Annotated in this window: 42 protein-coding genes and 1 pseudogene; 40 read left to right on the top strand and 3 right to left on the bottom strand. The window is 60.4% G+C overall.

Annotated elements, in window-relative coordinates:
- Window positions 1-112 precede the first annotated feature (112 nt).
- Entirely contained in the window at window positions 113-631 is a 519-nt protein-coding gene (locus QMX98_RS11850) for a DUF2062 domain-containing protein (protein ID WP_010461897.1), read from the bottom strand.
- A 135-nt stretch (window positions 632-766) separates the two neighbouring features.
- On the opposite strand from QMX98_RS11850, the gene QMX98_RS11845 reads away from it, so the two are divergent.
- The 12 genes from QMX98_RS11845 to QMX98_RS11790 all read left to right on the top strand — a co-directional run bounded on the left by QMX98_RS11845 (window position 767) and on the right by QMX98_RS11790 (window position 12,229).
- On the top strand, window positions 767-3,001 hold the full coding sequence (locus QMX98_RS11845) for a DNA internalization-related competence protein ComEC/Rec2 (protein WP_282410790.1): 2,235 nt from the start codon (window positions 767-769) through the stop codon (window positions 2,999-3,001).
- A gap of 98 nt (window positions 3,002-3,099) precedes the next feature.
- On the top strand, window positions 3,100-3,735 hold the full coding sequence (locus QMX98_RS11840) for a MotA/TolQ/ExbB proton channel family protein (protein WP_010461893.1): 636 nt from the start codon (window positions 3,100-3,102) through the stop codon (window positions 3,733-3,735).
- Window positions 3,732-4,163 (top strand): biopolymer transporter ExbD, encoded by a 432-nt coding sequence (locus QMX98_RS11835; protein WP_282410789.1) that lies wholly within the window; start codon window positions 3,732-3,734, stop codon window positions 4,161-4,163. Before QMX98_RS11840 ends, QMX98_RS11835 begins: the two co-directional genes overlap by 4 nt.
- Window positions 4,163-5,173: a tetraacyldisaccharide 4'-kinase gene (gene lpxK / locus QMX98_RS11830; RefSeq protein WP_010461890.1), complete on the top strand. Its 1,011-nt coding sequence runs from the start codon at window positions 4,163-4,165 to the stop codon at window positions 5,171-5,173. Before QMX98_RS11835 ends, lpxK begins: the two co-directional genes overlap by 1 nt.
- A 25-nt stretch (window positions 5,174-5,198) precedes the next feature.
- Entirely contained in the window at window positions 5,199-5,384 is a 186-nt protein-coding gene (locus QMX98_RS11825) for a Trm112 family protein (protein WP_010461887.1), read from the top strand.
- A complete protein-coding gene (gene kdsB / locus QMX98_RS11820) occupies window positions 5,381-6,145 on the top strand; it encodes a 3-deoxy-manno-octulosonate cytidylyltransferase (RefSeq protein ID WP_282410788.1) in 765 nt (254 codons plus the stop codon). Before QMX98_RS11825 ends, kdsB begins: the two co-directional genes overlap by 4 nt.
- Window positions 6,145-6,609 (top strand): low molecular weight protein-tyrosine-phosphatase, encoded by a 465-nt coding sequence (locus QMX98_RS11815; RefSeq protein WP_010461884.1) that lies wholly within the window; start codon window positions 6,145-6,147, stop codon window positions 6,607-6,609. Before kdsB ends, QMX98_RS11815 begins: the two co-directional genes overlap by 1 nt.
- Window positions 6,606-7,625 (top strand): UDP-N-acetylmuramate dehydrogenase, encoded by a 1,020-nt coding sequence (murB, locus tag QMX98_RS11810; RefSeq protein WP_282410787.1) that lies wholly within the window; start codon window positions 6,606-6,608, stop codon window positions 7,623-7,625. The genes QMX98_RS11815 and murB overlap by 4 nt, the downstream gene beginning before the upstream one ends.
- Before the next feature lie 245 nt (window positions 7,626-7,870).
- The gene (locus tag QMX98_RS11805; RefSeq protein ID WP_010461879.1) at window positions 7,871-8,341 is read left to right on the top strand and encodes a (2Fe-2S)-binding protein; all 471 of its coding nucleotides are present in this window, start codon (window positions 7,871-7,873) and stop codon (window positions 8,339-8,341) included.
- Window positions 8,338-10,659: a xanthine dehydrogenase family protein molybdopterin-binding subunit gene (locus tag QMX98_RS11800; protein WP_102594313.1), complete on the top strand. Its 2,322-nt coding sequence runs from the start codon at window positions 8,338-8,340 to the stop codon at window positions 10,657-10,659. Before QMX98_RS11805 ends, QMX98_RS11800 begins: the two co-directional genes overlap by 4 nt.
- Window positions 10,659-11,642: an XdhC family protein gene (locus QMX98_RS11795; protein ID WP_282410786.1), complete on the top strand. Its 984-nt coding sequence runs from the start codon at window positions 10,659-10,661 to the stop codon at window positions 11,640-11,642. Before QMX98_RS11800 ends, QMX98_RS11795 begins: the two co-directional genes overlap by 1 nt.
- A complete protein-coding gene (locus tag QMX98_RS11790) occupies window positions 11,639-12,229 on the top strand; it encodes a nucleotidyltransferase family protein (protein WP_282410785.1) in 591 nt (196 codons plus the stop codon). Before QMX98_RS11795 ends, QMX98_RS11790 begins: the two co-directional genes overlap by 4 nt.
- 108 nt (window positions 12,230-12,337) lie before the next feature.
- On the opposite strand, the gene rne is transcribed toward QMX98_RS11790, so the two are convergent.
- Complete coding sequence (rne, locus tag QMX98_RS11785) at window positions 12,338-15,556, bottom strand: ribonuclease E (RefSeq protein WP_282410784.1); 3,219 nt, start codon at window positions 15,554-15,556, stop codon at window positions 12,338-12,340.
- A 700-nt stretch (window positions 15,557-16,256) separates the two neighbouring features.
- Here rne and rluC point away from each other — a divergent pair.
- Genes rluC through sppA form a run of 3 tightly spaced genes read left to right on the top strand, consistent with a single transcriptional unit; the run spans window position 16,257 to window position 18,882 of the window.
- The gene (gene rluC / locus QMX98_RS11780) at window positions 16,257-17,219 is read left to right on the top strand and encodes a 23S rRNA pseudouridine(955/2504/2580) synthase RluC (protein WP_010461871.1); all 963 of its coding nucleotides are present in this window, start codon (window positions 16,257-16,259) and stop codon (window positions 17,217-17,219) included.
- Entirely contained in the window at window positions 17,206-17,868 is a 663-nt protein-coding gene (locus tag QMX98_RS11775) for an HAD-IA family hydrolase (protein WP_010461869.1), read from the top strand. The genes rluC and QMX98_RS11775 overlap by 14 nt, the downstream gene beginning before the upstream one ends.
- A gap of 24 nt (window positions 17,869-17,892) precedes the next feature.
- Window positions 17,893-18,882, top strand: coding sequence for a signal peptide peptidase SppA (sppA, locus tag QMX98_RS11770; RefSeq protein WP_010461867.1), 990 nt, complete (start codon window positions 17,893-17,895; stop codon window positions 18,880-18,882).
- Window positions 18,883-18,930: 48 nt separating this feature from the next.
- On the opposite strand, the gene QMX98_RS11765 is transcribed toward sppA, so the two are convergent.
- Window positions 18,931-19,509 (bottom strand): nucleoside triphosphate pyrophosphatase, encoded by a 579-nt coding sequence (locus QMX98_RS11765; RefSeq protein WP_172792426.1) that lies wholly within the window; start codon window positions 19,507-19,509, stop codon window positions 18,931-18,933.
- A gap of 105 nt (window positions 19,510-19,614) precedes the next feature.
- Here QMX98_RS11765 and QMX98_RS11760 point away from each other — a divergent pair, with 105 nt between their 5' ends.
- The 25 genes and pseudogenes from QMX98_RS11760 to QMX98_RS11640 all read left to right on the top strand — a co-directional run bounded on the left by QMX98_RS11760 (window position 19,615) and on the right by QMX98_RS11640 (window position 41,696).
- Complete coding sequence (locus QMX98_RS11760) at window positions 19,615-20,142, top strand: YceD family protein (protein WP_004371317.1); 528 nt, start codon at window positions 19,615-19,617, stop codon at window positions 20,140-20,142.
- A 13-nt stretch (window positions 20,143-20,155) separates the two neighbouring features.
- Window positions 20,156-20,338, top strand: coding sequence for a 50S ribosomal protein L32 (rpmF, locus tag QMX98_RS11755; protein WP_008152339.1), 183 nt, complete (start codon window positions 20,156-20,158; stop codon window positions 20,336-20,338).
- 4 nt (window positions 20,339-20,342) lie between these two features.
- Window positions 20,343-21,353, top strand: a complete 1,011-nt coding sequence (gene plsX / locus QMX98_RS11750) for a phosphate acyltransferase PlsX (RefSeq protein ID WP_081853961.1) — start codon at window positions 20,343-20,345, stop codon at window positions 21,351-21,353.
- A gap of 126 nt (window positions 21,354-21,479) precedes the next feature.
- Window positions 21,480-22,418: an ACP S-malonyltransferase gene (fabD, locus tag QMX98_RS11745; protein WP_282410783.1), complete on the top strand. Its 939-nt coding sequence runs from the start codon at window positions 21,480-21,482 to the stop codon at window positions 22,416-22,418.
- 16 nt (window positions 22,419-22,434) lie between these two features.
- Window positions 22,435-23,178: a 3-oxoacyl-ACP reductase FabG gene (fabG, locus tag QMX98_RS11740; RefSeq protein WP_010461854.1), complete on the top strand. Its 744-nt coding sequence runs from the start codon at window positions 22,435-22,437 to the stop codon at window positions 23,176-23,178.
- A 191-nt stretch (window positions 23,179-23,369) separates the two neighbouring features.
- On the top strand, window positions 23,370-23,606 hold the full coding sequence (gene acpP, locus QMX98_RS11735; protein WP_003442511.1) for an acyl carrier protein: 237 nt from the start codon (window positions 23,370-23,372) through the stop codon (window positions 23,604-23,606).
- Window positions 23,607-23,714: 108 nt separating this feature from the next.
- A complete protein-coding gene (fabF, locus tag QMX98_RS11730; RefSeq protein ID WP_008152330.1) occupies window positions 23,715-24,959 on the top strand; it encodes a beta-ketoacyl-ACP synthase II in 1,245 nt (414 codons plus the stop codon).
- Window positions 24,959-25,774, top strand: coding sequence for an aminodeoxychorismate lyase (gene pabC / locus QMX98_RS11725; RefSeq protein ID WP_010461852.1), 816 nt, complete (start codon window positions 24,959-24,961; stop codon window positions 25,772-25,774). The genes fabF and pabC overlap by 1 nt, the downstream gene beginning before the upstream one ends.
- 3 nt (window positions 25,775-25,777) lie before the next feature.
- Window positions 25,778-26,995, top strand: coding sequence for an endolytic transglycosylase MltG (gene mltG / locus QMX98_RS11720; RefSeq protein WP_154912842.1), 1,218 nt, complete (start codon window positions 25,778-25,780; stop codon window positions 26,993-26,995).
- Window positions 26,996-27,014: 19 nt separating this feature from the next.
- Window positions 27,015-27,647 (top strand): dTMP kinase, encoded by a 633-nt coding sequence (gene tmk, locus QMX98_RS11715; protein ID WP_010461848.1) that lies wholly within the window; start codon window positions 27,015-27,017, stop codon window positions 27,645-27,647.
- Window positions 27,640-28,626, top strand: coding sequence for a DNA polymerase III subunit delta' (locus QMX98_RS11710; RefSeq protein ID WP_282410782.1), 987 nt, complete (start codon window positions 27,640-27,642; stop codon window positions 28,624-28,626). Before tmk ends, QMX98_RS11710 begins: the two co-directional genes overlap by 8 nt.
- 42 nt (window positions 28,627-28,668) lie before the next feature.
- The gene (locus QMX98_RS11705; protein ID WP_010461846.1) at window positions 28,669-29,025 is read left to right on the top strand and encodes a PilZ domain-containing protein; all 357 of its coding nucleotides are present in this window, start codon (window positions 28,669-28,671) and stop codon (window positions 29,023-29,025) included.
- A gap of 14 nt (window positions 29,026-29,039) precedes the next feature.
- The gene (locus QMX98_RS11700) at window positions 29,040-29,825 is read left to right on the top strand and encodes a TatD family hydrolase (protein ID WP_077747993.1); all 786 of its coding nucleotides are present in this window, start codon (window positions 29,040-29,042) and stop codon (window positions 29,823-29,825) included.
- A gap of 342 nt (window positions 29,826-30,167) precedes the next feature.
- The gene (locus QMX98_RS11695; RefSeq protein WP_008152317.1) at window positions 30,168-30,806 is read left to right on the top strand and encodes a TetR/AcrR family transcriptional regulator; all 639 of its coding nucleotides are present in this window, start codon (window positions 30,168-30,170) and stop codon (window positions 30,804-30,806) included.
- Window positions 30,807-30,944: 138 nt separating this feature from the next.
- Window positions 30,945-31,913, top strand: a complete 969-nt coding sequence (locus tag QMX98_RS11690; protein ID WP_010461842.1) for a radical SAM protein — start codon at window positions 30,945-30,947, stop codon at window positions 31,911-31,913.
- A 138-nt stretch (window positions 31,914-32,051) separates the two neighbouring features.
- Window positions 32,052-32,657 (top strand): DUF4823 domain-containing protein, encoded by a 606-nt coding sequence (locus QMX98_RS11685; RefSeq protein WP_010461840.1) that lies wholly within the window; start codon window positions 32,052-32,054, stop codon window positions 32,655-32,657.
- 16 nt (window positions 32,658-32,673) lie between these two features.
- Window positions 32,674-33,234, top strand: a complete 561-nt coding sequence (locus QMX98_RS11680; protein WP_169858222.1) for a DUF1285 domain-containing protein — start codon at window positions 32,674-32,676, stop codon at window positions 33,232-33,234.
- Window positions 33,235-33,439: 205 nt separating this feature from the next.
- Window positions 33,440-34,156, top strand: coding sequence for a FadR/GntR family transcriptional regulator (locus QMX98_RS11675; protein WP_010461836.1), 717 nt, complete (start codon window positions 33,440-33,442; stop codon window positions 34,154-34,156).
- A gap of 37 nt (window positions 34,157-34,193) precedes the next feature.
- Window positions 34,194-35,069, top strand: coding sequence for an SMP-30/gluconolactonase/LRE family protein (locus QMX98_RS11670; protein WP_077747992.1), 876 nt, complete (start codon window positions 34,194-34,196; stop codon window positions 35,067-35,069).
- A 197-nt stretch (window positions 35,070-35,266) separates the two neighbouring features.
- Window positions 35,267-36,085, top strand: coding sequence for an SDR family oxidoreductase (locus QMX98_RS11665; protein WP_077747991.1), 819 nt, complete (start codon window positions 35,267-35,269; stop codon window positions 36,083-36,085).
- A gap of 114 nt (window positions 36,086-36,199) precedes the next feature.
- Window positions 36,200-37,204 (top strand): annotated as a pseudogene (locus tag QMX98_RS11660) (substrate-binding domain-containing protein).
- Between the two features lie 66 nt (window positions 37,205-37,270).
- Window positions 37,271-38,815, top strand: coding sequence for an L-arabinose ABC transporter ATP-binding protein AraG (araG, locus tag QMX98_RS11655; protein WP_282410781.1), 1,545 nt, complete (start codon window positions 37,271-37,273; stop codon window positions 38,813-38,815).
- Window positions 38,816-38,824: 9 nt separating this feature from the next.
- Window positions 38,825-39,793 carry an L-arabinose ABC transporter permease AraH gene (gene araH, locus QMX98_RS11650; RefSeq protein ID WP_010461824.1) on the top strand — a complete coding sequence of 323 codons (969 nt, stop codon included), beginning with the start codon at window positions 38,825-38,827 and terminating at the stop codon, window positions 39,791-39,793.
- Between the two features lie 194 nt (window positions 39,794-39,987).
- A complete protein-coding gene (locus QMX98_RS11645) occupies window positions 39,988-40,701 on the top strand; it encodes a GntR family transcriptional regulator (RefSeq protein WP_042932288.1) in 714 nt (237 codons plus the stop codon).
- A complete protein-coding gene (locus QMX98_RS11640; protein ID WP_282410780.1) occupies window positions 40,698-41,696 on the top strand; it encodes an ADP-ribosylglycohydrolase family protein in 999 nt (332 codons plus the stop codon). Before QMX98_RS11645 ends, QMX98_RS11640 begins: the two co-directional genes overlap by 4 nt.
- Window positions 41,697-41,776: the final 80 nt, after the last annotated feature.

Below are 41,776 nucleotides of genomic sequence, written 5' to 3'. Positions count from 1 at the left end.
AGCCTCGCTCCTACAGGTCTGATGGTGAACTGTAGGAGCGAGGCTTGCCCGCGAAGGCGTCAGCTCAAACACCATAAAAAAACGGCCTCCAACAATGGAGGCCGTTTTGCATTTACTGCATCCGGTTTCTCTTGCGCCGCTTCCACTGCCGCCCAACCCACCAGCGCCAATACATCATCACCAGGCAATAGGCGAGGGCGCCCAGCACCAGTCCCGTCACCACTGAACCCAGCAAAAACGGCTGCCACAAGGTGGAAAGCTCACCACTGATCCATTCCCAGGTCAGCTCGTCCGGCAAATGCCTGGCCGGCACGTCCATTAACCACGCTCCCGTCTGATAGGTGCAGAAGAACACCGCTGGCATGGTAATCGGGTTGGTCAGCCAGACCAGGCTGACGGCGATGGGCATGTTGCCCCGCACGACGATCGCCAGAATGGCAGCGACCAGCATCTGCAACGGAATGGGCAGGAAGGCCGCGAACAGGCCCACCGCCATGGCCCGTGCGACGGAATGACGATTGAGGTGCCAGAGGTTCGGGTCATGCAGCAGGGTGCCGAGAAAGCGTAAGGATTTGTGTTCCCTGATGCTGGTCGGGTCTGGCATGTAACGTTTGAATAAGCGCCGGGGCATAAGGCTTCTCGGTCGGTTAAGGCGGCAAGTATGTCTGGATTCTATGAACCGCCCATTCAGACTTTGTGACAATTAATAACCGTGCGCGTGCAGTCGGGCAGCTATGCCTAGGGTGGGACTCTCAAGGACGGGCGTATGCGCACAGGGATGATGGCGCTGGCGTTGGGTTTGCTGGCCCTGCGTTTTTTACCGGTTTTACCGCCGGTCTGGTTATGGATGTTGCTGCCGGTCGTGGGTTTGATGCTGTTGCCGTTTCGGACTCACCCGTTGGCGTTTTTTCTGTTCGGCTTCAGTTGGGCGTGCGCGAGTGCGCAGTGGGCGCTGGATGATCGCCTGTCGCTGACGCTCGATGGCGAGACTCGTTGGGTCGAAGGTCGGGTGACGGGCTTGCCGCAGAATGCCGAAGGGGTGGTGCGCTTCGAGTTGACCGACAGTCAGTCCCGAAGCACCCGGCTGCCCCGGCATCTGCGCCTCGCCTGGTATGACGGACCGCCCGTCAACAGCGGCGAACGGTGGCGGCTGGCGGTCAAGTTGAAGCGTCCTGCCGGGCTGCTCAATCCGCATGCCTTTGACTACGACGCCTGGCTGCTGGCGCAACGCATCGGCGCTACCGGTACGGTCAAGGATGGCCATAGGCTGGCCGCCGCCCAATGGGCCTGGCGTGACAGCATTCGGCAGCAATTGCAGGTCGTCGATGCCCAAGGCCGGACGGGGGCGCTGATCGCATTGGTGTTGGGCGACGGCGGCGGGCTGAGTCGCGAGGACTGGCAAGTGCTGCAAGACACCGGCACCGTGCATCTGCTGGTGATTTCCGGGCAGCACATCGGGTTGCTGGCGGGGCTGGTGTATCTGCTGATCGCCGGGCTGGCGCGCTATGGTCTGTGGCCGAGCCGTTTGCCCTGGCTGCCATGGGCCTGCGGACTGGCGTTTGCCGCTGCGCTGGGTTACGGGTTGCTGGCCGGTTTTGAGGTGCCGGTGCGCCGGGCCTGCGTGATGATCGGTCTGGTGTTGTTGTGGCGGCTAAGGTTTCGGCACCTTGGCGCCTGGTGGCCGCTGTTGCTGGCGCTCAATGGCGTTTTACTGCTCGACCCGCTGGCGAGCCTGCAACCGGGGTTCTGGTTGTCCTTCGCAGCGGTGGCGGTGTTGATCTTCACTTTCGGTGGGCGTCTGGGGCCGTGGCGTTGGTGGCAAACGTGGACCCGTGCGCAATGGCTGATCGCGATCGGACTGTGCCCATTGCTATTGATACTTGGCTTGCCGATCAGCGTCAGCGGACCAGTGGCCAATTTGCTGGCGGTGCCTTGGGTCAGTCTGGTGGTATTGCCGCCAGCCTTGCTCGGGACGTTGTTACTGCCCGTCCCTTATGTGGGCGAGGGGTTGCTGTGGCTGGCGGGCGGTCTGGTCGACCTGTTGTTCAAGGGGCTGGCCTTGATGGCCGGGCGATTCCCCGCCTGGGTGCCGGTCGCGGTGCCGGTGTGGATTTGGGCGCTCGGTACGCTGGGGGCCTTTCTTCTATTACTGCCTAAAGGGGTGCCGTTGCGCCCGTTGGGTTGGCCGCTGCTGCTGTTGCTGGTTTTTCCACCTCGCCCGATGCTTGCCGAAGGCGTCGCCGAAGTCTGGCAGCTGGACGTCGGCCAGGGCCTGGCCATCCTGGTGCGCACCCGCCATCACACCTTGTTGTATGACGCCGGGCCGCGTTTTGGCGATTTCGACCTCGGCGAGCGGGTGGTGCTGCCGTCATTGCGCAAACTGGGCGTGTCCGGGATCGACCTGATGCTGCTCAGTCACGCCGACGCCGATCACGCCGGCGGTGCACGTGCGGTTGCCAACGGATTGCCGGTGACGCAGGTCCTGAGCGGTGATTCCGAGGCGCTGCCAGCCGAATTGCGCGCCGAAGGCTGTGAAAGCGGCCGGCAATGGACCTGGGACGGTGTGGACTTCCGTCTCTGGCAATGGACATCCGCCTCCGACAGCAATCAAAAATCCTGTGTCTTGCAGATCGAAGCCAATGGCGAGCGATTGCTGCTGACCGGTGATATTGATGCGGCAGCCGAGCGGGCATTGCTCGACAGTCCGCTTGCCGTGCCGACCGATTGGCTGCAATCGCCTCACCACGGCAGTCGCAGTTCCTCTTCGATGGCGCTGCTCGCCGCGTTGCAACCCAAGGCTGTGCTGATATCCCGTGGCCAGGGCAATTCCTTTGGCCACCCGCATCCCACGGTCATGGCGCGCTATCAAAAACGCGGCATGGCGATCTACGACAGCGCCACCCACGGCGCCATTCGTCTGCAACTGGGACGGTTCAAGCCGCCATGGACGATGCGTCTGGATCGGCGTTTCTGGCGCGATCCGCCACCGTTGGGCCCATAACCGCCAGTTATGAAAGCCCGACCGGATGCGACATCACGGTCTTCGGTGCATCCGGCCCCTATGTTAGAGTGGCGCACTTTTTCGAGGGGGCTGTCACTGTGTGGGAATTGGTCAAATCCGGCGGGTGGATGATGCTGCCGATCATTCTGAGTTCCATCGCGGCAATGGCGATCGTCGCCGAGCGTCTCTGGACCCTGCGAGCCAGCCGTGTGACCCCTGAGCATTTGCTCGGGCAGGTCTGGGTGTGGATCAAGGACAAACAGCTCAATAAAGAAAAACTCAAGGAACTGCGCGCCAACTCACCGTTGGGCGAGATCCTGGCGGCGGGCCTTGCCAACTCCAAACATGGTCGCGAGATCATGAAAGAGTGCATCGAAGAGGCCGCCGCACGGGTGGTTCATGAACTCGAACGCTATATCAATGCGCTGGGCACCATCGCCGCCATGGCCCCATTGCTGGGCCTGTTGGGTACGGTGCTGGGCATGATCGACATTTTCAGCGCGTTCATGGGCACGGGCATGGGCACCAATGCCGCGGTGCTGGCGGGCGGTATCTCCAAGGCGCTGATCACTACGGCCGCTGGCCTGATGGTCGGTATCCCAGCAGTATTCTTTCACCGATTCCTGCAACGCCGGATCGATGAGCTGGTGGTGGGTATGGAGCAGGAAGCGATCAAACTGGTCGAAGTGGTTCAGGGCGACCGTGATGTGGACCTGGCCGAGGGCAAAGCGTGAAATTCCGCCGCAAACCGCGGGAAACGGTCGACATCAACCTCGCGTCGCTGATCGACGTGGTGTTTATCCTGCTGCTGTTTTTCGTGGTCACCACTACGTTTACCCGTGAAACCCAGTTGCGCGTCGATCTGCCGGAAGCGGTCAGCGGTTCGCCTGCCGAAGACCAGCAGGTCAAGCACCTGGACGTTGCCATCAGTGCCGAAGGCGCGTTCTCGGTGAACAATCAGCTATTGCCGAAGAACGACCTCGCGACGCTGATGGAGGCGCTGCAAAAAGAATCCAATGGCGACACCAGCCTGCCGCTGTCCATCAGCGCGGATGGCAAGACTCAACATCAGTCGGTCATCACCGCCATGGACGCCGCCGGCAAGCTGGGTTTCAGCCACTTGCGCATGACCACGGTCGAAGCGGCACCGCCCGCGCCCTGATGGCCATGTCCGATCGCTTGCTCGCCGCGTGGTACCAAGGTCATCCGGCCTTGAAACTGTTGCAGCCACTGGAGTGGCTGTACCGGCGCATCGTCATGAACAAGCGCAAGCGCTTTCTGGCGGGCGAGGGTGAGATTTATCAGCCGCCCGTGCCGCTGATCGTGGTCGGCAATATCACCGTCGGCGGCACTGGCAAGACGCCGCTGATTCTGTGGATGATCCAGCATTGCCAGCGCAGCGGCTTGCGGGTCGGGGTGGTCAGCCGGGGTTACGGCGCCAAACCGCCGCAATTGCCGTGGCGCGTCGAGGCCGATCAAAGCGCGGACATTGCCGGCGACGAACCGCTGTTGATCGTCCAGCGCACGGGCGTGCCATTGATGATCGACCCGGATCGCAGCAGCGCCGTCAAAGCGCTGCTGGCGAGTGAACCGCTGGATCTGATCCTCTCCGATGACGGCATGCAGCATTACCGGCTGGCCCGGGACCTGGAACTGGTGTTGATCGACGCCGCCCGCGGCCTGGGCAACAAACGCTGCCTGCCGGCCGGTCCCTTGCGTGAACCGGTCGAACGCCTTCAGAGCGTCGATGCCGTGCTGTACAACGGCGCCGCCAATGATCGCGAAAACGGTTTTGCCTTCCAGCTGCAACCTACCGAACTGGTCAACCTGCAAAGTGGTGAGCGTCGCCCCCTCGACTACTTCCCCGCAGGTCAGGCACTGCACGCCGTGGCCGGGATCGGCAATCCGCAGCGTTTCTTCACGACCCTCGAAACGCTACACTGGCAGCCAGTGCCGCATGCGTTTGCCGACCACGCCGAATACAGCGTGCAGGCCTTGAATTTCACACCGTCATTGCCGTTGGTGATGACCGAAAAGGACGCGGTGAAGTGCCGTGCCTTCGCCGCCGCCGATTGGTGGTACCTGGCGGTCGATGCTGCGCCATCGCCGGCTTTCGTGGCCTGGTTCGATACGCAGCTGATGCGCCTGTTGCCGGCTCGTCTTTTGCCTTAACTCCGTTCTTACCCAGGGAATGCTCATGGACACCAAATTGCTCGACATCCTCGCTTGCCCGGTCACCAAAGGCCCCCTCAAACTCAGCGCCGACAAGACCGAGCTGATCAGCAAGGGCGCCGGCCTGGCTTACCCGATTCGCGATGGCATCCCGGTGATGCTCGAAACCGAAGCCCGCACCCTGACCACCGACGAGCGCCTGGATAAATGACCACAGCCTTTACCGTTGTCATTCCATCGCGTTATGCCTCCACCCGTCTGCCGGGCAAACCGCTGCTGCTGATCGCCGGCAAGCCGATGATCCAGCACGTCTGGGAGCAGGCGAGCAAAAGCAGTGCCGAGCGTGTCGTGGTCGCCACTGACGACGTGCGCATTGTTGAGGCGTGCAAGGCGTTTGGCGCCGATGTGGTGCTGACCCGCGAAGATCACAATTCCGGTACCGATCGCCTGGCCGAAGTCGCCGCGAAACTCGGCCTGGCCGCCGACGCCATCGTGGTCAACGTCCAGGGTGACGAACCGTTGATTCCGCCGAGTGTGATCGATCAGGTGGCTGCCAACCTGGCCGCCCACGCCGAAGCGCGCATGGCCACCCTGGCCGAGCCGATCGAAGACGTGGAAACCCTGTTCAATCCCAACGTGGTCAAGGTTGTCAGCGACCTTAATGGCTTGGCGCTGACCTTCAGTCGTGCCACGTTGCCGTGGGCCCGCGACGCGTTCGCCAAAAGCCGCGAGCAATTGCCGGAAGGCGTGCCGTACCGTCGCCACATTGGCATCTATGCCTACCGCGCCGGTTTCCTGCACGACTTCGTCAGCTGGGGCCCGTGCTGGCTGGAAAACACTGAATCCCTGGAACAGCTGCGTGCCCTGTGGCATGGCGTGCGGATTCACGTCGCTGACGCACTGATCGCACCGCCCACCGGCGTCGACACCGTCGAAGACCTCGAGCGCGTCCGTCGCCTGCTGGAGGCCTGATGCGCGTTCTGTTCGTGTGCCTGGGCAACATCTGCCGTTCTCCGACGGCCGAAGGCGTGCTGCGGCATAAATTGCGCGAGGCGGGGCTGGCCGATCACATCGAAGTCGCCTCCGCCGGCACCGGTGACTGGCACGTCGGCAAGGCGCCGGACAAACGCAGCCAGGCCGCCGCCAGACTGCGCGGTTACGACCTGTCCGCCCAACGCGCACAGCAAGTGACCCGCGCCGATTTTTCCGCGTACGACCTGATACTGGCGATGGACAACAGCAACCTGCGCCACCTCAAGGCCCTGCAACCGGCCAAGGGCAAAGCCGAGCTGGACCTGTTCCTGCGTCGCTACGAGTCAGAACTCGATGAAGTGCCGGATCCGTATTACGACGGGGACCAAGGCTTCGAGCAGGTGCTGGACCTGATCGAGCGCGCCAGTGATCGACTGGTGATCGAATTGAAGGGACGGTTATGAGTTTGCAGGTTCAACCCCGGGTTTCGCTCAAGTCGTTCAATACGTTTGGTGTCGACGTTCAGGCCCGGTTGTTCGCCGAGGCCCACAGCGACGCCGATGTGCGTGAAGCCCTGGCGTATGCGTCGGCCCATGACGTGCCGTTGCTGGTGATCGGTGGCGGCAGCAACTTGCTGCTGACGGCTGATGTCCAGGCGCTGGTGCTGCGCATGGCTACGCGCGGGATTCGGATCCTGAGCGATAACGGCAGCAAGGTCGTGATCGAAGCCGAGGCGGGCGAGCCTTGGCATCCGTTCGTGCAGCACACCCTGGCGCAGGGGTTGTCGGGGCTGGAGAACCTCAGCCTGATCCCCGGCACGGTCGGTGCGGCGCCGATGCAGAACATCGGTGCCTATGGTGTCGAGATCAAGGACGTGTTCGCCGGCCTGACCGCGCTGGATCGCCAGAGCGGCGAGCTGCGGGATTTCACCCTGGAAGAATGCAACTTCGCCTACCGTGACAGCCTGTTCAAACAGGAACCGGGGCGTTGGTTGATCCTGCGCGTGCGTTTCACCCTAAACCGCGCCGCGCACCTGCACCTGGAATACGGCCCGGTTCGCCAGCGCCTGACCGAGCAAGGCATCGATCAGCCGACTGCCACCGACGTCAGCCAGGCGATCTGCAGCATACGCAACGAAAAGCTCCCGGACCCGGCAGTACTCGGCAATGCCGGCAGCTTCTTCAAGAACCCTCTGGTGCCGACCGCGCTGGTCGCACAGCTGAAAAGCCAATACCCGGACCTGGTGGCCTACGCGCAACCCGATGGGCAGATGAAACTGGCGGCCGGCTGGTTGATCGAGCGGGCCGGCTGGAAAGGCTTTCGCGATGGCGATGCCGGCGTGCATAAATTGCAGGCGCTGGTGCTGGTCAACTATGGCAGCGCCACCGGCCTGCAATTGCTGCACCTGGCGCAGCAGATTCAGAAAGACATTTCCCAGCGTTTCAACGTCGACCTGGAAATGGAGCCGAATCAGTATTGAGGCTACGCTTTAATGGCTGATCTCAAAGCCCTGCACACCTTCAACTGTGCAGGGCTTTTTTGTTAATGCTGGGTTAACTTAGCCACCTAACGATGCAAGCATTTGCTCCACCAAAGGCCCGATGCAGACGTTGCCGTCCGCGTAAGAGAGCCTCTTAGCCTGAGCCGATCTGCATGATGCCAACCGCCAAGTCTCGGCGGCAGATTGCTCGACCCCATAACCTCCAGAAATATGCGGGCGTGCCCATGATTACCCTGAAGCTCAATGGTCAAGACCATCAACTCGACGTCACCGAGGATATGCCGCTGCTCTGGGCAATCCGCGACGTGGCCGGTTACAACGGCACCAAATTCGGCTGCGGCATGGGCCTGTGTGGCGCTTGCACCATTCATATCGAAGGCGCTCCGGCGCGCAGTTGCATCACGCCGATCGGTTCAGTGGTCGGCCAGAACGTCACCACCATCGATAACCTGCACGTCGACCCGGTCGGGCAAGTCGTGCAGCAAGCCTGGCTCGACAGCGCCGTGGCTCAGTGCGGTTTCTGCCAGGGCGGGCAGATCATGTCAGCGACGGCGTTGCTCAAGACCAACCCGAACCCTAGCGACGCACAGATCGAAGAGGCGATGGTCGGCAATATTTGCCGTTGCGGCACCTATAACCGGATCAAGACCGCCATCCGCCAGGCATCCACTCACCTGAAGGAGGCCAAGGCATGAGCCAGTTACCGAATGATTTTGCGCTGAGCAACCTCAGCCGCCGTGGCTTCCTTAAAGGCGTCGGTGCGACCAGTGCGTTAGTTCTGGTAGCAAGCTGGGGCTGGCAAGATGCGTTCGCCGAAGAAAAAGAGAAAAAATTCGGCGCCGACGGCATGCCCAATGGCTGGATCGATGATCCCAAGGTTTACATCAGCATTGCCGCTGACGGCATGGTGACCGTGGTCTGCAACCGTTCGGAAATGGGCCAGGGTGTGCGCACCAGCCTGACCATGGTAGTGGCCGATGAACTGGACGCCGACTGGGCCATGATGAAAGTGCAGCAAGCGCCGGGTGACGAGGTTCGCTTCGGTAACCAGGACACAGACGGTTCGCGCAGCATGCGTCACTGGTACGAGCCGATGCGTCGTTGCGGTGCCGCCGCGCGAACCATGCTGGAACAAGCGGCGGCTGAGCAGTGGAAAGTGCCGGTCAGCGAGTGCCATGCGCAGCTGCATAAAGTGGTGCACCAACCGAGCGGTCGTGAACTGGGCTACGGCGCTCTGGCCGCCGCTGCGGGTGCGCTGGCAGTGCCGGCCCGTGACAGCCTGCGGCTCAAGCAACCGTCGGAGTTTCGCTACATCGGCAAGGAAGGCACCAAGGCGATCGACGGTGCCGACATCGTCAACGGCCGCGCCATTTACGGGGCCGATGTGCATTTCGACGGCATGCTCTACGCCGTGATTGCGCGTCCGGCGGTTTATGGCGGCACGGTCAAATCCGTCGACTCCAGCGCGGCGATGAAGGTCCCGGGCGTGATCAAGGTCGTTCAGATCGAAGGCCGTCCGCTGCCATCCGAGTTCCAGCCATTGGGTGGCGTGGCCGTGGTGGCCAGCAATACCTGGGCCGCGATCAAGGGCCGCGAAGCGCTGAAAATCGAGTGGGATGACGGCCCCAATGCCAGTTACGACTCGATCGCCTACCGCAAAGAACTGGAAGCCGCGTCCCTCAAGCCCGGCAAAGTGGTGCGCAATACCGGCAACATCGACGACGCCATGAAAGGCGCCACCAGCACCCTCGAAGCCTCGTATTACCTGCCGCACCTGGCGCAGGCGCCGATGGAACCGATGGTCGCCATCGCCCGCTTCAAGGACGGTGTGTGCGAGGCCTGGGCCCCGAGTCAGGCGCCACAGGTCACCCGGGAACGGATTGGCGAACGCCTTGGTATTCCGTTCGATAAGGTCACGTTCAATGTCACCTTGCTTGGCGGCGGTTTCGGTCGCAAGTCCAAGCCGGACTTCGTCATCGAAGCGGCGATCCTCGCCAAGGAATTCCCCGGTAAAGCGGTGCGGGTGCAATGGACCCGTGAAGACGACATCCACTGCTCCTACTTCCACACCGTGTCCGCCGAGTACCTGAAGGCCAGCCTGGACAAGGATGGGCTGCCCTCTGGCTGGTTGCACCGCACCGTGGCCCCGAGCATTACCGCGCTGTTCGCCCCGGGCATGAACCACGAGGCGGCTTTCGAGCTGGGCATGGGCTTTACCAACATGGCCTACGCCATCCCCAACGTGCGCCTGGAAAACCCCGAAGCGGCGATTCATACCCGGGTCGGCTGGTATCGCTCGGTGTCGAACATTCCCCACGGGTTTGCGATCCAGAGCTTTGTCGATGAGCTGGCGCACAAGGCCAAGCAGGATCCACTCAAGTACCAGATCAAACTGCTGGGCCCGGATCGTCAGATCGATCCGCGCACCTTGAGTGAAGAGTGGAACTACGGCGAATCCCCCGAGCGTTATCCGATCGACACCGGGCGGATGCGCACGGTACTGGAAACAGCCGCCAAGGCCGCCGGTTGGGGGCGCGAGCTGCCCAAGGGCCGAGGCCTGGGCCTGGCGGTGCATTACAGCTTCGTCAGCTATGTGGCGGCGGTGATCGAAGTCGAAGTCAAAGACGACGGCACGTTGATCGTGCACAAGGCCGACATCGCGGTGGATTGTGGTCCGCAGATCAACCCCGAACGGATTCGCGCTCAGTTCGAAGGCGCGTGCGTCATGGGCCTGGGCAATGCCGTGGTCGGGGAAATCAGCTTCAAGGACGGCAAGGTGCAGCAGGACAACTTCCACATGTACGAAGTGGCGCGCATGTCGCTGGCGCCGAAGGAAGTGGCCGTGCATCTGGTGACGCCTCCGGGCAATGTGCCGTTGGGCGGAGTCGGTGAGCCAGGCGTACCGCCGATTGCGCCTGCTCTATGCAACGCGATCTTCGCTGCCACTGGCCAGCGTATCCGCAACTTGCCGGTTCGCTTCCAGCTGCAAGGTTGGCAGAAGGCGCAGGCCTGATGGACAGCGCGGATCTGAACGCTCTGCGCAGCGTGCTGGAATGGCGTCGCGCCGGTCGGCGGGTGGTGTTGTACAGCGTGGTCCAGACCTGGGGCACTGCGCCCCGGGCACCTGGCGCGATGCTGGCGTTGCGTGAAGATGGCGTGGTGATCGGCTCGGTGTCCGGCGGCTGTGTCGAGGATGATCTGATTGCCCGGCTGCACGATGGGCGGATTCCACCTGACGGGCCGCCGGTGCAATTGATCACCTACGGCGTCACCCGCGAGGAGGCCGCACGGTTTGGTTTGCCGTGCGGCGGCACCTTGCGCCTGACCGAGGAACGGGTCGGCGATCCAGGTTGGGTCGCCGAGTTGCTGGAACGCTGCGAGGCCCATGAAATAGTGGCTCGTTCGCTGGATATTGCGACCGGTGAAGTGATTTTGGAGGCGGCGAACAAAAGCGATGTGCTGAGCTTTGACGGCCACACCCTGCGCGCCATCTACGGTCCGCGTTGGCGGCTATTGCTGATCGGTGCGGGGCAATTGTCCCGGTATGTCGCCGAAATGGCGCGACTGCTGGATTTCGAAGTGCTGATCTGCGATCCGCGCAGCGAGTTTGTCTACGGTTGGGAAGAGCAGCACGGCCGTTTCGTCTCGGGCATGCCGGATGAAGCGGTGCTGACCATCGAGACCGACGAACGCACGGCCATCGTCGCCCTGACCCATGATCCGCGCCTGGATGATATGGCGTTGCTGACCGCTCTGGATTCCAGGGCTTTTTATGTCGGCGCCCTCGGCTCGCGGGTCAACAGCCTGAAGCGGCGGGAAAACCTGGCTCAGCTAGGCTTGTCATCACAGGCCATCGAGCGGCTGCACGGCCCGATCGGTTTGCATATCGGCAGCCACAGTCCCGCGGAAATCGCCTTGTCGCTGCTGGCCGAGATTGTGGCGATCAAGAACGGCGTCGAATTGAAGCAGAAGAAGCCGTTGCAGGAGGTTGTATGAGTGAACCCATCGGCGTCATCGTGCTGGCGGCGGGGCAGGGCAGACGCTTCAGGGAGGTGGCGGGAGCGGACAAGGACAAGCTGCTGGCCGACTGCACGGGGCGAGATGGCGCGGTTCGGTCGGTGATCGAGCACGTGCTGCTGAGTGTGCCAGCCAACCTTGGGAAGCGTGTGCTGGTGACGACCGAAGATCGCCCACAAGTGATGCGCATGGCTCAGGCGTACGGTTTCGAGAGTGTGAAGATCGGGCCTGCCGGGATGGGCGATAGCATTGCCGCCGGGGTGGCGGCATGTCCAGAGCTCAGTGGCTGGTTGATTGTGCTGGGGGATATGCCGTTTATCTTGCCTTCGAGTATCGAGCGGGTGGTGGCCGGGATTGCGAACGATTGCGTCAGTGTGCCGGTCCATGCGGGGAAGTACGGACACCCGGTTGGGTTCGGGCGCAGTTTTGGGCCGGGGTTGATGGCGTTATCGGGTGATCATGGGGCCAAGCCGTTGTTTGCGCAGGGCAGGGTGGTTGAAGTGACGGTGGATGATGCCGGGGTGTTGTGGGATGTGGATGTGCCCGCAGCATTAGTATTTTCCTGACACACCGTCTTGCCCGCGAAGAACGATAACGCGGTCTACTTGCTTTATCTCAGATGTAAAAAAGCCCCGCCTGGATCACCAGGCGGGGCTTTTTAGTGGCCGATGGAATCAGACGAGGGGTTTAGGCTCGTGTTCTTTTTCCAGGGCTTGTTCGTGTTGCTCGACCGCTTCCTGTACGGAGCGCGGTGCTTCTTCGATGACCGATTCGGCAACAGGTGCCGCTTCGATCACTTCAGCCACAACCGGTGCAGGCTCGTCAGCGACAATCGCTTCAACCGGAGCAGCAGCGGCAGCCAGTTCGGCTTCCTTCTGCAGACGCTCTTCTTCACGCTTGCGACGACGCACTTCACGTGGATCGTTCGGTGCACGGCCGCTTGGCGTCAGGGCGCTGGCAGGGGCGGCTTCGACTTGCGGTGCAGCTACTTCGGCAACGACCTGCGCCGGTGCTTCAACGACTGGAGCAGGCTCGGCAGCCACAATCACTGGCTCGGACACAATGGCTTCAGCAACCTGAGCTTCAGCAACCGGAGCAGGCGCTTCAACCGCAGCCGGCTCGGCAACCCAGTTGAACGCGGTTTGTTCTTCACGAACTTCGCGGACAGCTTCGGTTACGGTTTCGCTGGAGGTTTCGGCAGCTGGCTCGGCAGCAAAGACTGGCTCGGGGGCCGCTTCAACTTCAGGCTGTGCTTCACGAACCGGTGCCACTTCGATTTCCGGAGCCGCAGTGGCTTCTACCGGAGTCGTTGCTTCCACTACTGGCGCTTCGACCGAAGCCGTTTCCAGGGTGGCGGCCGTTGCGCGTTCGGCTTGCTCGTTGGCTTGCGCTTCAGCAGGCGCGCTGATCACGGTGCTGGCAACGGCTGCGGTAACAGCCAGGCCGGCGGCCAGATCGGAAGTGCTTGGCGCTTCGTTGCTTTCGCCCGCTTCGCTGCCTTCGGCGGATTCGGATTCTTCCGAACCTTCGATCACGTTGCCGTTGGCATCGCGTTGACGCTCACGACGGTTGCTGCGACGACGCTGGCCACGGGAGCGGCGGCGTGGACGATCGCCTTCGGCGCCTTCCTGACCGTCTTCCTGCAGTTGCTCTTCGTTGGTTACCAGTTCTTCTTCGGCAACCGCGGCAGCGGCTTGCTCGGCACGTGGCTGACGTTCTTCACGCGGTGGGCGCGGAGCGCGTTCTTCACGTGGCTGGCGAGCTGGACGCTCTTCAGCGGTCGCAGCAGCGGCTGGAGCAGTGGCATCCAGAGGTTCGCGCAGTTCACGCACGCGTTCTTCACGCTCGCCACGTGGCTTGCGGTCTTCGCGAGGTGCGCGCGGTGCACGTTCTTCACGAGGGGCGCGTGGTGCGCGCTCTTCACGTGGAGCGCGTTCTTCGCGGGCGACTACCGGGGTTTCTTCCCGGGCTTCGCGTGGTTGACGCTCTTCGCGTGGCTCACGTGGTGCGCGTTCTTCACGCGGTGCACGTTCCTCACGAGGCTTGCGCTCTTCATCGCGGCGACCGTTACGGTTGCGGCTCTGCTGACGACCGTTGCGACGCTCTTCGTTACGGGCCGGGCGCTCGGTGGTCGCTGGTTTTTCAACCACAACCGGAGCAGCAGGCTCTTCCTTGGTAGCAAACAGGCTGACCAGCGACTTCACCAAGCCTTTGAACAGGCTTGGCTCTGGCACGGCGATCGGTGCAGCAACAGGTGCGGCAGCGACGACTTCGGTCGGAACCGGAGCGTTGGCGCGGGCCGGCGCGGTCTTGACTGCGGCTTCCTGACGAACCAGGGTGCGGGTCGCGGCGGCTGGCTGGACTTCTTCGACTTCGGCAGCGGCTGCTGCGATTTCGTAGCTGGACTGGCCGACTGCGGCTTCCGGGCTGTCATCACGCAGACGCTGAACTTCGAAGTGCGGCGTTTCGAGGTGATCGTTCGGCAGAATGACGATGCGGGCACGGGTGCGCAGTTCGATCTTGGTGATCGAGTTGCGTTTTTCGTTGAGCAGGAAGGCTGCGACCGGAATCGGCACTTGGGCGCGAACTTCGGCGGTGCGGTCTTTCAGGGCTTCTTCTTCGATCAGGCGCAGGATCGCCAGGGACAGCGATTCAACGTCACGGATGATGCCGGTGCCGTTGCAACGCGGGCAAACGATGCCGCTGCTTTCGCCCAGGGATGGACGCAGGCGCTGACGGGACATTTCCAGCAGGCCGAAGCGCGAGATGCGACCGACTTGCACGCGAGCGCGGTCGGCTTCCAGGCATTCGCGGACTTTTTCTTCCACTGCGCGCTGGTTCTTGGCAGGGGTCATGTCGATGAAGTCGATGACGATCAGGCCGCCGATGTCGCGCAAGCGCAACTGACGGGCGATTTCTTCGGCGGCTTCAAGGTTGGTCTGCAGGGCGGTTTCTTCGATGTCGCTGCCTTTGGTGGCGCGCGCCGAGTTGATGTCGATGGACACCAGGGCTTCGGTCGGATCGATAACGATGGAGCCGCCGGAAGGCAGTTCAACGACGCGCTGGAAAGCGGTCTCGATCTGGCTTTCGATCTGGAAGCGGTTGAACAGCGGAACGCTGTCTTCGTACAGCTTGATCTTGCTGGCGTACTGCGGCATCACCTGGCGAATGAAGGTCAGGGCTTCGTCCTGGGCTTCAACGCTGTCGATCAGCACTTCGCCGATGTCCTGGCGCAGGTAATCGCGGATGGCGCGGATGATCACGTTGCTTTCCTGGTAGATCAGGAACGGCGCGGAGCGATCCAGCGAAGCTTCTTTGATGGCGGTCCAGAGTTGCAGCAGGTAGTCGAGGTCCCACTGCATTTCTTCGCTGCTGCGGCCCAGGCCGGCAGTACGAACGATCAGACCCATGTCGGCTGGTGCAACCAGGCCGTTCAGGGCTTCACGCAGTTCGTTGCGCTCTTCACCTTCGATGCGACGGGAGATACCGCCGGCACGCGGGTTGTTCGGCATCAGCACCAGGTAACGACCGGCCAGGCTAATGAAGGTGGTCAGGGCAGCGCCCTTGTTGCCACGTTCTTCTTTTTCGACCTGAACGATGACTTCCTGGCCTTCGCTCAGGACGTCCTTGATGTTGACGCGGCCTTCAGGGGCTTTCTTGAAGTATTCGCGGGAGATTTCTTTGAGGGGCAGGAAGCCGTGGCGCTCAGAGCCGAAATCGACAAAGGCAGCCTCAAGGCTTGGTTCGATGCGAGTAATCCGGCCTTTATAGATGTTGGCCTTCTTCTGCTCGCGTGCACCGGATTCGATGTCCAGGTCGTAGAGGCGTTGGCCATCTACCAGTGCAACACGCAACTCTTCGGGTTGAGTTGCGTTAATCAGCATTCTTTTCATGTAGTACCGTCGGTTTCCGGGCTGCCGGAAACGGCGTTCGGCACACACGACTTCTCATGGTCGGTGTCAGGTGCGTCGGGAGTGGTTGGCCATTCCCGTGTCCAGCGATGTCTGGCCAATTGGGCCGTTATCGCGACTTACGCGTCCTGCTTGCTGTGGCTACTTAAGCACTCAGTCAGGAGGAGGAATCAACCAGCGGCTGTGGACGAGATGAAGCGTCTTGATAAAGCCTATTGCTACACAGTCCAGCGGTTGTGCATCTCCACCCTACACGTATCCCTGATAATTCGGGTGCTGCCGCGCGCAGAATCCGCAGCGGGTTGGCATTTACCGTGAGCTCCGAAGGGGGAGGTCACGCATCATGGCTAATTTAGGCGTTGTTTCCGAAGCGTTCGCTCGGGGTCGTCCTTAGCTGACTGCACTTTGTGAACTGGCCATGAATATTGGCTCGCAAGGGGAGTGAAAACTCTGCTTTGCGGCTTGATTCAGGCCTCATGTCACCTGCGCTTGTTACAGCTGCAAACTCCACCGTTACGTAGCGAAAGCCCCGTAGGACGGCCTCGCGTCCTGGTGAATTGCGTTGGTCAGGGCCGGTTTTTGACCGTTAGTCCGCTGTCCAGGCCGCTTTTGGCGGCGTTCGCGACTATAGCAGCAATGATTAAGTGCTTCAATTCCATAAAAAATTGTTATCATCCGCGGCATGACGACTACTGCCCCTTCGACCCCAGCCGTACAACTGCTGGAGGTCTCGCCGGAATATGCCGGCCAACGTATTGATAACTTCCTTCTCGCTCGGCTCAAAGGCGTGCCCAAGACCTTGATTTACCGCATTTTGCGCAAGGGCGAAGTGCGAGTGAACAAAGGTCGGATCAAGCCCGAATACAAGCTGCAGGCGGGCGATATCGTGCGCGTGCCGCCGGTTCGCGTGCCTGAGCGCGACGAGCCGGTGCCGCTGGCCCAGGGCCTGCTGCAACGCCTGGAAGCCTCGATTGTGTTCGAGGACAAAGCGCTGATCGTGATCAACAAGCCTTGCGGCATTGCGGTTCATGGCGGCAGCGGCCTGACTTATGGGGTGATCGAAGCCTTTCGTCAGTTGCGTCCCGATTGCAAGGAACTCGAACTGGTTCACCGTCTCGACCGTGATACCTCCGGCCTGTTGATGATCGCCAAGAAACGCAGCATGTTGCGCCACTTGCACACGGCCTTGCGCGGCGACGGCGTCGACAAGCGCTATATGGCGCTGGTCCGTGGTAACTGGGCGGCTTCGATCAAGCAGGTCCGGGCGTCGCTGGGCAAGAGCAATCTGCGTTCCGGCGAGCGTATGGTCGAGGTCGACGAGGAGGAGGGCAAGGAGTCTGTGACCGTGTTCAAGGTCCTGCGCCGCTTCGGCGACTTTGCCACCCTGATCGAGGCCAGGCCGATTACCGGCCGGACCCACCAGATTCGCGTCCATACCTTGCACGCCGGGCATTGCATCGCTGGCGACACCAAGTATGGCGACGAAGGTTTCAGCAAGGAAATTCGCGATTTAGGCGGCAAGCGCCTGTTTCTGCACGCCTACCTGCTGACTGTGCCGCTGCCCGATGGTGGCGAGCTGAAATTGCAGGCGCCGGTGGATGAAATGTGGGCCAAGACCGTGGAGCGCCTGAGTGCACCCCTCTGATTACAAACTGCTGATTTTCGATTGGGACGGCACGCTTGCTGACTCCATTGGTCGGATTGTCGAGGCGATGCATGTCGCGTCCGAACGGTCCGGGTTTCAGCTGCGCGATGATTTTGCCGTCAAAGGCATTATCGGTCTGGGTCTGCCTGAGGCCATTCGCACGTTGTACCCCGATATTGGCGATGCCGAGCTGATTGCGTTCCGCCAACACTATGCGGATCACTACATCGCCGCAGAGGCTGTGCCTTCACCGCTGTTCGAGGGTGTGCTCGAGTCGATGGAGGCGTTTCGCGCCGAGGGTTATCATCTGGCTGTGGCCACGGGCAAGGCGCGTCGCGGGCTGGATCGGGTGCTGAAAGCCCATGGCTGGGAAGATTATTTCGATATCACCCGCGCCGCCGACGAAACCGCCAGCAAGCCCCATCCGCTGATGCTTGAGCAGATTCTCGCGCATTGCGAGGTTCGCCCGGAGCAGGCGCTAATGGTGGGCGATTCGTCCTTCGACCTGCAGATGGCGCGTAACGCCGGTATGGATTCGGTGGCAGTCAGTTACGGCGCGCAATCGATCGACGCGCTGAAGCTGTTCGAGCCGCGACTGGCCATTGATCGTTTTTCAGAATTGCATGCCTGGCTGGGTCAGCGGGCTTAACGGGTTTTTGCTGGGGTAGATGTCATGACCGACGAATGGAAAGCGCCCGCCAAGGCGAGCGCAGAGAGCGGTGACGAAAAAAGCTGGAAGCTGCTGGAAACGACTTTGCTGGCCAGTGTCCAGGAGCAGCGCCGGTCTCGTCGCTGGGGTATTTTCTTCAAATTGCTGACCTTTGTGTACCTGTTTGGCGCGTTGATTCTGTTCACGCCGCTCATGGACATGGAAAAAAGCGCGACCCGCGGTTCCCACTACACGGCGTTGATCGATGTGACCGGCGTGATCGCCGACAAGGAGCCGGCCAGCGCCGACAACATCGTTGGCAGTCTGCGTGCTGCCTTCGAGGACGAGAAGGTCAAGGGTGTGGTCCTGCGCATCAACAGCCCGGGCGGCAGTCCGGTGCAGTCGGGTTATGTGTATGACGAGATCGTCCGTCTGCGCGGCTTGCACCCGGATACCAAGGTGTACGCGGTGATCTCTGACCTGGGCGCTTCCGGTGCTTACTACATCGCCAGCGCGGCGGATCAGATTTACGCCGACAAGGCGAGTCTGGTCGGTTCCATTGGTGTGACGGCGGCCGGTTATGGTTTCGTCGGCACCATGGAGAAGCTTGGCGTCGAGCGTCGGACCTACACGTCGGGCGAGCACAAGTCGTTCCTCGACCCGTTCCAGCCGCAGAAGCCTGAGGAAACTCAGTTCTGGCAGGGCGTTCTGGATACCACGCACCAGCAGTTCATCAACAGCGTGAAGAAAGGCCGTGGCGACCGTCTCAAGGATAAAGAGCATCCAGAGTTATTCTCCGGGCTGGTCTGGAACGGTGAGCAGGCGTTGCCGCTGGGTCTGATCGATGGCCTGGGGAGTGCCAGTTCGGTGGCGCGCGATGTAATTGGCGAGAAGGAGCTGGTGGATTTCACCGTTCAGGAATCGCCATTTGATCGTTTCTCGAAAAAGCTCGGTGCCAGCGTGGCTGAGCAACTGGCGATGTGGATGGGCTTCCAGGGGCCTTCGTTGCGTTGATTCTTTGGTTGCACCAGAAAACCGGCCGCAGTGGCCGGTTTTTTGTGTTCAGGGAATTTGCACGCCCTCGGCCAGTAGCATGTCGATCAGGCGAATCAGCGGCAGGCCGATCAGGCTGGTGGCGTCAGGGCCTTCGGTGCTTTGAAACAGGCTCACCCCCAAGCCTTCGGCCTTGAAGCTGCCAGCGCAGTCGTAGGGCTGTTCGGCGTGCAGGTAGCGCTCGATGCGTGCCGGGTCGAGGGTGCGCATGTGCACGGTGAAAGGCACGCAGTCGACCTGGCAGTCGCCGGTCTGGCTGTTGAACAGTGCCAGGCCCGTCAGGAAGGTCACGCTGGCACCGCTGGATGCCAGTAGTTGTTCGCGGGCCTTCTCGAAGGTGTGGGGTTTGCCGATGATTCGATCGCCGAGGACGGCAACCTGGTCGGAGCCGATAATCAGATGAGCAGGATGGCTGCCGGCCAGTGCCCGGGCTTTTTCTTCGGCAAGGCGTTTTACCAGTTCGATGGCCGTCTCGTCGGAGCGATGGCTTTCATCGATATCCGGCGAGCTGCAGGTGAATGGCAGCTGCAAGCGGGCCAGCAATTGCCGGCGATAAACCGAGCTTGAAGCGAGTAATAAAGGCAGCATGCGTATCTCCGGAAGACAGGCGCGAATTCTACCGAGGCTTCCAAGTGACGGACAGGGCTGAATTTCCTTTGACATGGCTGGGTGCATCCCTATAATGCTGCGCCTATGTTGAATGACCCGATTCCACCTCACGTTGACCCGCGCAAATTGGCTGACCGTGGCACCACCCTTCAAGGTGAACTGCTGCTGGCCGATTTGGAGAGACTCTGCGACCCGCTTTCCGATACTGTCGGTACGGTGCAGGCTAAATTCGTTTTTGAACGAGATGAACGTAAGTCTGTGGTAATCCACAGTTTTATCGACACCGAAGTCAAAATGGTTTGCCAGCGTTGTCTTGAGCTGGTCACCCTGCCGATCCATAGCGAATGCAGTTATGCTGTGGTGAAGGAGGGTGCGAATACCCAGTCGTTGCCGAAAGGTTATGACGTGCTGGAACTGGGCGAAGATCCATTGGATCTGCAGTCACTGATCGAGGAGGAGCTTCTGCTCGCCTTGCCCATTGTGCCTGCTCATCATCCGGAAGAATGCCAGCAGCCGGCGGGTCTCGATGAGCCCGAACCGAGCGAGGACGAGGTAACGCGGTCCAACCCGTTCAGTGTATTGGCGCAGTTAAAGCGTGACCCAAACGTTTAGGAGTTAATCAATTATGGCTGTTCAGCAGAACAAAAAATCCCGCTCTGCCCGTGACATGCGTCGTTCGCACGACGCCCTGACGGCAAGCACTCTGTCTGTAGAAAAAACCACCGGTGAAATTCACCTGCGTCACCACGTATCGCCAGAAGGCGTATACCGTGGCCGTAAAGTGATCGACAAGGGCGCTGACGAGTAATCACTTGTCTGCTCAAGTCATCGCGATTGACGCAATGGGCGGGGACTTCGGTCCCCGCAGCATTGTTCAGGCCAGCCTTGCTTGTCTGTCTGCTACGCCCTCGCTGCACCTGACCCTCGTCGGTCAACCCTCTCTTCTTGAAGAATTGCTCTCTGGCCAATCGGCTGTGGATCGCTCGCGCCTGTCGATTGCTCCGGCGTCCGAAGTCATCACCATGGACGAAAAGCCTGCCCAGGCCTTGCGTGGCAAGCCTGACTCGTCGATGCGCGTGGCGCTTGAGTTGTTGCGTGATGGCAAGGTCCAGGCCTGTGTCAGTGCCGGCAATACCGGTGCGCTGATGGCGTTGTCGCGGTTTGTGCTCAAGACGTTGCCCGGCATCGATCGGCCGGCGATGGTGGCGGCGATTCCAACGCAGAAGGGTTATTGCCAGTTGCTCGACCTCGGCGCCAACGTTGATTGCAGTGCCGAGCATTTATTGCAATTTGCGGTGATGGGCTCGGTGGCGGCAGAAACCCTCGGCATTGTTCGCCCGCGGGTGGCCTTGCTGAACATCGGCACCGAAGACATCAAGGGTAATCAGCAGGTCAAGCTGGCGGCGACCCTGTTGCAAGGCGCTCGCGGCATCAACTACATCGGCTTTGTCGAAGGTGACGGTTTGTACCGGGGCGAGGCGGACGTGGTGGTGTGTGACGGCTTTGTCGGCAATATCCTGCTCAAGTCCAGCGAAGGCCTGGCGACCATGATTGCCGGGCGCATCGAAGCCTTGTTCAAGAAAAACCTCGCCTCGAAAATGATCGGCGCGCTGGCGCTACCCCTGATGAAGCGTTTGCAGGCCGATCTGGCGCCTGCGCGACATAACGGCGCAAGCTTCCTGGGTTTGCAGGGGATTGTGGTGAAAAGCCACGGTTCGGCCGGGGTTCAGGGTTTTCAGAGTGCCATTTCCCGTGCGCTGATCGAGATCCAGGAAAACCTTCCGGAACGCATTCACGGTCGTCTGGAGGATTTGTTGCTTTAGGCGTTTTCGTCGGACAATGCTTAAATGTGACCGCTCAGTTCAATTGGCCATCCAACTGTCAGTTTCTTGCGTCCCCCAAGCGGGACGTCAAATTCTCCGACGACAAGATCATTAGGGGCTTGTTACATGTCTGCTTCCCTCGCATTCGTCTTTCCAGGACAGGGTTCGCAGTCCCTCGGCATGCTGGCCGAGTTGGGCGCACAACATCCGGTTGTCCTCGAAACATTCAAAGAAGCTTCCGATGCTCTGGGTTACGACCTGTGGGCACTGACCCAGCAAGGGCCGGAAGAGCAACTCAATCAAACCGATAAAACCCAGCCGGCCATTCTGACTGCCTCGATCGCCTTGTGGCGTCTGTGGCTGGCGGAAGGCGGCGCGCGTCCGGCTTACGTTGCCGGTCACAGCCTGGGCGAGTACAGCGCACTGGTCGCGGCGGGCAGCCTGAGCCTGGGCGCCGCCGTCAAGCTGGTGGAGCGCCGTGGTCAGTTGATGCAGGAAGCGGTTCCGGCCGGGCAGGGCGGCATGGCCGCAATCCTGGGTCTGGAAGATGCTGACGTGTTGGCCGCCTGTGCCGAAGCGGCGCAAGGCGAAGTGGTCAGCGCGGTCAACTTCAACTCCCCGGGCCAGGTCGTGATCGCCGGTGCCAAGGCTGCGGTCGAGCGCGCCATCGAAGGCTGCAAGGCTCGTGGTGCCAAGCGTGCCATGCCGTTGCCGGTCAGCGTGCCGTCCCACTGCGAATTGATGCGTCCGGCAGCCGAGCGTTTCGCCGAGTCGATCGCTGCCATTGACTGGCAGGCTCCGCAGATCCCTGTGGTGCAGAACGTCAGCGCCAATGTGCCGGCCGATCTGGAAACCCTCAAGCGCGATCTGCTTGAGCAGCTCTACAAGCCTGTACGCTGGGTTGAGTCGGTCCAGGTGCTGGCCGCCAAGGGCGCGACCCAACTGGTCGAATGCGGCCCTGGCAAAGTACTCGCCGGCCTGAACAAGCGTTGCGCCGAAGGCGTGTCGACATCCAACCTCAATACCCCAGACGCTTTCGCTGCCGCCCGTGCAGCGCTGGCCTGAATCAGGAGAAACTTGCATGAGTCTGCAAGGTAAAGTTGCACTGGTCACCGGTGCGAGCCGCGGTATCGGCCAGGCCATCGCCCTGGAACTGGGTCGTCAGGGCGCTATTGTTGTCGGTACCGCGACGTCCGCTTCCGGCGCCGAGCGTATTGCCGCTACCCTGAAAGAAAATGGTATTCAAGGCACTGGCCTGGAACTCAATGTCACCAGCGACGAATCCGTTGCTGCGGTGTTGGCAAGCATCACAGCACAGTTCGGTGCGCCGGCGATCCTGGTCAACAATGCCGGTATCACCCGCGATAATCTGATGATGCGCATGAAAGATGACGAATGGCATGACGTCGTCGATACCAACCTGAACAGTCTGTTCCGCCTGTCCAAGGGCGTTTTGCGCGGTATGACCAAAGCCCGTTGGGGACGAATTATCAGTATTGGCTCGGTTGTGGGTGCCATGGGCAACGCAGGCCAAGTAAACTACGCAGCCGCCAAGGCCGGTCTGGAAGGTTTCAGCCGTGCACTGGCGCGTGAAGTCGGTTCGCGTTCGATTACGGTAAACTCGGTGGCCCCAGGGTTCATCGACACCGATATGACCCGCGAACTGCCTGAGGCACAGCGTGAAGCCTTGCAGACGCAGATTCCGCTGGGCCGTCTGGGGCAAGCTCAAGAGATCGCGTCTGTGGTCGCTTTTCTTGCATCCGACGGTGCGGCTTACGTTACTGGGGCTACAATCCCGGTGAACGGCGGGATGTACATGAGTTAAATGTGACGGATTGCTTCAAAAAAATGTCATACGAGCTGTCTAAAATCCGTTATAAAGCTGCAATCTATTTATAGGCAGAGGGTCGTCGGGTTTGAGGAGTGAAGCTTTCAGTTGAAAAACTGAAAAGTCTTTCTATACACTTACCCACTGGCCAGCTGCCTGAATTTGTCCATTAGGAGTGAAAACAAGGTATGAGCACCATCGAAGAGCGCGTCAAGAAAATCGTTGCTGAGCAACTGGGCGTTAAAGAAGAAGAAGTGGTCAACACTGCTTCCTTCGTTGAAGACCTGGGTGCCGACTCCCTTGACACCGTTGAGCTGGTGATGGCTCTGGAAGAGGAATTCGAGACCGAAATCCCTGACGAAGAAGCTGAGAAGATCACTACTGTACAAGCCGCAATCGATTACGTTACTAACCACCAGGCTTAATAGCTTGTAATCGTTGCTTGCTGTCATGGAAAAACCGCACTGCCATCACGGCGTGCGGTTTTTTCTTTAGGCCTGATGCAAAGTCGTCATTTGAAAAAGGAGAGTGCTGTGTCGCGTAGACGCGTCGTAGTCACCGGTATGGGTATGTTGTCGCCACTGGGCACGGATGTGCCAAGCAGTTGGCAGGGCATTCTGGCTGGCCGCAGTGGCATTGGTCTGATCGAACACACCGACCTTTCTGCCTATTCCACCCGTTTTGGCGGCTCGGTAAAGGGCTTCAATGTCGAGGAATACCTGTCGGTCAAGGAAGCTCGAAAGCTCGACCTGTTCATTCAGTACGGTCTGGCCGCAGGTTTTCAGGCTGTACGTAACGCAGGCCTTGAAGTCACCGACGCCAACCGTGAACGCATCGGCGTGGCCATGGGGTCGGGTATTGGCGGTCTGACCAATATCGAAGAAACCAGCCGCACCCTGCATGATTCCGGGCCACGACGGATTTCTCCGTTTTTCGTGCCTGGCTCGATCATCAATATGATTTCCGGTTTTCTGTCCATCCACTTGGGTGCACAGGGACCTAACTACGCCATCGCCACCGCGTGTACCACCGGTACGCACTGCATTGGCATGGCTGCGCGCAACATCATGTACGACGAAGCCGACGTGATGATTGCCGGCGGCGCCGAGATGGCGGCTTGCGGTCTGGGCATGGGTGGCTTCGGTGCTTCCCGAGCGCTGTCGACCCGCAACGACGAGCCAACCCGTGCCAGCCGTCCATGGGACAAGGGCCGTGATGGCTTCGTCTTGTCCGACGGTGCCGGCGCCCTGGTTCTCGAAGAGCTGGAGCACGCCAAGGCGCGCGGCGCGACCATCTATGCCGAGCTGATCGGTTTCGGCACCAGCGGCGATGCCTACCACATGACTTCGCCTCCCGCCGATGGCGCCGGTGCTGCCCGTTGCATCACTAATGCCTTGCGCGATGCCAGGATCAATGGCGATCAGGTCCAGTACATCAACGCCCACGGCACCTCGACCTCGGCCGGCGACCTCGCCGAAGCCTGTGCGATCAAGTCGGTGTTCGGCGATCACGCCTACAAACTGGCCGTCAGTTCGACCAAGTCCATGACCGGTCACTTGCTGGGTGCAGCAGGCGCAGTCGAGGCGATCTTCAGCGTGCTGGCGATCAATAGCCAGGTAGCGCCACCGACCATCAACCTCGATGAGCCGGACGAAGGCTGCGATCTCGATTTCGTGCCGCACACCGCGCGCAATATGGATATTGATGTGGTGCTCTCCAACTCCTTCGGATTTGGCGGTACCAACGGCTCGCTGGTGTTCCGCCGGTTCGCTGACTGATGGACAGCTGGGTCGACGGTCAGCCGGCTGACGCTTTGTCGCTGAAGGATCGCGGCCTGGCTTACGGTGATGGTCTGTTCGAGACCATCGCCGTGCGTGGTGGGCAACCCTTGTTGCTGGACCGACATCTGTCGCGTCTGGCCGATGGCTGTTCACGGCTGGCGATCACTGCCGATCACGAGTTGATCCGCAGTGAGCTGCTGGCCTATGCCGCCGCACTGGGTCAAGGTGTGCTCAAGCTCATCCTCACCCGCGGCGACAGTCTGCGTGGTTACGCTCCCGATCCTTCGGCTCAGGCCCGACGTATTCTGCAAGGAAATCCCCCCGCTGCTTATCCTGCCGTTCATGGCGAGCAGGGCGTTCGCCTGTTCCCGTGTGCGACGCGACTGTCCAGGCAACCACTGCTTGCCGGCCTCAAACACCTGAACCGCCTGGAGCAGGTCATCGCCCGTTCCGAATGGCAGGACACCGAGCATGCCGAAGGCTTGATGCTCGACAGGACAGGACGGGTGATCGAAGGCGTATTCAGTAATCTTTTCCTGGTGCGCGATGGCGTGTTGATCACAGCCGATTTGAAGCGCTGCGGCGTGGCGGGTGTGATGCGTGCCGAATTATTGTTTCAAGCCGAGTCATTGGGGATCCCCACGCAAATCACCGACATCAGCCTCGATCAGCTGCAATGGGCCGATGAAGTCTTTGTCTGCAACAGCGTGTATGGCGTTTGGCCGGTGCGCGCCTATGCTGCGCTGAGCTGGCCGGTTGGGCCGCTCACCCGTAAACTCCAAACCATTGCCCATGCGCTACTGGATGCTTGATACGTGAGACGTAAATTGTTGCTGCTGCTGGAAACCGGATTGGTTCTGGCAGGGCTGTGTCTGGGCGCCTCCGCCTGGAAGATTCATACGGCGCTGAATCAGCCGCTGAACATCACCCAGGAAGAACTGCTGGAAGTGCCTAAAGGCACGACACCCACCCGCACCTTCTATCGACTCGAAGCCGATGGCGTCATCAAGGACGCTTTCTGGTTGCGCGTGTATTGGCGTTTCAATCTGGCCGGACAACCCTTGCACAAGGGCGAATACCGCATGCAGCCCGGCATGACCGTCGAAGGGCTGATCGACCTGTGGAAGCGTGGGGACATCGTTCAATACAGCCTGACTCTGGTCGAAGGCTGGAATTTTCATCAGGTCCGGGCGGCATTGGCCAAGGATGAAAAACTCGAGCAGACCCTCAACGGCTTGAGCGATAGCGAAGTGATGACCAAGCTGGGCCATACCGGGATCTTTCCCGAGGGCCGGTTCTTCCCCGACACTTACCGCTTCGTGCGGGGCATGACCGACGTCGATCTGCTGAAAAAAGCCTACGATCGCCTCGACGAAGTCCTGGCCAGGGAATGGGAGCAGCGCGCTGCTGATTTGCCGTACACCGAACCCTATCAGGCGCTGATCATGGCCTCGCTGGTTGAAAAGGAAACCGGTGTGCCCCAGGAGCGCGGGCAGATTGCAGGCGTGTTCGTGCGACGCATGGCGATGGGCATGCTGCTGCAGACCGATCCGACGGTGATCTACGGCCTGGGTGATCGCTACAGCGGCAAGTTGACCCGCGCCCACCTCAAGGAGGCCACGCCGTACAACACCTATATGATTTCGGGCCTGCCACCCACCCCGATTGCCATGGTCGGCCGCGAAGCGATCCATGCCGCGTTGAACCCGGTGGCAGGCAACAGCCTCTACTTTGTGGCTCGCGGTGACGGCAGCCACGTGTTCTCCGATGATCTGGACGCCCACAATAATGCGGTGCGCGAGTTCCAGCTCAAGCGTCGTGCCGATTATCGGTCCAGTCCGGCACCGGTCACCGCGCCAGAAACTCCGAGTGCCGACACACCGGGTGCAGAAGCGCCGATTCCGGCCGCTTCGCCCAATCCCGATCCCGAAGCTTTGCCAGAAGTAGCGCCACAAGACGCGCCGCAAGAACCCGCTCCGGCGCCCGAACCCGTGCCCGAGCCGGACACACCGGCTCCGCAAAGCCCGCAATGACTCTGATTAAGGACTGCCCGTGACTGGCTTGTTTATTACCCTGGAAGGCCCGGAAGGCGCCGGCAAGAGCACCAACCGCGAATACCTGGCCGAGCGCCTGCGCGCCGCCGGTATCGAGGTGGTGTTGACCCGCGAGCCGGGTGGTACGCCCTTGGCCGAGCGGATCCGCGAGGTGCTGTTGGCGCCGGTTGATGAAGTCATGAACCCTGACACCGAGCTGCTGCTGGTGTTCGCCGCGCGCGCCCAGCATCTGGCCGAGGTGATTCGCCCGGCGCTGGCCCGCGGCGCGGTAGTCTTGTGTGATCGCTTTACCGATTCGACCTACGCCTATCAGGGCGGTGGTCGTGGTCTGTCGCTGGAGCGTATCGCGGCCCTCGAAACCTTTGTGCAGGGCGATTTGCGCCCGGATCTGACGCTGATCTTCGATCTGCCGGTGGAAGTGGGTCTGGCCCGCGCCAGCGCTCGCGGTCGCCTGGATCGTTTTGAACTCGAAGGCCGAACCTTTTTTGATGCCGTGCGCAGTGCGTTCCTCAAGCGCGCTGAAGCTGACCCGGCGCGTTATGTGCGGGTCGATGCCGCTCAGCCGCTGGCACAGGTTCAGCAGTCGCTGGACGCCTTGCTGCCACGCCTGCTGGAGTTGGCCCGTGGCTGAAGCCTATCCGTGGCAGGACAGCCTCTGGCAGCAGTTGGCCGGTCGCAAGCAACATGCGCACGCCTATCTGCTGCATGGCCCGGCCGGGATCGGCAAGCGGGCGCTGGCGGAACGGTTGATGGCCAGTTTGCTGTGCCAGCGTCCGACCGAGCAGGATGCCTGCGGTGAATGCAAGTCCTGCCTGCTGCTCAAGGCCGGCAGCCACCCCGACAACTACATCCTGGAACCCGAAGAGGCCGACAAGGCGATCAAGGTCGATCAGGTGCGCGATCTGGTCAGTTTCGTGGTCCAGACCGCCCAAATGGGCGGGCGCAAGGTGGTGTTGATCGAGCCGGTCGAGTCGATGAACATCAACGCCGCGAACGCCTTGCTCAAAAGTCTTGAGGAACCGTCCGGCGACACCGTTTTGCTGTTGGTCAGCCACCAGACCAGTCGTCTGCTGCCGACCATCAAGAGCCGCTGCGTACAGCAGGCTTGTCCGCTGCCGAGCGAAGCGATGAGTCTTGCCTGGCTGGCCAAGGCCCTGCCGGACAGCTCGGAAGAAGAGCGTATCGAACTGCTGACCCTGGCGGCCGGCTCCCCGCTGGCGGCGGTCAAGTTGCAGGCCCAAGGCGTGCGCGAACAGCGAGCTCTGGTGGTCGAAGGCGTGAAGAAGCTGCTCAAGCAGCAGCAATCGCCGACGCAATTGGCCGAAGAATGGAAAACCGTCCCGCAGTTGCTGTTGTTCGACTGGTTCTGCGACTGGTCGAGTCTGATCCTGCGCTATCAATTGACCCAGGATGAGCAGGGGCTGGGGTTGGCGGACATGCGCAAGGTCATTCAATATCTGGCGCAGAAAACCGCTCAGGATAAAGTCTTGAATATCCAGGACTGGATTCTCGCCCAGCGTCAGAAGGTCATGAGCAAAGCTAACCTCAATCCGGCCTTGTTGCTGGAGGCACTGCTGGTGCAATGGGCATCCTTGCCTACCCAGAAGTGATCGTCTGTGCCTAGACTCTGATCATCAGCAATGGAGGTCAGCATGAATGAAGCCGTCAATCCGGGGCCGCGCAACGGCATTTTGTCCCTGACCATCAAGGACAAGTCCGTGCTTTACGCGGCCTACATGCCGTTCATCAAGAATGGTGGCCTGTTTATCCCGACCAACAAGAGCTACAAGTTGGGCGACGAGGTGTTCATGCTGCTGAACCTGATGGATGAGATCGATAAGATCCCGGTAGCCGGCAAGGTTGCCTGGATTACGCCCAACGGTGCGCAGGGCAATCGGGCTGCCGGGGTCGGCGTACAATTCAACGACGGCGACAACACCGCGCGCAGTCGAATCGAAACCCATCTGGCCGGAGCCCTGAAGTCCGACCGTCCCACTCATACGATGTAAGTTGCAGCCCTTTTATGCTCGTAGATTCCCATTGTCACCTCGATCGTCTTGACCTCGCCGCCCACGACGGCTCCCTGGATGCCGCGCTTGATGCGGCCCGGCAGCGCGGGGTAGGGCACTTTTTATGTATCGGCGTCAGCGTTGAAAATGCCGCGGATGTCAAAGCCCTGGCCGAACGTTATGGCGACGTCGACTGTTCAGTGGGCGTGCATCCTCTGGATGTACAGCCGGGTGCCGCTCCGGCGCTGGATTGGTTGTTGCGTGAGCTCAATCACCCCCGTGTCGTGGCCATCGGTGAAACCGGCCTGGATTATCACTACGAGCCGGAAGCGGCAGAGTTGCAGCAGGCATCGTTCCGCTTGCACCTGCAGGCCGCTCAGCAAACAGGCAAACCGGTGATCATCCACACCCGTGGCGCCCGTGCCGATACGTTGAGTTTGCTGCGCGAGGCTGCGTTGCCTCAGGCGGGCGTGTTGCATTGCTTCACGGAAGACTGGGACATGGCCAAGGCTGCGCTGGACATGGGCTATTACATTTCCCTGTCTGGCATTGTCACTTTTCGCAATGCCGATGCGCTGCGTGACGTCGCCAGCAAAGTGCCGGCTGATCGATTGCTGGTAGAAACCGACTCGCCGTACCTGGCGCCGATCCCTTATCGCGGCAAACCCAACCTGCCGCAGTACGTGCGCGAGGTGGCGGAGTTTCTGGCAATGTTGCGGGGTGAGGCTTACGAGCGATTTGCCGAACAGACCACTGAAAACTTCAAGCGTCTGTTTCCGCTGGCGCATGTGAAGGGCTGAATCGCAGGCAAAAAAAACCCGGGTTCTGGGGGGTGAATCCGGGTTAAGACCATTAGGAGTAAAACAAAGGCACGCGGTCCGTTGGTACCTATATCGACGCGACACTTGGGGGAGATGCCCCGCCGACAGTTCAAGTATTGATCAGTATTGCGCCGAGTCCAGTTTACCGGTCCCGGTTTTTAAACAATTTTGGAATACGGGCGCTTCGGAAGTGTTCTCATCAACAGGCGACCCTGTGTGAAATCATCAAGAAACACAGATATGGTCGGATGATCCGTGCATTTTGGCGCAAGTTAGGCATAATACGCGGCTTCGAATTTTGACCCCTACAGACCTTTTCTTATGCATAAAGAACCTCGTAAGGTCCGTGAGTTTCGTCGCCGCGAGCAAGAAATTCTCGATACCGCGCTCAAGCTATTCCTCGACCAAGGTGAAGACAGTGTCACCGTCGAGATGATTGCTGATGCCGTCGGTATCGGCAAAGGCACGATCTACAAGCATTTCAAATCCAAGGCGGAGATCTATCTGCGCCTGATGCTCGACTACGAGCGTGATCTGAACGAGCTGTTGCATTCGGCTGATGTCGACAAGGACAAGGAAGCCCTGTCCCGGGCCTACTTCGAATTCCGCATGCGCGATCCGCAACGCTATCGCTTGTTCGATCGGCTGGAAGAGAAGGTGGTCAAGGGCAACCAGGTGCCGGAGATGGTCGAGGAACTGCACAAGATCCGCGCCTCGAACTTCGAACGCCTGACCTTGCTGATCAAGGGCCGGATCAGCGAAGGCAAGCTTGAAGACGTGCCGCCTTACTTCCATTACTGCGCGTCCTGGGCGCTGGTGCACGGTGCCGTGGCGCTGTATCACTCGCCGTTCTGGAGCAATGTGCTGGAAGATCAGGAAGGTTTCTTCCAGTTCCTGATGGATATCGGCGTGCGCATGGGCAACAAGCGCAAGCGCGATACCGACACTCCGAGTAGCTGAACCATTCAGTTGCCTTATTGCGCCATGATTTCTCTATATCGCGCAGTACCTCAGGAATATACTCAGGCATGGGACTTGCTAAAACTTGATTTGTGAGTCAAGTTTTACGCGTTCAAATTCCTTTCGCCGGAGTGCTCCATGATCGTTGACCGTCAAGGCAGGCGTTTCCGCAATCTGCGGATCAGCCTGACCTCAGCCTGCAATTACGCGTGTACCTACTGCGTGCCCAACGGCAAGCGGCTGGTGGCTGCGCAGGACGAATTGTCGGCCGACGCCATGGCGCGCGGCGTGGCATATCTGATCGAAGCGGCGGGCATCGAGCGCTTGCGCATCACCGGTGGCGAGCCGCTGGTCAGCCCCAAGCTCGAAGCCTTCATGACGGCCGTCGGCAAGATGGGCCTGGAAGACATCAGCCTGACTACCAATGGTCAGCTGCTGGCGAAAAAGCTGCCGTTGCTGGTAGACGCCGGCATCCGTCGCATCAACGTTTCCCTCGATACCCTGGATGCCAGCGCGTTCCGCAGCATTGCCCGTGGCGGCGACCTGGCGACCGTGCTCGACGGGATGGATCAGGCCAAGGCCGCCGGCCTTAAAATCAAGGTCAACATGGTGCCCCTGCGCGGCCAGAACCTTGATCAAGTGATGCCGCTGCTCGATTACTGCCTGGAGCGTGGCTATGAATTGCGCTTCATCGAGCTGATGCGCATGGGTCATCTGGCCAGCGACAACAACGCTTTCCTGCAACAGTTCGTCAGCCTTCAGCAGTTGCTGAGCCTGATTGGCGAGCGTTACGAGTATTTGCAGGCCGATGCACCCGTAGACGCCACAGCCGTGCGTTATCAAATACCGGGGCTGGGGCACTTCGGTGTGATCGCCAATGAAAGCGTTCCCTTCTGCCGGACTTGTTCGCGCCTGCGCCTGTCGTCCACCGGCTGGCTGCATGGCTGTTTATCGTCGAGCAATCGCCACTATGTCGGCGATCTGCTCGACAAGCCGCGCCATCAGGCATTGCCGGCGTTGCAGCGACTCCTGGTGAAAGCCTTGGGGGACAAGCAGGAAGTGGCGTTCTCGGGGGGGGCGACCATCATGAAGATTATTGGCGGCTGATCGGGCCTCATTGTCCGAACGCCGCTCCGAGCCTGCTCGCGATTGCTATCTATAAGGCCACAACATCCTTGAGCTGGCGCGGAAGCTGCATCCAATGGCCATTCGCCGGTTTTCCGTCACCGGCCTCTGGAGGGTAGGATGCGTAGCCTGGTTTTGCTGCTGGCCGTTTTGGCGCTTGGTGGCTGCATGAATGTTAGCGATATGGCTGAAGGAACTCGCTACCACATGAGCGATGCAGGGCTGCTGGATCACAGCGACAGTCGTCGGGTGAATAACCTGCGCATTCAGCCGGACTCATTCATTTACATCGCCCAAGGTGCCTTCGCGCCGCCGGGCAGTGCTTATCCGCGACCTAACGTGGTCGCTGAAGAAGCCTTCAACGGTTTTATCGAATATTTCCCGATGGTCCGCCGCGCGCGCGCGCCCGAAGGTCTCGACCAGGCCATGGGTGAAGCCCGCGCCGCCGGTGCCCATTACCTGCTTTACACACGGTTCGCCAAGGCGGATGACCGAATCGGTAACTCGGACGAATGGCTCGATCAGGAATACGTGGATCGCCTGGGCATCGACAGCGGCGTGATTCAGATCATGTTGATCGAGACCAGCACCCAGTATTTGATTGATACTGCACGTATCAAGAGTCGTGGCGGTTTACTGACGTTCCACGATAACAAGCCACAAGACCTGATCGGCCCGCCGCTTGAGCAATACGCGCGCAGCCTGATTGGTCTCAGCGACCAGTAATTCCAAGGAGAACGCCATGAGTGGCCCGCAAAAAGCCAACGACTTGTTGGGGCAAATCCCCAAAACCAAAGGCTTACCGCCGGTCCACCTGTGGAACCCTGATTTCTGTGGCGACATCGATATGCGCATCGCCCGCGACGGCACCTGGTATTACCTGGGGACGCCGATCGGGCGCAAGCCGATGGTCAAATTGTTTTCCACCATCATTCGCCGCGATGGCGATGACTATTTTCTGATCACTCCGGTCGAGAAAGTGGGCATCAAGGTCGATGATGCGCCGTTTGTGGCGATTACCGTGGACGTGGAAGGCGAGGGCGAAGCCCAGCTTCTGCGCTTCACCACCAACGTCGACGAGACCACTGACGCCGGCACCGAACACTCGATTCGCGTGGTGATCGACCCGGTCACGCAAGAGCCAGCACCCTACGTGCATGTACGCACCAACCTCGAAGCCCTGATCCATCGCAATGTGTTTTACCAACTGGTGGAGTTGGCAGTGACCCGTGAGATCGACGGGCAACGTTGGCTGGGTGTGTGGAGCGGCGGTGAATTCTTCCCCATCGGCCTTGAGCCTTAACGCATAGCACTGTGGGGCGGGCTTGCTCGCGATGAGGCCATAACATCAACCTAGATGTTACCTGTTACGCCGCCATCGCGATCAGGCTCGCTCCCACATTGGATGTGTGAGTCATCCAAAAAATCAAATTGACACCCAATCATATGATGATTAGCGTGGACACCCATCGCGAACGGCTTTGTGCCGCTCCTGCATCGAGGTGTCCATGTCCAGCAGTTTTCATGCGTCGACCGTCGATTGGCTGGGTTGCTGGATAGCCGCCGGCCAGGTCAAGCCCGGTGAAACCATCAAGGTCGAAGCCGACCTGGGTGAGCAGTTGGGTGTCAGTCGCACGGTCATCCGCGAAGCCATCAAAACCCTGGTCGCCAAAGGCATGCTCGAAGTCGGGCCAAAGGTCGGTACACGGGTATTGCCGGTGCGACGCTGGAACCTCTTCGACCCACAAGTAGTGGGTTGGCTTTCGCGCAGCGGCTTGCCGGAAAATTTCGTCGACGATTTGCTCGATCTGCGCCGCACCATCGAACCGATGGCCGTGCGCTGGGCCTGCGAACGCGCGACGGTCGAACAGGTCCAGGCGATCCAGCAGGCCTATAACGCGTTGGAACGGGCGGTGGACAGCGGCGTCGATTACAACCGCGCCGACCAGGTCTTCCACGAGTGCATACTCGCCGCCAGCCACAACCAGTTCATCGAACAAATGGTCCCGGCCCTTGGCGCGTTGTTGGCGGTGTCGTTCGAAGTGTCCGCCGCCGACCCGGACGAATTGCGCCGCACGCTGCCGATTCACAAAGACATGGCCGACGCCATCGCCGCACGGGATGCCGCGCGGGGTGTCTGGGCCTGCATGACCCTGATCGATAACGCGGACCTGGCGATCAAACGCTTTTATCCAAAAGTCATGGCCGACAAAAAAGCCGGCTGAGAGGCTTGCGCCACATACAAAAACAACAGGAGGTTTCATGACGTGGAATGCGGTTACCGGACACCGTGCGCAACTCGGTGAAGGTCCGTTCTGGGATGTGCCGACCCAGGCGCTGTATTGGGTGGACATCGCCGGCAAGCAAGCCCTGCGGCTGATCGGCGCCAACGTGCAAATCTGGAAAATGCCGGAACACGTGTCCGCGTTTATCCCCTGTGAAAGCGGCGATGCGCTCGTGACGTTGAGCAGCGGCGTCTATCGGCTGGACCTTGATTCGCCGGGGCTTGAGCCGCGCCTGACCTTGCTCTGCGTCGCCGACCCGCAACCCGGCAACCGCGCCAACGAAGCCCGCTGCGATGCACAGGGTCGGCTCTGGCTTGGCACCATGCAGAACAACATCGGTGAAAATGGCGAAGACCTGCCCATTGTGCGTCGCTCCGGCGGCCTGTTTCGCATCGACCGCGACGCCCGGGTCACGCCGCTGCTTCGCGGGCTGGGCATTCCCAACACGTTGCTGTGGAGCGAGGACGAGACCACGCTGTTTTTCGCCGACAGCATGGACAAAACCTTGTACCGCCATTTCGTCCACACCGATGGCAACCTGGACACCGCGTATGTCTGGTTCGGTCCCCACGATCGGGGCGGCCCCGATGGCTCGGCGATGGATGCCGAGGGTTTCATCTGGAACGCCCGCTGGGACGGTAGCTGCCTGATCAGGCTAACCCCGGATGGCTATGTCGATCGCGTGATCGAATTGCCGGTCAGCCGCCCCACCAGTTGCGTGTTCGGCGGCGAAGACTTGAAAACCCTTTACGTCACCAGCGCCGCGAGTCCGCTCAACCACCCGCTGGACGGCGCGCTGCTGTCGATTCGCGTCGATGTGCCCGGAAAAACCTGCACCCGCTTTGCTGGATAAAATCCCAAAATATGGGATGTAAAATTATATATTGAGATTATTTGGTGGTCGGGTTTATAGTCGGCCATCAGTTACACGCACTCACACTTAAAAAAACAAAACAGGTGAAGTGATGCAGCGATTTTCCAAAAAGACTTTTGACCGGACATCGACAGATGCCCGGCTTTTGTCGTCCCTGAAAAAAGGGGGCTTGATCCATGGCTGAGCCTCTTTCCTTGCCCGCCGTGCCCGAACCAGCCAAAGGCGAGCGCCTGAAAAACAAGGTCGTGCTGCTGACCGGCGCTGCGCAGGGCATCGGCGAGGCCATCGTGGCCACGTTCGCGTCGCAGCAGGCCAAACTGATCATCAGTGATATTCAGGCCGAAAAAGTCGAGAAAGTCGCGGCGCACTGGCGGGACAAAGGCTTCGATGTCCAGGCCATCAAGGCCGACGTCTCCCGGCAGCAAGATCTGCACGCGATGGCCAGGTTGGCCGTCGAGCGTCACGGCCGGATCGACGTATTGGTCAACTGCGCTGGGGTCAACGTATTCCGCGATCCACTGGAAATGACCGAAGAAGACTGGCATCGCTGCTTCGCCATCGACCTCGACGGCGCGTGGTATGGCTGCAAAGCCGTGCTGCCGCAAATGATCGAGCAGGGCATCGGCAGCATCATCAACATCGCTTCGACCCATTCCACCCACATCATCCCGGGCTGCTTTCCGTACCCGGTGGCCAAGCACGGCTTGCTCGGGCTGACCCGCGCGCTGGGCATCGAATACGCGCCAAAGGGCATTCGCGTGAATGCGATTGCGCCGGGCTATATCGAAACCCAATTGAACGTCGATTACTGGAACGGTTTTGCCGACCCCCAGGCCGAACGTCAGAGGGCATTCGACCTGCATCCGCCGCGTCGTATCGGGCAACCGATGGAAGTGGCCATGACGGCCGTCTTCCTGGCCAGCGATGAAGCACCGTTCATCAATGCTTCATGCATCACCATCGATGGTGGACGCTCGGTCATGTATCACGACTGAGCAAAACGGCTTTCAGACGCGGAGTTCCGTCTGAAATCCAATCATCATACGATATGACTATTTGCAGTTCCGGCTTTCAAAATAACGCTCAAAAAAAATAACAAGGAGTCAGCTATGAATCGTCGTCGTGGGATCCGTTCCCTGTGCTGTGCCGCTTTGGCGGTCACTGCGGTCAGCTTGAGCAGCACGCTGCTGGCGGCCGAGGAAGTGAAAATCGGCTTCCTGGTCAAGCAGGCGGAAGAGCCCTGGTTCCAGACCGAATGGGCATTCGCCGAAAAGGCCGGGAAAGACAAGGGCTTCACTGTCATCAAGATCGCCGTGCCTGACGGCGAGAAAACCCTCTCGGCCATCGACAGCCTCGCAGCCAATGGTGCCAAGGGCTTCGTGATCTGCCCGCCGGACGTCTCCCTTGGCCCGGCCATCATGGCCAAGGCCAAGCTCAATGGTATGAAAGTCATCGCTGTCGATGACCGTTTCGTCGATGCCAATGGCAAGTTCATGGAAGACGTTCCGTACCTCGGCATGGCCGCATTCGAAGTCGGCCAGAAGCAGGGCGCGGCAATGGCCACCGAAGCGAAAAAACGCGGCTGAGACTGGAAAGAAACCTATGCGGTGATCAACACCTTCAATGAGTTGGACACCGGCAAAAAGCGCACCGACGGTTCGGTCAAAGCCCTGGAAGACGCCGGGATGCCGAAAGACCACATCCTGTTCTCGGCGCTGAAAACCCTCGACGTACCGGGCAGCATGGACGCCACCAACTCGGCCCTGGTGAAACTGCCGGGCGCGGCGAAAAACCTGATCATCGGCGGCATGAACGACAACACCGTACTGGGCGGCGTGCGCGCCACCGAAAGCGCCGGTTTCGCTGCTGCCAACGTGATCGGCATCGGCATCAACGGCACCGATGCTATCGGCGAGCTGAAGAAAGCCAACAGCGGTTTCTTCGGTTCGATGCTGCCAAGCCCGCACATCGAGGGCTACAACACCGCGAGCATGATGTTCGAGTGGGTCACCACCGGCAAAGAACCACCGAAGTACACCGCGATGGACGACGTGACGCTGATCACTCGCGAGAACTTCAAGCAGGAACTGGAAAAGATCGGCCTGTGGAACTGAGGGCTGGTTGATTTCATCGGCGGCCCTGGCGACGGGGCCGCCTGATCTGTGTGATGAGGTGGTTTTATGCACGCGCAAGTACAGACACATGAGCACAGCGTCGGCGGCAGCCTGCGCTTCAACGGGATCGGCAAGACGTTTCCCGGGGTGAAGGCGCTGGATGGCATCAGTTTCGTCGCTCATCCGGGGCAGGTTCATGCCTTGATGGGCGAGAACGGCGCCGGCAAATCGACCCTGCTGAAAATCCTCGGCGGTGCTTACACGCCGAGCAGCGGCGACCTGCAGATCGGCGAGCAGACGATGGTCTTCAAGTCCACCGCCGACAGCATCGCCAGCCGGGTGGCGGTGATCCACCAAGAGCTGCATCTGGTCCCGGAAATGACCGTGGCGGAGAACCTGTTCCTCGGTCATCTGCCGGCCAGTTTCGGCCTGATCAATCGAGGCGCACTGCGCCAGCAAGCGTTGGCCTGCCTCAAAGGCCTGGCCGATGAAATCGACCCGCAAGAGAAAGTCGGGCGCCTGTCCCTCGGTCAGCGACAGCTGGTGGAGATTGCGAAGGCGTTGTCCCGTGGCGCGCATGTGATTGCCTTCGACGAACCCACCAGCAGCCTGTCGGCGCGGGAAATCGATCGCTTGATGGCGATCATCGGGCGTCTGCGCGACGAAGGCAAAGTGGTGCTTTACGTGTCCCATCGCATGGAAGAAGTATTCCGCATCTGCAACGCGGTGACGGTGTTCAAGGACGGCCGCTACGTGCGCACGTTTGAGGACATGAGCGAACTGACCCACGACCAGTTGGTGACGTGCATGGTCGGGCGCGACATTCAGGATATCTACGATTACCGCAGCCGCCAGCGGGGCGCCGTGGCGCTCAAGGTTGACGGTTTACTCGGGCCGGGACTGCGTGAACCCGTGAGTTTCGAGGTGCACAAGGGCGAGATTCTCGGGCTGTTCGGCCTGGTGGGCGCGGGGCGTACCGAGCTGTTCCGGATACTCAGCGGGCTGACGCGCAACACCGCCGGACGCCTGGAGCTTCGTGGTCATGAGGTGAAACTGCGTTCCCCCCGCGATGCCATCGCGGCCGGGATTCTGCTGTGTCCCGAAGATCGCAAGAAGGAGGGCATCCTGCCGCTCGCCAGCGTCGCCGAGAACATCAACATCAGCGCGCGCGGCGCCCATTCCACGTTCGGTTGCCTGTTGCGCGGCTTGTGGGAAAAGGGCAACGCCGACAAGCAGATCAAGGCGCTGAAAGTGAAGACGCCGAGCGCCGAGCAGAAAATCATGCACCTGTCCGGCGGCAATCAGCAGAAGGCCATTCTCGGCCGTTGGCTGTCGATGCCGATGAAAGTCCTGTTGCTCGATGAACCGACGCGCGGCATCGATATCGGCGCGAAAGCCGAGATCTACCAGATCATCCATAACCTGGCTGCCAGCGGCATCGCGGTGATCGTGGTGTCCAGCGACCTGATGGAAGTGATGGGTATTTCCGACCGCATCCTGGTGCTCTGCGAAGGCGCGATGCGCGGCGAGTTGTCTCGCGCAGAGGCCAATGAATCCAACCTGCTGCAACTGGCTTTGCCGCGCCAACGTGCTGACGGCGTGGCGAACTGAGAGGTGACTATGACCATCCAAAACAACGCTCTGCCCACTGCACGCAAACCTCTGGACCTGCGGCGCTTTCTCGACGACTGGGTGATGCTGCTGGCGGCGGTCGGGATCTTCGTGCTGTGCACGCTGCTGATCGACAACTTCCTGTCGCCGCTGAACATGCGCGGCCTGGGCCTGGCGATTTCGACAACGGGCATCGCGGCCTGCACCATGCTGTATTGCCTGGCGTCCGGGCATTTCGATTTGTCGGTTGGCTCGGTGATTGCCTGTGCCGGCGTGGTCGCGGCGGTGGTGATGCGCGACACCGATAGCGTGTTTCTCGGCGTGAGTGCGGCGCTGGTGATGGGGCTGATTGTCGGGCTGATCAACGGCATCGTCATCGCCAAGCTGCGGGTCAACGCGTTGATCACCACCCTGGCGACCATGCAGATCGTTCGTGGCCTGGCTTACATTTTTGCCAATGGCAAAGCGGTCGGCGTGTCGCAGGAGTCGTTCTTCGTCTTTGGTAACGGCCAGTTGTTTGGCGTGCCGGTGCCGATCCTGATCACCATCGTGTGCTTCCTGTTTTTCGGCTGGCTGTTGAATTACACCACCTACGGGCGCAATACCATGGCCATCGGCGGCAACCAGGAAGCGGCGTTGCTGGCCGGGGTGAACGTTGACCGGACCAAGATCATCATCTTTGCCGTGCACGGTGTGATTGGCGCGTTGGCCGGGGTGATTCTGGCGTCGCGCATGACCTCCGGGCAGCCGATGATTGGCCAAGGGTTTGAGTTGACGGTGATCTCGGCGTGCGTGCTGGGCGGGGTGTCGTTGAGCGGCGGGATCGGCATGATCCGGCATGTGATTGCCGGGGTGTTGATTCTGGCGATCATTGAGAATGCGATGAACCTGAAGAACATCGACACGTTCTATCAATACGTGATTCGCGGTTCGATCTTGCTGTTGGCCGTCGTGATTGATCGTCTCAAACAACGTTAACTTCGCTTTGTGGTGAGGGAGCTTGCTCCCGCTGGGCTGCGCAGCGGCCCCAAAATCACTGTTTTGATTCAGGATTTTGCGAGTGCTGCGCACTCGAGCGCTAGCAAGCTCCCTCGCCACAGTGATTACTCCTTCCGTCACCTCCCTTAAATAGTCCTTGCCCGCACCATCGCGTTTCGGTTATCACTTTGTACATGATTAGACAGGTACGATTTGACAAGAAACAACGGGTGGTCGACGAACTCATCCGGCGGATTGAAAGCGGCCTCATGGAGGACGGCTTTCTGTTGCCGGGCGAGCATCAATTGGCTCAAGAATTCAAAGTCAGCCGCGGCACGCTGCGTGAGGCCCTTGCCGAGTTGAAACGACGCAACTACATCGCGACCCAAAGCGGCGTCGGCTCCATCGTCACCTTCGACGGTGTGGTGCTCGATCAACGCAGTGGCTGGGCGCAAGCGCTCGCCGACAGCGGGGCGCTGATCAATACCGAAGTACTGCGGCTGGAGGCCGTCACGCGGCCTGATTTGCTGCCGCGCTTCGGCACCGACCAATTCATCACCCTCGACCGACGCCGTCGCTCCACCGATGGCAAGCTGGTGTCCCTCGAACGCTCATTGATGCCCGCCACCGGAGGCCTGGAAAGCCTGCCACGGGTCGGCCTGATCGACAATTCCCTGACCATCACCCTGGCCGCCTACGGCTACATCGGTGAACGCGGCGATCAATGGATCGGCGCTGAGCCCTTGAACGCCGAAGACGCCGCGTTGCTCGGTCGTCCGGTCGGCACCGTCTTCCTCAAAGCCTTGCGCACCACCTACGACCGGCAAAACCGTTTCATGGAACAGGTCGAAAGCCTGCTCGACCCGGTGCATTTTCGTCTGCACCTGCAGTTTGGAGAGTCGAAATGACCGCGCTCGACCGTGCGCTCGGTGCGTTCTACGGACTGGCCCTGGGCGATGCGCTGGGCATGCCGACGCAATCCCTGAGCCGCGCCGAGATCACGGCGCGCTTCGGTGCGATCACTGATCTACAAGACGCCGGTCCTGATCAGCCGATTGCCGCCAACATGCCCAAGGGCTCGATCACCGACGACACCGAACAGGCGATTCTGCTCGGTCAATTGTTGGTGGCCGGTGAGGGCCGGATCGAACCGGCCGTGCTCGCTCAGCGGCTGATCGAATGGGAGGCCGGGATGCAGGCCAAGGGTTCGCAAGACTTACTCGGCCCTTCGACCAAGCGCGCAATCGAAATGATCCTGGCCGGCCACTCGCCGGAAGAAGCGGGGCGCTACGGCACCACCAACGGCGCGGCGATGCGCATCACGCCGGTCGGTATCGCCACGGATGTCGCCCAGCCTGAACGTTTTATAAGCGCCGTCGTGCAGGCCTGCCAGGTCACCCACAACACCACGCTGGGAATTTCCAGTGCGGCGGCGGTGGCGGCAGTGGTTTCGGCCGGCATCAACGGCATGGACCTGGGCGAGGCGTTGAACCTCGGTCAGCAGATCGCCCAACAAGCCGAAAGTCATGGCCACTGGGTGGCGGGCGGACGGATTGCCTCGCGCATCAGCTGGGCGCGGACCATCAGCGTCGACAGTGACAAAGCGTTGCTGGCGGATTTGCTGTACGACGTGATCGGCACGTCGGTGGCTTCGCAGGAATCGGTCGTGGTCTCGTTTGCCCTGGCGCAACAAGTGGCCGTAGGTGAAATGAACGCCTTCGAAGCGCTGTGCATGGCCGCGAGCCTGGGCGGTGACACCGATACCATCGCTGCGATACTGGGCGCGATGCTCGGGGCTTGCCTGGGGCTTGGGAGTTGGCCGGTGGCGATGATCGAACAGGTCAAAGCCGTTAATGATCTGGAGCTGGAACCTTTGGTAAAAGGGCTTCTGGCCTTGCGCTGACTGAACTGGCCTCTTCGCGAGCAGGCTCGCTCCCACAGGTACCGTGCGGCTGCATTATCCCTGTAGGAGCGAGCCTGCTC

This window comes from Pseudomonas sp. PS02303 (assembly GCF_029959925.1).
GTDB lineage: Bacteria > Pseudomonadota > Gammaproteobacteria > Pseudomonadales > Pseudomonadaceae > Aquipseudomonas > Aquipseudomonas mandelii.
The sequence above is the reverse complement of the archived record's forward strand: the minus strand, read 5'-3'. Positions and strand labels throughout refer to the sequence as shown.

Excerpts from the sequence above, each read along its gene's own strand:
- fabG (WP_010461854.1), top strand. The coding sequence starts at position 22,435 with ATGAGTCTGCAAGGTAAAGTTGCACTGGTCACCGGTGCGAGCCGCGGT.
- QMX98_RS11685 (WP_010461840.1), top strand. The coding sequence starts at position 32,052 with ATGCGTAGCCTGGTTTTGCTGCTGGCCGTTTTGGCGCTTGGTGGCTGC.
- QMX98_RS11680 (WP_169858222.1), top strand. The coding sequence starts at position 32,674 with ATGAGTGGCCCGCAAAAAGCCAACGACTTGTTGGGGCAAATCCCCAAA.
- QMX98_RS11765 (WP_172792426.1), bottom strand. The coding sequence starts at position 19,509 with ATGCTGCCTTTATTACTCGCTTCAAGCTCGGTTTATCGCCGGCAATTG.
- murB (WP_282410787.1), top strand. The coding sequence starts at position 6,606 with ATGAGTTTGCAGGTTCAACCCCGGGTTTCGCTCAAGTCGTTCAATACG.
- araG (WP_282410781.1), top strand. The coding sequence starts at position 37,271 with ATGCACGCGCAAGTACAGACACATGAGCACAGCGTCGGCGGCAGCCTG.
- kdsB (WP_282410788.1), top strand. The coding sequence starts at position 5,381 with ATGACCACAGCCTTTACCGTTGTCATTCCATCGCGTTATGCCTCCACC.
- sppA (WP_010461867.1), top strand. The coding sequence starts at position 17,893 with ATGACCGACGAATGGAAAGCGCCCGCCAAGGCGAGCGCAGAGAGCGGT.
- lpxK (WP_010461890.1), top strand. The coding sequence starts at position 4,163 with ATGGCCATGTCCGATCGCTTGCTCGCCGCGTGGTACCAAGGTCATCCG.
- QMX98_RS11665 (WP_077747991.1), top strand. The coding sequence starts at position 35,267 with ATGGCTGAGCCTCTTTCCTTGCCCGCCGTGCCCGAACCAGCCAAAGGC.
- QMX98_RS11825 (WP_010461887.1), top strand. The coding sequence starts at position 5,199 with ATGGACACCAAATTGCTCGACATCCTCGCTTGCCCGGTCACCAAAGGC.
- QMX98_RS11695 (WP_008152317.1), top strand. The coding sequence starts at position 30,168 with ATGCATAAAGAACCTCGTAAGGTCCGTGAGTTTCGTCGCCGCGAGCAA.
- QMX98_RS11645 (WP_042932288.1), top strand. The coding sequence starts at position 39,988 with ATGATTAGACAGGTACGATTTGACAAGAAACAACGGGTGGTCGACGAA.
- pabC (WP_010461852.1), top strand. The coding sequence starts at position 24,959 with ATGGACAGCTGGGTCGACGGTCAGCCGGCTGACGCTTTGTCGCTGAAG.
- QMX98_RS11845 (WP_282410790.1), top strand. The coding sequence starts at position 767 with ATGCGCACAGGGATGATGGCGCTGGCGTTGGGTTTGCTGGCCCTGCGT.
- rluC (WP_010461871.1), top strand. The coding sequence starts at position 16,257 with ATGACGACTACTGCCCCTTCGACCCCAGCCGTACAACTGCTGGAGGTC.
- QMX98_RS11815 (WP_010461884.1), top strand. The coding sequence starts at position 6,145 with ATGCGCGTTCTGTTCGTGTGCCTGGGCAACATCTGCCGTTCTCCGACG.
- QMX98_RS11800 (WP_102594313.1), top strand. The coding sequence starts at position 8,338 with ATGAGCCAGTTACCGAATGATTTTGCGCTGAGCAACCTCAGCCGCCGT.
- QMX98_RS11675 (WP_010461836.1), top strand. The coding sequence starts at position 33,440 with ATGTCCAGCAGTTTTCATGCGTCGACCGTCGATTGGCTGGGTTGCTGG.
- rne (WP_282410784.1), bottom strand. The coding sequence starts at position 15,556 with ATGAAAAGAATGCTGATTAACGCAACTCAACCCGAAGAGTTGCGTGTT.
- QMX98_RS11640 (WP_282410780.1), top strand. The coding sequence starts at position 40,698 with ATGACCGCGCTCGACCGTGCGCTCGGTGCGTTCTACGGACTGGCCCTG.
- QMX98_RS11700 (WP_077747993.1), top strand. The coding sequence starts at position 29,040 with ATGCTCGTAGATTCCCATTGTCACCTCGATCGTCTTGACCTCGCCGCC.
- QMX98_RS11795 (WP_282410786.1), top strand. The coding sequence starts at position 10,659 with ATGGACAGCGCGGATCTGAACGCTCTGCGCAGCGTGCTGGAATGGCGT.
- QMX98_RS11760 (WP_004371317.1), top strand. The coding sequence starts at position 19,615 with ATGTTGAATGACCCGATTCCACCTCACGTTGACCCGCGCAAATTGGCT.
- rpmF (WP_008152339.1), top strand. The coding sequence starts at position 20,156 with ATGGCTGTTCAGCAGAACAAAAAATCCCGCTCTGCCCGTGACATGCGT.
- QMX98_RS11670 (WP_077747992.1), top strand. The coding sequence starts at position 34,194 with ATGACGTGGAATGCGGTTACCGGACACCGTGCGCAACTCGGTGAAGGT.
- QMX98_RS11850 (WP_010461897.1), bottom strand. The coding sequence starts at position 631 with ATGCCCCGGCGCTTATTCAAACGTTACATGCCAGACCCGACCAGCATC.
- QMX98_RS11690 (WP_010461842.1), top strand. The coding sequence starts at position 30,945 with ATGATCGTTGACCGTCAAGGCAGGCGTTTCCGCAATCTGCGGATCAGC.
- acpP (WP_003442511.1), top strand. The coding sequence starts at position 23,370 with ATGAGCACCATCGAAGAGCGCGTCAAGAAAATCGTTGCTGAGCAACTG.
- QMX98_RS11805 (WP_010461879.1), top strand. The coding sequence starts at position 7,871 with ATGATTACCCTGAAGCTCAATGGTCAAGACCATCAACTCGACGTCACC.
- QMX98_RS11705 (WP_010461846.1), top strand. The coding sequence starts at position 28,669 with ATGAATGAAGCCGTCAATCCGGGGCCGCGCAACGGCATTTTGTCCCTG.
- araH (WP_010461824.1), top strand. The coding sequence starts at position 38,825 with ATGACCATCCAAAACAACGCTCTGCCCACTGCACGCAAACCTCTGGAC.
- fabD (WP_282410783.1), top strand. The coding sequence starts at position 21,480 with ATGTCTGCTTCCCTCGCATTCGTCTTTCCAGGACAGGGTTCGCAGTCC.
- QMX98_RS11790 (WP_282410785.1), top strand. The coding sequence starts at position 11,639 with ATGAGTGAACCCATCGGCGTCATCGTGCTGGCGGCGGGGCAGGGCAGA.